Raw genomic sequence first — 57,671 nt, 5'->3', positions numbered from 1 at the left:
ATGTGGAAACCCAAAGCATTCAGGTCCAGCGTTTCGTTTTCGCGGTTTTCGCCGTCGTTCAGCCAGCGTTTGTCAGAGAAGGTATACTCTAGTTTATTGCGATAATATTTATCTTCCGGCGAGCCTACAATGGGCATCATGTCGCTTACATCAATTTTAGCTAAGCGGCTTAATGCGTCGGCAACGGTTTTTTGTTTAAACTGCAATTGGGCGGGGTAGGTCATGTGTTGCCATTTGCAACCGCCGCAGGTGCCAAAGTGTTCGCAAAATGGTGTGGTGCGATGCTCAGAAGGTTTTATCAGTGTTTTAATACGGGCTTCGCCAAAGTTTTTCTTTTTACGGTAAACCTCTACGTCGGCCACATCGCCGGGTACGGCTTTCTCAATAAAAAGCACCAGATCATCGGCCTTACCAACGCCCTTACCTTCTTCGGCAATATCAATTACAGTAACGCCTTCAATCAGTGTATAATTCGCAGTCTTTCTCATCAGGCTGCAAAGTTAACCCAATTATTTAAAACCTTAAATGTAAAACCGCCTTGCCTGTGTGGTTACAATCAGGAAAAGATGGCTACCAGAAAAAACCAGAAACTATTAGTGTCAGCGTATGCCAGGTCGAACTGTTCATCAATCTGTGCTGAAAAATCATTCAATTCTCGGCTCATGATGCATTAATTTTATTATGCTAACATAGTATTTTTTATACCGAAAACCAAATTGGTATAGTGAAATTTAAAATCAAAAAATTTAAGGAGAAAAGACCAAGGGTTGAAGAAGCTAAAGCTTTGTTAAACCGTAATAGCCGCCTTTACCAAATAAGGCAAAATTTCTTTCTGGAAGGATACAAAGTTTTTGCGTACATCGGCATCGCTAACCGAGGTAAAGGCGAAGCTGAAAACGATGCTTTTACTGCATTTAATGAGGAAGCGCAGGCGCTGGTGATAGCTTTCTATCTTGCGCATGCCGCTTAGTTTGGTGAATGAACTGAGGAGTAGTTCTTCGAGTTCGTTCGACAGGTTTTTGAGGAATTCCTGTGAGTTGGTTGATTCGCGGATAAAGTCCCAGCCAATAAATTCGTTACAGATGGTGTAAGAGAGGCGGCTGGTTTTGAGGATGAGGTTGGTGAGGTGGGCTTCTTCGTCCATCTGGTGGCTGTCGTTGTTAATCAGCTCGTCCACACTCAACTTAATATAATCCATCAGCAGGGCATGCAGGATATCTTCCTTGCTGTCGAAATATTTGTAAATGGTGGCTTTAGCAATTTTAGCGCGTTTGGCAATTTCGTTGACACTGGTTTTGTGGTACCCGAATTTGCGGAACAACTCCTGCGCGGCCCGCTTAATGCTTTCTTTTATTTTATCGGCTTCCATGTATCAATTAGACACAAATATAGTATTATTCGCCACTTGAATACTGTATGATTTTAACGAGCGGCTTGCCGGCCCTTTTACCGGTGTACCATCTGCCAGTGAAAATTTTGAACCGCTGCAAGGGTCATCTACCTGGAAGCCGGTATTGTCTATAGTTACCGCACATTTTTTTTCGGGCTGATAGCTGCTGCAGCGGTCGAAAGCCTCGTAACTGCCGTCGGGATTATGGTAAAGTACCAGGCCGGCCACACCATAACCGCTTACCGTTACCGCGCCGCCCACACTGTTTAACTTGATATAACGCGGGTCGGATATGGGGGATTGAAAGTTAACAGAAACGTTAGGGATGCCCGATGAATTATCTTTTCCGCACGAAATCAAGCCCAGTACACCTATCAGCAGCAAACCTAAACGTTGCATCATATCATTTCTGTTTTAAACTGTTTTAAAAAGCGCACATCGTTCTCAGAGAATAAACGAAGATCCTTGATCACATATTTTAGGTTGGTGATACGTTCTACCCCCATGCCGAAAGCAAAGCCGGTAAACTTTTTACTGTCGATGCCGCAGTTTTCTAAAACGTTAGGATCTACCATGCCGCAGCCTAAAATCTCTACCCAGCCCGAGTGCTTGCACATGTTACAGCCTGCGCCTTTACAAATGGTGCAAGAAATATCCATCTCGGCCGATGGCTCGGTGAACGGGAAGTAAGACGGGCGGAAACGTACCTTAGTGCCTTCGCCATACAGCTCCTGCACAAAGTGATACAGGGTTTGTTTCAGGTCGGCAAATGATACGTTCTCGTCGATATATAAACCTTCTACCTGGTGAAAAAAGCAATGCGCACGGGCAGATATCGCCTCGTTACGGTAAACGCGACCGGGCATAATGGCGCGGAACGGCGGCTTGCCGTTCTCCATCATGCGTACCTGTACCGATGAGGTATGGGTACGCAGGGCGATATCATCCTTACCACTGTTTTTCTTGATAAAAAAGGTATCCTGCATATCACGCGCCGGGTGCTCATCCGGGAAGTTAAGGGCCGAGAAATTGTGCCAATCGTCCTCAATCTCCGGGCCTTCGGCAACCACAAAGCCCAGGCGTTTAAAGATATCAACGATTTCGCTTTGTACTAACGACAGCGGGTGGCGCGAGCCAACCTCGAAACCGTTACCAGGTAAGGTGAGATCAATTTCGGATTTCGAATTTTCGATTTCGGAATTGAAATTTTCTTTCAGGTCGGTATATTTGGCTTCGGCCATTTGCTTAAACTGGTTAAGCACCTTGCCAAATACGCGTTTCTCTTCTGGCCCAACGCTTTTAAATTGCTCAAAAAGGTCTTTAATAAGTCCTTTGGTCCCTAAATATTTAATCCGGAAAGCTTCCAGCTCATCTGCATTAGCAGGGCTGAAGGCCTCGATCTCGGCGGTATATTGATTGATCTGATCTTGCATTATATCTCTCTATTCTGAAGCGTATTTGTGCTTCGGCTACAAACCGCTAATTTACTTATAATTATTTAATCACTTCCAGTGCCTTACCCACTTTGGTAAATGCTGCAATAGCTTTATCTAAATGTTCCACTTCATGCGCAGCAGAAATTTGCACCCTGATCCGCGCTTTACCCTGCGGAACAACCGGGTAATAAAAACCGATTACATAAATGCCTTCTTCCAGCATTTTGGCGGCAAACTCCTGGGCCAGCTTGGCATCGTACAGCATAACCGGTACAATAGGGTGTACACCCGGTTTAATATCGAAACCCGCTTCGGTCATTTTTTCGCGGAAGTATTTGGTATTGCTTTCCAGCTTATCGCGCAGCTCGGTGGTTTCACTCAGCATATTTAATACACCGATTGATGCACCTGTAATAGCCGGAGCAAGTGTATTAGAGAACAAATACGGGCGCGAACGCTGACGCAGCATATCGATAATCTCTTTACGGCCAGATGTAAACCCGCCTGATGCGCCGCCCAAAGCTTTACCTAATGTGCCGGTGATAATATCGATACGGCCCATTACATTGTGATGCTCGTGCGTGCCACGACCGGTTTTGCCCATAAAGCCCGAGCAATGGCTTTCGTCTATCATAACCAAAGCCTTGTATTTATCGGCCAGGTCGCAAATTTTATCAAGTTGGGCAATGGTACCATCCATTGAGAAGGCGCCATCTGTAACGATAATACGATGGCGCAGATTTTGGGTAGCTATTAGCTTTTCTTCCAGGTCGGCCATGTCATCGTGTTTGTAACGCTGGCGCTGGGCCTTGCATAAACGCACACCATCTATAATAGAAGCATGGTTCAGCTCGTCTGATATAATGGCATCCTGCTCATTAAACAGGGGCTCGAACACACCGCCGTTGGCATCAAATGCTGCGGCGTAAAGGATGGTATCTTCGGTGCCTAAAAATTCAGCTATTTTGGCTTCCAGTTCTTTATGGATATCCTGGGTACCGCAAATAAAACGTACGGATGATAAGCCGTAACCGTGCGTGTCCATCACTTGCTTGGCTGCTTCAATAACCCTCGGGTTTGATGATAAGCCCAGGTAATTATTGGCACAGAAGTTTATTACTTCCTGGCCGCCCTGTACCGTAATATCGGCACCCTGCGGGGAAGTGATGATGCGTTCTCTTTTATATAATCCGGCTTCTTCTATTTGGGCAAGTTCCTGTTGCAGCACAGGTTTCAGCGTATCATACATGGCGTTATAATTTTAAGGTGCAAAATTAAGCATTAACAAATTATTTAACGTGTTAATGTGATGATAGCCCGTCATAAAAATATATCATGGGTTAACGCCCCTTATTTGCCGTATTGTAACGATAGCGGAATTGGCCTGCCGTTTTCATTATCCGGCGTAATATAGATAAGGTTGATTGAAGCCTTGCCGGTCTTTTCAAAATACTGCAAGCGGAAATTATGAAAGCCTTTTGCTAAAGGCAGCACATACGATTTGAAATTACCGCGTGCGTGCAGCGTGCCGTCATCAATCACGAGTTTATTATCTATATACAGCCTGGCACCGCCGTCGCAATTGATGGCGAAAATATGATAACCGGCTGCCTGCACTTCTATTTGCCCCGAAAATACGCAGGCAAAGTTTTGCTGCTTAGGCAATCTGGTCGGGTCGAAGTCTTTACCGGCCTTGCCGGTTTGCAGGGGTTTCAGGTTCTTAAAATCTGGCATACTGTCCCAGCTACCTTCGTAATAGGCATAGCTCCAGCCTTCGGGTGTAAGGCCTTTTAGTTTGGCTTTGGCCGGTAATGTTTCGCCCAATACATAGTCGGCAGTAGCTTGCTGTTCATATACCGGGCGGTTGCTTAGTGCTTTAATAGTTAAGCGGGCTGGGTTTTGCAAGGTAATGGTTTGGTCAACTACAGCTGTTGACGCTTCAGTAGGCTGGCTGCCATCTGTGGTGTAACGCAGTTGTTTTAAAAGGTCTCCGTTGATGTTTATTTTAATAGGCTGGCCTTTCAGCATAATACCATTTTGCGGGTGAAACTGCATCGGTTCTTTGCTGTATCCGTAATAGGTATATTTCAGCCCGTCGTACAGCGTGCGGAATATCATCGAATTATGGGTTTCATCGTTATAATACATGGTTTTCCAATGTAAGCCGGCCGGTGCCTGCTTCCGGAATATCGAATCCATTTTTACAATGCCCATACCAATGGCTGCCGGGCCTTCGCGGCCGGTCATTAACAGGGTAATGTCTTTTAAGTTTAATTTGCCCAGGTTGTCATCAGCCAGTTTAAAAGCGTAACCATTATCCCACCACAAAGCAGGGTCTGCCAGCAGGTATGATTGAAACAGCCTCGGCTCTTTTATTATCGCATACATGGTAAATATACCGGCCAACGAGCTGCCGTATAAGGTATTCATGCCGCTGGTGCGATACTTTTTGTTGATGTACGGCATTACTTCGTTTTTAATAAATGCCAGGTATTTACCTGCCCCGCCCGATACTGGTACATTATTAATATGCGTTGGCGTACAATCGCGCTCACGCATATTTTCACCGTTTTTATACACATTGGGCATACTTACAATGATGTTGGAGGGTATAAACTGGATCTCTAAAAAACGATCGATATTGGTTACAATCTGGGTATTCCATTCGCCGTCGGTAACATAGGTGGCGTCGTATTTTTTGGCAGGTGCAGTAGCATAATCTGCAGGCAGCACAATTTCTAAAGCACGCTTTTCCTGCAATTCATTAGAGTAAATGGTGTCGCGAATAATTACGGCATTTTTAAGCTGTGCATACGCTGGCGAAGCCACGCAAAATAATAACGCCAGAAAATACAGTGTGTATTTAATTTTCATGTTTTACGAGGTTGATGTTAAACGAAATGTACTGAATTATTATTAAGACAACATGAGCATACAGAAAGTTACAGGAATTTCTTAACTGCTTTCACACTTGTTATAAATTTACCTTCCCAACTCTGTTATACGCAGGGTACGCTGTTGAGAAATTCCTGTGACGTTACGAAAAGCACGGTCAGCCCCGTTTTAAATCTGCGCTAACGTCATCTAATAATGATATTGATCACTTCCCAACTTTCGGTATTGCCCACTTCGGCTCTTTTGCTTAAATTTGCACCTCATTTAACGCTGTTTGCAGCAGCATCAATGTACGTAATGACAACATATCAAACACTATTATACTATTGTTATTCAACAATAGCAGAGGCCGAGCAATTTGCCGAAAAGCATCTCCAGTTTTGTAAAAGCCTTGGTTTAACCGGCCGCATTATTGTAGCCGACGAAGGCCTTAATGGTACCGTATCCGGCACCAAAGAAGCCTGCGAAACTTACATGGCTGCTATACATGCCGAAGAACGCTTTGCCAAAACAGAGTTTAAGATCGACGATGTAGACCAGCCATCATTTGTGAAAATGCATGTGCGCTACAAAAGCGAAATTGTACACTCGGGCCTGCGCGACCCTAATATCATTAACCCCCAGCTACAAACCGGCAAGCATTTAGAACCAAAAGATTTTTTGGCGATGAAGGATGATGAGGATGTAATTATCCTCGATGTTCGCTCCAACTATGAGCATTCGTTAGGCCGTTTTAAAAATGCCATTACGCTCGATATCGATAACTTCCGCGATTTCCCGGCGCAGATTAATGAGCTGGCCAAATACAAGGACAAAAAAGTATTAACCTATTGCACCGGCGGCATTAAATGCGAAAAAGCATCGGCCTTGTTACTGCACGAAGGTTTTACAGATGTTTATCAGCTGCACGGCGGGATCATTAAATACGGTAAAGAAGCAGGTGGCGAAGACTTTGAAGGTAAATGTTATGTGTTTGATAACCGTTTATCTGTCGATGTAAATTCGGTGAACCCGGTTACCGTATCTGTATGCTACAACTGTGGCAAGCATACCGAAAAAATGATCAATTGCGCCAACCCCGAATGCAATGAGCACTTTACCCAGTGCGACGAATGCGGTACCGCCCTTGATGGTTGCTGCAGCGATGATTGCAAAGCACACCCGCGCAAGCGCATTTATGATGGTACCGGCTACTATGTAAAGGTGCCGCAACCGGTTGCGGCTAAGAAAACTAAGGTTCAATTAGCAGAATAAATGTAAAAATGATAAAGGGGGCATGCTGAGGCCCTCGAGGCATTTCGCTGAATGAGGGTAGTGCTTGGATTGAAGTAATTATCTTTTATGATTACAAAGTGGGCCCATTTACGTCAGTCTGCTCATTGCCGCAGGGGCTAGCTACTTTTGGCTTGATCCAAAAGTAGCCAAAAGATCAAGACGCAAAAAAGCTCCACCGCACAAAGCCATTACACTGCCCCGCTTTTGCGTAAGGCAACCGCTCGCAGGGTTTCGCTACCCACTCCTAATTTAAGAGCCCGAATCCACCATAACCTCAAATATCGTTTTTAGGGCAGCATTGGTAATGTTGCGGCAACCATTGCCATTACCTTGGCCTAAGCACTGAAAATTCATAGCAACAGAACCCGTCAAAATTTGATGGGCTTTTGTCGTATCCGCGTAAATTGAAAAAATCGCAAAAAATAACCTAAACATTACAGCTAAATTGCTGTTTCTTTAAATAATAGCAAAGAAACCGGCTATTTAAATACCCCTACAACTACTTCTACGTCTACTTCAGCCTATCGTTAGGTTTTACTTAAACATCGTATTACTATGAAAAATTCTTTTACTTTTTTATTTCTTGCGCTTTTTATGTGTTGGGGACTGCAAACCCGTGCCCAAAACACAGCTATAAAAGGCAAGGTAACCGACGCCACCAATGGCGACGCGCTTATTGGGGTATCCGTAAGCATCAAAGGGACAACAAGCGGTACACAAACAGATGTCAATGGCGCATTTTCGCTAAGTGCGCCGGCCACGGCGACATTAGTTTTTAGTTATATTGGTTATGCCTCGCAGGAAGCCCCTGCAGGCAACGGCCAGGCACCGCTCGAAATTAAGCTGGGGGCGCAGGCGCGCGAATTGCAGCAGGTGGTTGTAATTGGTTACGGCGTGCAGCGCAAGCGCGATGTTACGGGTGCTGTAGGGAGCGTAAGCGGCGCTGCCATAACCCGGCAGGTAGTGCAAACCCCAACGCAGGCTTTGCAGGGGCAGGTTGCCGGTGTGCAGGTTATCTCTTCGGGCCAACCAAACTCAACGCCGCAATTGCGCATCAGGGGTACGGGTTCTTTACTGGGCGGTGTTAACCCACTCTATGTAGTAGATGGGGTATTAACAAACGATATTCGCAACATCAACAATAATGATATTGTAAGTGTGGATGTTTTAAAAGATGCCTCGGCCGCCATTTATGGTGTGCGTGGTGCCAATGGTGTGGTTATTATCACCACCAAAAAAGGTAAGAAAGGCCCGCCAATGGTAAGTTATGATGCCAACCTGGGTTTCCAGGAAGCAGCCAAAACGATCCAGATGGCCAACAGGCAACAATATGTGGCCTACCAAACCGATGTTAATGCAGGCTCACTCTCTGCAGACCAGTCGCCTTTAACCTACTCGGGCAGCACCAACTGGTACAGTGCCGTGTTGCGCAAAAGCTTTGAGATGAACCACAATATCTCGGTATCGGGCGGTGGCGATAACAATACCTATTTCATCAGCGCCAGCTATCTGGATGATGATGGTATTGTAAAAACCAATGGTTATAAACGCTTTACCTTACGTGCCAATAACGAGGTGCAGCTGAGTAAGAAACTAAAGTTCAGCGAGCAGTTATCCTTAAGCCGTTCGGCAGAAAGGCCGGTAGATGCATCAAGCATTTTTAGTAATGTATACAGGGCTGCACCGCTCATTATTCCGCAGGATGCGGGTGGTTTGTATGGTAATACATCGGCCTGGGGTAACGTGGGTAATCCATTATTACAGCTGGATAAAATAAATAATTTTACCAGCAGCAACCGGGTGCAGGGCAATGTAGCTTTAGATTATGATATCATCCCCGGCCTGCGTGCCCATAGTGCCTTCAACGTAGATGGGTTTTGGAACAATCAGCGTAATTACCTCACCCAGTTTGGTGCAAACAACAGCACCTTTACTACCGGTGGCGGTAACCAGTACCAGAATAACAGTTCATTATTTATCCAGCAGGATAACTCTTATAATTTTAATTGGGATAATACTTTAACATACGATAAGCGATTTGATAAGCATCATGTAACTGCTTTGGTAGGTTACACGAGCGAAAAATTCAGATCGAGCTATATCAACGGTACCCGCTTAAATGTTCCTAACAACCCGGATCAATGGTACCTGGACCTGGGCGACCCAAGTTTAGCTACATCGCTAAATAACAATGGCGATAAATATACCCGGCAATCATTACTGGCCCGTGTTAATTATGACTTTGCAGGTAAATATTTGTTAACCGGATCATTCAGGCGCGATGGTAGCTCGAAGTTTGCCGAAAAGTGGGGTAACTTTTATACCATAGGTGGTGGCTGGGTAATATCCGAAGAGGATTTTATGAAGGAACAAAAGATCTTCAATTACCTGAAACTAAGGGCCAGTTACGGCCAGCTGGGTAACGATAATATCCCATCCAGCTTATACATTGTAACGGCTACATCAAACCTGCCTTATTATTATAACGGTCAGTTAACAGAAGGTACAGCCATACAACAAATTAAAGATCCTAACCTAAAATGGGAAGTTACCAATCAACTGGATATTGGTTTTGAGTATGCCTTTTTCAATAACCGCTTAACCGGTGAAGCCGATTATTATAAAAAGAAGGTTAATGATGCACTTATTAATGTAAGCATCCCAGCCATACTGGGTTCAAATTTAACCTATTACACAACCAATGCAGCCTCATTTCAAAACCAGGGTTTCGAGTTTGCTTTGAAATGGGCCGATAAAATAGGCACCAAGTTTTCTTATACCGCCAGCGCCAACATCAACATTAATAAAAATAAGCTATTAGGCTTAAATGGCGGGCAATACCTGCCGGGCGGTGGTATTAACGGGCAATACGTTACCCGTACAGATAATGGCCAGGCTATAGCCAGTTATTATGTGCTGAATGCCATTGGCGTTTTCCAGAACCAGGCCGAGGTTAATGCTGCACCGGCTAACTCGCTGGGCGAGGCTAACCATGTGGGCGGCTTAAGATATGCCGATACCAACGGAGATGGTAAAATTGATGGCAATGACCGGATCTATGCCGGTTCGTATCAGCCTAAATATTATGGGGGCTTTAGCCTGGGTGTTAAATACACAGCCTTTGACCTCAGCACCGATTTTTATTATAACTGGGGCAACAAGATTTACAACGGTAACAAAAATGCCAAAAGCGATTTGCGCGATAACATCGATGCCGATTATGCCACCAGTCGTTTTACTACCGCCAATCCATCATCATCAATACCTAATGTAATTACATCAAACACACCGCCATCAACCTACTTTATCGAGTCGGGCGCATTTTTAAGGTTAAACAATGTAACCCTGGGTTATAGTTTGCCTGCCGAAATGCTTAAAAAAATAGCGATCTCTAAGCTGCGGGTATTTGTAACCGCGCAAAACCTGCTTACCATTACCGGTTACAGCGGCATCTCGCCCGAGTTGTTGCCTGCCAATGCAGCAACCACTGCCGGTATCCTGGCATCGGGCATAGACCAGGCTATTTACCCGGTTGTGCGTACATTTTCATTTGGTGTAAATGTTCAATTCTAATATTAAGTATATGAAAAAGATCTTCAACATAAAATATATCATACTGGCTACTGTTTTTAGCACCGTAGCTATTACAATTAATGCCTGTAAAAACTACCTTGATGTAGCGCCGCAGGGGCAAATAACCCAGGCTCAAATTATAACCGACCCCGTACAGGCCAGCAACCTGGTAACCGGAATTTACAATGTATTTTATAATGGTGGTTTTGACCCCGATATTGAAAGTCTGCAGTATGTTTTTATGACAGATGTAGCGTCGGACGATGCCGATAAAGGTAGTTCGCCAACAGATAGCGGCGACGGGCTGCAAATAGATAATTTAACAACCACACCATCAAACGGTACCATTAACCTGGTATGGACAGGTTATTACCAGGGGATTGCACGGGCCAACCAGGCATTGGGTGTTTTACAGAATGCCCAGTTTGATGCCACTACCAAAAACAAGTTAATGGGCGAGTCCCGGTTTTTACGTGCCTGGTTTTACTTTAACATGGTGCGTTTTTTTGGTGGGGTACCGCTGTTAGACCGCGTGCCTACAGCAGCCGAAGCCAACCAGGACCAGTTTCAAACCCGGGCTGCTGTTGCCGACGTTTACAAGTTAATTACCGGCGACCTTGATTTTGCGGTAGCCAACCTGCCCGAAAAAGGCGCTACTGATGTTGGCCGTGCCACTAAGGGAGCCGCCGAAGCATTAGAGGCAAAGGTGTATCTGTATCTTAAAGATTATCAAAAAGCATACGATTTGTCAGAAGCTGTAATTACTGGCGGCAAATACAGCCTGGTGAAAGATTACTCCTTAATATGGCGCGAAAATGCGGTGAATGGCGATGGAGGGATCAATAATTCCGAATCTATTTTCGAGATCCAGGCAGGGATTAACCAGGATTGTTCATCGGGTGTAAACCTTTATGTGGTTTCGCAAGGCCCGCGGGCGGGCGGTAAATTTGGCTGGTCAGACTTGGGCTTCGGGTTCAATAACCCATCGGCAAGTTTGGTGAATGATTATGAAGCAACCGATGCCCGTAAAAACGGTACGATAATTTTTATTAAACCAGGTGGTACCGTGCTGTTCGATGGTTTCAGGATTCCCGGTCCCGATTCGGTGCAGAACTCAACCTATAGCTACAAGGCCTATCATAGCCGTACTTTAGAGCGAAACTGCAGCGGTAATACAGATCACCTGCCTAAACAACTACGCTTGATCCGTTTGGGCGAAGTATTATTGATCAATGCCGAAGCTGCGTTCCAGTTAGGGAAAACCGGCGATGCCATTACCGATATCGGCATGCTGCGTACCCGCGCAGGTTTAGTAGCTACGCCTCCGGCAGGTATCAGCCTGGCCAGCATCTGGCATGAGCACCGTATTGAAATGGCCGAAGAGCATGACCGTTTCTTTGACCTGGTACGCCAGGATGCGGTGCAACCCGGCCGTGCTGCTGCTGCCTTTGCTGCCGATGGCGGCAAAGCCTGGAAAGCCACCAATGCCCTGTTCCCGATACCGCAACAACAAATTGATTTAAGCGGCGGCAGGTTAAAACAAAACCCCGGCTATTAAGCAATAGCTGTTTTACAGGCCTAACTATCGCTTACGTATTAATAATTTTAGTACATAAGCGATTATTATTTTATAGAGATGAAGAAGATACTTATAATCATCACGTTACTGTGCGCGGGCTTCTATTCAAACGCACAAAAGAAAAGTAATGCACCAACAGATGGTATTAAGCCAGTAGGGATCATCAAGAACCTGACGGATAGTGCCCTGCTGGATGTGGTACAGCGGCAAACATTCCGCTACTTCTGGGACTTTGGGCACCCAGTAAGCGGGCTGGCGCGCGAGCGCAGCAACGTGGCCTATAATTACGGCAACGAGGTGGTAACCACAGGCGGCTCGGGCTTTGGCATTATGGCCATGCTGGTAGCCGACAAACGCAAGTGGATTACCCATGAGCAATCGGTTGACCGGATGTTGAAGATCGTTGACTTTTTATACAAAGCCGATGCCTTCCATGGCGTGTTTCCGCATTGGATGGATGGCAAAACCGGCAAGGTGATTCCCTTTAGCCGCAAGGATGATGGTGCCGATTTGGTAGAAACATCGTTCCTGTTCCAGGGGCTGTTATGTGCCCGCCAATACTATAATGGCAATAATGATAAGGAACGCCACATCCGTGATGTAATTAACTGGATGTGGGGCGAAATAGAATGGAACTGGTTTACCCGCGACGGCAGAGATGTGCTGTACTGGCACTGGTCGCCCAATAACGGCTGGGCCATGAACTTCCCGCTGCGCGGATATAACGAGTGCTTAATAACGTATGTGTTGGCCGCTTCGGGTACGCGTTACCCGGTGCCTACCGAAGTGTATAACCGTGGCTGGGCGCAAAGCGATTTCTTTAAAAACGGTAAAATGTTTTACGGCCATGTATTGCCCTTGGGTTTTGATTATGGCGGCCCGCTGTTTTATACCCATTACTCTTTTTTAGGTTTAAACCCTAAAGGCTTGAAAGACCAGTATGCCGATTACTGGCAGCAGAACCTTAACCACACATTAATCAACCATGATTATTGCGTGGATAACCCCAAAAAATTCAAAGGCTACGGCCCCGACTGCTGGGGCTTAACCGCCAGCGATAACCATGAAGGATACAATGCCCATTCGCCAACCAATGATCTGGGGGTGATTACGCCTACGGCCGCCTTATCGGCATTCCCTTACACGCCCGAATATTCTATGAAAGCCCTGCGCCATTTTTATTATGACCTGGGCGACAAGATCTGGGGCGAATACGGCTTTACCGATGCCTTTAACGAGAGTAAAAATTGGTACGCAAAATCGTACCTTGCTATAGACCAGGGGCCAATAGTTGTGATGATTGAGAACTATCGCAGCGGCATGCTCTGGAATTTATTTATGAGCTGCCCCGAAGTACAGCAGGGTTTAAAAAAACTCGACTTCGAGAGCAGTACGTACCACATAAACCGCCAATAACAACCTTCAATTATAAAACCATGTATTACAAAAAAATAAGTTGCGTGCTGGTTGCGGCAGCCATTACGGTAAGCGGATTTGCCCAGCCCAAAAAGGTAGCTGCACCGCAAAGTAAAATGGACCAGTTTGTAACCAACCTGATGCAAAAAATGACGCTGGAAGAAAAGATCGGTCAGCTTACGCAATACACCAGCGATATGGCTTTAACAGGGCCAAGCATCCGCGCCGGTTATAAAGATGATATACAGAAAGGTAATGTAGGTTCGATATTTAACGCTTATACCCCGGCCTATACCCGCCAGCTGCAGGAAATGGCAGTGAAAAACACGCGCCTGCACATTCCGCTGATTTTCGGGTACGATGTTATCCACGGGCATAAAACGATATTCCCTATCCCGCTTGGCGAAAGCTCGAGCTGGGACCTGGCAGCGATGGAGAAGAGCGCACACATTGCCGCAGCAGAGGCTTCGGCAGATGGCTTGCACTGGACATTTGCGCCCATGGTTGATATTGCCCGCGACCCACGCTGGGGCCGTGTTGCCGAAGGTGCCGGTGAAGATGTTTGGCTGGGCAGCCAGATAGCCACAGCCCGTGTAAAAGGTTTCCAGGGAGCGGGTTTTGATGGCACTACCATTATGGCCTGTACCAAGCATTATGCCGGTTATGGTTTTGTGCAAGGCGGCCGTGATTATAACGTGGTTGATGTAAGTCAGCGCACGTTATGGGAAACCATTCTTCCTCCGTTTAAGGCTACAGTTGATGCAGGTGTGGGCAGCTTCATGACCTCGTTTAACGAAATTGCAGGCGTGCCCGCTACCGCCAACAAATGGCTGGTTAATGATGTGCTGAAAAAGCAATGGAACTACAAAGGTTTTGTGGTAACAGACTATACCGCCATTAATGAAATGGTGAACCACGGCAATGTAGCCAACGAAAAAGAAGCCGGCGAAGCTGCCATTAACGCAGGTATCGATATGGATATGCAGGGCGCTGTATTTGCCAAATACCTTAAACAATCGGTAAGCGAAGGCAAGGTAAAAATTCAAACAGTTAACGATGCGGTGCGCCGCGTGCTGGAAGCCAAATACAAACTTGGCTTGTTTGCCGATCCTTATAAATATTGCAATGAAGAGCGTGCTAAAACTGAAATTATGAGCACTGCCAATCTGGATGCTGCGCGTGATATTGCCCGTAAATCATTAGTGTTGCTGAAGAACTATCAGCAGGTATTACCCTTGAAAAAATCGGGTTCCATTGCGCTGATTGGTCCGCTGGGTGATGACAAGCGGGATATGATCGGTAACTGGTCGGGCGCGGGCGACTGGCATAAATCTGTTTCGCTGTTAGAAGGTATGAAAGCCGTTGCCGGGGCAGGTGTAGAAATCAACTATGCCAAAGGCGCTAACTTTACAGATAATAAAGCTATTGTAGATCAAATGAACACGCAAGGCGGAGATTTGGTAACTGATGATCCGGAAACGTTATTGAAACAAGCGATGGATGTAGCCCGCAAGGCCGATGTGATTGTAATGGCCGTAGGTGAATCGCAAGGTATGACCGGCGAGGCCGCCAGCCGCTCTGATATCAGCATTCCCGAAAGCCAGCAACGTTTAATGCGAGAAATTTATACATTGGGTAAACCTGTGGTATTGGTGCTGATGAATGGCCGCCCGCTTACGCTGCAATGGGAAGATGCGCATTTTCCTGCCATACTCGAAACCTGGTTTGCAGGCACCGAGGCAGGTAATGCCATTGCTGATGTTTTATTCGGCAACTACAATCCGGCAGGAAAACTAACCATCAGCTTTCCGCGCAGCGTGGGGCAGATCCCTGTTTATTATGATATGAAAAAAACCGGCCGACCGGCTGATCCTAACAATAAGTATTCATCCAAATATTTGGATATTCCTAATGATCCTTTGTATCCCTTCGGTTATGGTTTAAGCTATACTAACTTTAGCTATACACAGCCCGTTGTTGATAAAAAAGCGATCAAAACTACCGACAAGCTAAACGTAAGTGTAACAGTAAGCAACACCGGTAACTACGATGGGGAAGAAGTGGTACAGCTTTACATCCGTGATGTGGTAGGCTCGGTAACCCGCCCTATGAAACAGCTGCGTAACTTCAGGAAAGTGTTTTTGCGCAAGGGCGAATCAAAAGAAATTAAGTTTACGTTAACCAATGAGGATTTGAAATTTTATGATGCCAACATGAAATATACCAGCGAGCCCGGCGATTTCAAAGTGTTTGTAGGCTCAAATTCGCGCGATACACAAGAGGCAGACTTTAAACTGATCCCATAATGATGTTCAAAAATATGTATTAGTGGAATGCTGGGCTTGGGCCTGGCATAAAGCGACGGCAAATTTGAGAAAGGTTTTTATGCCGCTAAAAAAGATACCTTGCCCTATCATATTGTAATGCCGCGCAATTAGCGAAGTTTCTTCTTCGCCCTGCAGTATCTGCTTTTACGCGGAAGAAGATTCTTCCTTCGTCAGAATGACAAATGGGAGATATAAAGAAGTAGATTTTTACTGCTGTGGTGGTTTAAAGCGCGGCTTAAACCCAATTTTAGGAGGGTGCTGTTGCTTTCGCATCTCGCGCACGTGTGATAACGCGCAAGTGTTATAGGTATATATCTAAATTGTCATCCAAAGCGCTAGCGAAGGATCATCTTCGCCCTGTAATTCTGCTCGTATATTAAAGAAGATTCTTCCTTCGTCAGAATGGTAAATGGGCGAGATAAGGCAGTGAAATTTTACTGCTGCGGTGGTTTAAAGCGCGGCTTAAACCCAATTTTAGGAGGTGCTGTTGCTTTCGGTAGTTCTTCTATATCAGTCTTTTCTTCAACAGGTGGTAGTATGGGATTTTCTTCTGTTATCTTGGGTTCGCTTAGTGCAGCCGTAATACCTTCTTCAACTTTAGGCTGTTCTATTGGTGGTGCGATCTTTGTAATCCCGGCTTTAAATCTCGGTGTAAAACCAACTTTAGCAGGCTGAATAGGCTCTGCTAGCTTTTCTTCTTCAGCTTTGGGCGCTTCTGCCGGAATATCTGTTATAGGTGTTGAAGGTTTGGTAACACCAGCTTTAAATCTTGGTGTAAATCCAACTTTTGCAGGTTCGGTAGGTTTTTCTTCTTCAACTTTAGGCTCTTCTGCCGAAGTTTCTGTTGCAGGCTTAGTGACTCCGGCCTTAAATCTTGGCGTAAAACCAACTTTTGCCGGTATTGCAGGCACATCTGCTTGTGCTGCATTTTCAGCCTCAGCAGGAGTTTCTGGTTTCTCTTCTTTTGGGGCAGATGTAACGCCTGCTTTAAATCTTGGTGTAAATCCTGGTTTAGCAGTAGGCATTTCGATTAATGCAGGATCTGCTTTTGGCTGTTCTGCCTCTGGCGAAACAGGTATTGCAGGTAGCTCTACGGGTTTGGCGGCGGTTGCGCCTGCTTTAAATCTTGGTGTAAATCCTGTTTTGGGCTTGTCAGCAGTTGGCTCAGTAAGCGTCTCGGTAATAGTTTGCTCGGCCAGTGGGTTTTCAATAATTACCTTCTCGGCTTTAACCTCTACAGGTGCAGGGAACTGGCGGCGTAATTTATTGAACCAGTATTTTTTGGTATGGTCGAAGCTTTTTTCGCCCATTAACTCAAAGTGGTTTTTGAATTCAGCAAAAAGGGTTCCTTCTGCCTGTTGTAAGGTAGTAAGGTTGATCTTTTTCTTCTTAAAAAACTCTTCGAAGGTCATGGGTTAATTTGTTGATTTGTCAATTAGCTAATTTGTCAATGACTTGTGGCCGTATAAGCATTAACAAATCAACAAATTATCTCATTAGCAAATTATATAGTAACTGTCAGTCCTAATTTGTTCCAGCGGATACCGTTACCGGCATGCGTCCAATCGGCACGATCTTCTTCGCTGGCATCACGCAGTGCCGGGAAAAATGCAAGTGGAAAAACCTGTTGCTTGCCATCGGGCATTTCTATCACCAGCATATCATTGTCAAAAGTGATTTTAAGATTTTGCTTTTGCTTACGTGAGGTGAATACGGCCATGTTTTTTGAATTTGTTGATTTGTTAATGAGGTAATTTGTCAATTATCCGGCCACGTTTAGAGCATTAACAAATCGACAAATTATCTCATTAACAAATTGATATTTACTCTGCCATATTATGATAAACGGCAAGTACGTCATCGTCCTCATCCAGTTTATCAATTAGTTTTAGGGCATCTGCTGCCTGCTCTTCAGTAACTTCGGCAGTCGAAAGCGGGATGCGCTCTAACTTTGCCGATTTTACTTCGAAGCCCTGCTCTTCCAGTGCTTTTTGCATTTTGCCGAAATCTTCAAAAGCAGCAGTGATAACGCCAACATCATTTCCTTCTTCGTCGGTTTCTACATAAAGGTCTTCCAGCCCGGCGTCAATCAGTTCAAATTCCAGTTCTTCGAGGTCGCGCTCGCCTGGTACAAAACGGAAGATTGATTTACGGCTGAAAATAAAATCAAGCGAACCGGTTTTACCTAATGTGCCGCCCACTTTGGTAAAGTAGCTGCGTACGTTGGCAACGGTACGGTTGGTATTATCGGTAGCGGTTTCAACCAAAATGGCTACACCGTGCGGGGCGTATCCTTCGTATACAAATTCTTCGTAGTTTGATGCATCTTTGTCGGTTGCGCGTTTAATAGCAGCCTCAACACGGTCTTTAGGCATGTTTACTGCCTTGGCATTTTGCATGGCCGTGCGTAAACGCGAGTTGGTTTCGGGGTGGCCGCCACCTTCTTTAACAGCCATTACAATTTCTTTCCCTAAACGGGTAAACTGGATGGCCATTTTGGCCCAACGCTTAAATTTTCTTTCTTTACGGAATTCGAATGCTCTTCCCATAGTATATTATGATTTCACTGATATTTCTATGAATTCACCGATTGGTTCGTGATTTCATAGATTTTAATTGATGGTACGAATTTCACAAATTATAGCGAATTGTACGAACCTCAAAGTTAATAACTGAATAACAAATAACTGAATAACTATTTACTCAGGTTCGTCAACATTTCCTCCGTCATTTTTTCGATGCCAAACTCTAGTTTCCAACCCCAGTCTTGCTGAGCCTGGCTATCGTCTATCGATTTTGGCCAGCTATCTGCAATGGCTTGGCGCGGGTCGTTATCAGCATAGCTGATGGTGAACTCCGGGATATGTTTTTTGATCTCACTTGCCAATTGCTCAGGATTAAAACTAATCCCTGCTAAATTATAGCTCGACCGGATACTGATCTGTTCGGCAGGGGCATCCATTAAACTGATGGTAGCGCGGATGGCATCATCCATATACATCATAGGCAAAGCTGTATTAGCCGATAAAAAACTAGTATATGTTTTAGTTTTTAAAGCCTCGTGGAAAATGTGGATAGCATAATCTGTAGTACCACCACCCGGTGCTGCTTTCCAGCTGATGAGGCCCGGGTAGCGGATGCTGCGTACATCGAGGCCGTGTTTGGCGTGGTAGTATTCGCACCAGCGTTCGCCGGCCAGTTTGCTGAAACCATAAACCGTGTTAGGATCCATTATACAATATTGCGGCGTATTATGCTGTGGCGAGTGCGGCCCGAAAACAGCGATAGAACTTGGCCAGAAAACTTTAGCTGTTTTAAATTCAACGGCAAGGTCTAATATAGAGAGCAGGCCGTTCATATTTAAGTCCCAGGCCAGCTTTGGTTTTTGTTCGCCTACGGCAGATAGCACAGCTGCCAGTAAGTAAACCTGTGTGGGCTTGTGTTTTTCGAAAACGTTACGCAGGTTATCCTTATCCAGTACGTTAACAAACTCAAAAGGGCCGTTTTTAATAGCCTCTGCAGCGTTATTTATATCAGAGGCAATCACTTGTTCTGCACCGTAAATATCACGCAAAGCCAGTACCAGTTCTGTCCCTATCTGGCCGTTTGCGCCTATCACTAAAATCTTTTCGCTCATGCAAAATCAGTTAAAGCGCAAAGGTAAAAAAATGCACCAAATCGATCTATAATAATGCTGTCACAATCATTAAACGCCCTGTTTAGTAGCATATTTGATAAAAAAATCTCATATTTGGATTCAGGTTTAATGTTAATTTATATTTTAAAACAAAGATGAAAGTCGCAGTAGTAGGTGCTACAGGTTTAGTAGGCACCAAAATGTTGCAGGTTCTGGCAGAACGCAACTTCCCAGTTACAGAGTTAATCCCGGTTGCTTCGGCAAAAAGTGTAGGTAAAGAAGTTACTTATAAGGGTAAGCAATATAAAATTGTTTCTGCTGAGGATGCGATAAAGCAAAAGCCTGAAATTGCCATTTTCTCTGCCGGCGGAAGCACTTCTTTAGAGCAAGCGCCGTTATTTGCAGCTGCAGGTATCACCGTTATCGATAACTCATCTGCATGGCGTATGGACCCAACCAAAAAATTGGTTGTGCCAGAAGTTAATGCCGATGTTTTAACTGTTGATGACAAAATCATCGCAAACCCAAATTGTTCTACAATTCAAATGGTAGTGGCTTTAAAACCCCTGCACGATAAATATAAAATTAAACGCGTAGTGGTATCAACCTATCAATCGGTAACCGGTACCGGTGTAAAAGCGGTAGAGCAGTTGATGAACGAGCGCGCAGGTATTGAGGGCCCAATGGCTTACCCGTATAAGATAGATTTGAACGTGTTGCCGCACATTGATGTTTTTACTGAGAATGGTTACACCAAGGAAGAAATGAAGATGGTGCTCGAAACCAAAAAGATAATGGGCGACGATAGCATCCGTGTTACAGCTACCACCGTGCGTATCCCGGTTATGGGCGGCCACTCGGAGTCTGTTAACGTGGAGTTTGCCAATGATTTTGATTTGGCCGAAGTACGCGAGCTGTTAAGCAAAGCGCCGGGCATTATTGTGGTTGACGATGTTGCCAACCTGCAATACCCAACCCCGCTGGAAGCACATGATAAAGACGAAGTATTTGTTGGCCGCATCCGCCGTGATGAGACCCAGCCGAACACACTGAACTGCTGGATAGTGTCTGACAACCTGCGTAAAGGCGCCGCTACCAATGCCGTACAAATTGCCGAATACCTGGTTGCTAATCATTTGGTTGGCCAGCCTGTAGAAGCGTAAGGATTTTGGAATTTCGAATTTAATATATAATAGCCGTGTGAACATTAATGTTTACGCGGCTATTTGTTTTTTTAGGATATTTATACCGTAGCCAACCTCTCCCGCTTCGCAAAATACCCATAGTATACAATCACCACACCGATAAATATCATCACCCAGGTGATATAGGTATATTGCCTCAAGAAGTCAGTCATGGTTTGGCCAATTGAGCCTTTGGTCATAAAGTTCATGAGCAGGCATAATAAAAAACTAATGCCGAAAAGTATTTTCTTATCCCGCAACAGTATAAACAGGTAGGTATAAATAAAGCTGGTACAAACATGGTGGTGCCCCCAAACCCGGCCGGGTAATAAAAGGGTAATGAGGAATATGATGCACAGGTCCGCAGCAGAAAAATCATCGTTGTGGTTTACGTATTTGTCATAAACAACCTTAATTGTCAAAGCCCCCACAATCAATACCTGGATAGCCAGTATCAGTATTTTTAAAGCATACTCGCTTAAATGTAAAACCGGTTCATAACCTAATTCGGCATTGCCGGTGTTGAGTTTGTTAAGTATTACCGGGATACCCAGGCTGATGATGTTATCATCTGTTTGCCCTTTAGAGAAAGGGGCGATAAAGGCTTCGTAATAGCCCTGCCAGTCGGCAATGCCCGCGCTGATGCTACCCCGCAGCAGCATAGGCAGAATAATAAATGGCAATGCCATCAGGATGATCTTCGGCCACTCTTTAACCGGGCGTTTTAGCGCTGCAAAAAACAGGAAAATAATGGGTGTTACCTTAAAGAATGCCCCGGCCCAAAAAAACAGGTAGCTGTAATTGAATTTTTTATTGATGTAAAACCAGATGCCCAGCAGCGTAAGGCAAAGCACTGGCATATTGGCATTCATCCAAATAAAGTTGTGCCAGTAAAAGCCAATGGATAATAAGGATGCCAGTATAAAAGGCATCACTATATTTTGGCCGGGTAACAGGTGATCGAAGATCTTTTTAACCAGTATTAATGATACTACCCAAAGCCCGTAATCTACAAAATACGAATATAAAAATGCGGAGGTATGGAATGGCATCCATGAAAACAAGCTGAAAAACAATGCCGCAAATGGGGGATAGGTAAAGCCACCGTCCAATAAGCCGGGCGTGTATAACTTTTGCCCGCCGAAAAAGTTGCGTCCGGTTTCCCAGTAAATATGATAGTCGCCGTTTACGTCGGCTTTCATGCCCCGGGTGTAAGCAATAAAAATGAAAATGACGGATAAGGCTGCGAGGCCCAAATAGGTATAATTCTTATTGTTAAACGGGGTGGGTTTCAATCGCCGGGATGATAAAAGTATAAACTTGTAAAGTATTGGCGGTAAAAGTAATAATTTGCCTGGGCAGGTTATCAAATTCATTACTAATACTCAGATGCTGCTGTTAAAATATTTACTTTTGATGAATCCGAATTGAAAACCGCTCATATAAACCCTGCTATTTGTGATCTCTTTTAGCCACCGTGTATTTTTAGAAGTTGCCGCCAACCTCAGCTTTTCTAAAGCGGCGCAGGTATTATTTGTAACCCAGCCGGCCATCAGCAAACACATTAAGGCAATGGAAGACCGTTACAAGGTGCCGTTTTTTGAGCGGAAAGGAAACAGCATCATCCTCACCGAAGCCGGTAAAAAGATGAACGAATACCTGCTGCAAGCCACCGAGATTGAGCGGAAGATTGAGTACGATCTGTCTATCCTCACCAACCTGTCGCATGCGGCGGGGCATTTACGTTTGGGGGCCAGTACTACCATTGCCTTGTATATTTTGCCTTCGATACTTTCCGGCTTTCAGCGCGAATACACCAGTGTGGATATTCAGCTGGTGAACCGTAATTCTGAATATATTTTAAATGCCTTGCTTACCCACGAAGTTGATGTGGGGATTATTGAGGTAGATAATAAGCTGACCACGGTTGCCTATAAACCCTTTATGAGCGATGAAGTAATCCCCGTTTGCTCGGCAAATAGTCCGCTGGCGGGTAAAAAGCTAACGCTTAAACAATTATTGAAAACGCCGCTTGCTTTGCGCGAACGTGGTTCGGGTACGCTGAATGCTTTATTGAAGGCACTGGCAGGTCATCACATTACGCCGGCAGATCTGTCGGTTAAGATCAGGTTGGGTGGTACCGAGGCCTTAAAAAATTTCCTGCTGGCCGATCAATGCCTCGGCTTTATGCCACGACCATCTATTGTAAGACAACTGGCAGAGGGCGACCTGGTTGAGGTTCCTATTGAAGGATTGAAGATTACCCGCGACTTCTATTTCATTCGCCGCAAGGGTACCGAGGACTATGGCCTCACCAGTAATTTTATTGATTATGCCTTGAATAATCAAAATACAAAAATCTAAAACCATCCTTAAATTAGGCTGTAGTATTAGTATAAATAAATTAACTAATAGTAAAGCAATGGCCCAGTTAAGTGATAAAAAAATAGCTATCCTTACCGAAGAAGGATTTGAACAGATTGAATTAACCAGCCCAAAAGAAGCCCTGGAAGCAGCAGGTGCTACCGTGCATGTAATTTCGCCTCAAAGCGGCAAAGTTAAAGCGTGGGATAAAGATCACTGGGGTATTGAAGTGGACGTTGACAAACCACTAAGCGAAGTTAGCCCGGATGATTATGACGCTTTGATATTGCCCGGCGGTGTGCTGAACCCAGACAAATTACGCCAGAATAAAGATGCTGTGGCATTTGTATCTGCGTTTTTAGACGAGCGCAAACCTGTAGCCGCCATATGCCACGGCCCGCAAATGCTGATTGAAACCGGCATGATTAAGGGCAGAACGCTAACGTCATTCCCATCGTTACAAACCGATTTGAAAAATGCAGGCGCAAACTGGGTTGACGAAGAAGTGGTAGTTGATAATGGTTTGGTAACCAGCCGTACCCCGGCAGATCTGGATGCCTTTAACCGGAAAACGATTGAAGAGATTGCCGAGGGAATACACGCGTAAGCCCCCAGCCCCTAAAGGGAGCAATTTAAAAGTATAATATTATAACATTTAGTAAAGTTCCAAAGTCTCCCCCTTTAGGGGGAGATTTAGAGGGGGCTTCCCTTATATTTGTACGTGTCATCAAAAAAAGCCCTTATTATTGGTGCCGGTATTGCCGGAATTGCGACAGCCATCCGTTTGGCTGTAAAAGGTTATGACGTTGAGGTTTTTGAGGCCAATAGCTACCCCGGTGGTAAGCTGACTTCGATAGCGCAAAATGGATACCGCTTTGATGCCGGGCCGAGCCTTTTTACTATGCCGCAATATGTAGACGAACTGTTTAAACTGGCCGGTAAAAATCCCCGCGATTATTTTAATTACCAAAGGCTTGATGTGGTTTGCCGGTATTTTTATGAGGATGGCACAAAGCTTACCGCGTATGCCGATGAGCAAAAACTGGCCGATGAAATTACCGCAAAAACCGGAGAGCCGGCCAAAGCGATGCAGCAATTTGCAGATAATAGCCGGAGCATTTATAACATTACCAATCATGTTTTTTTAGAACGCTCATTACATCGCGTTGCAACTTATTTGCGCTGGGATACGCTGAAATCTATATTCAGCTTATTGCGGATAGATGCCATGCGCACCATGCACAAGGCTAACCAAAGCTTTTTTAAGGATAAACATATGGTGCAATACTTTGACAGGTATGCTACCTACAACGGTTCTAATCCCTACCAGGCACCTGCAACTTTAAATGTAATTCCGCACCTCGAGCAACATTACGGTGCGTGGTTCCCCGAGGGGGGCATGCAGGCCATAACCGATAGCCTGGTAAAACTGGCAGAGGTTACAGGGGTAAAATTTCATTATAATTCGCCGGTGCAGGAAATTGTTATTGAAGATAAAAAGATTAAGGGATTAAAAGTTAAGGATACTATTCTGGCGGCAGATATTGTAGTCTCTAATATGGACGTATGGTTTACCTACCATAAATTACTAAGCAACTATCCTGAACTTAAACCCGAAAAAATTTTACAGCAGGAGCGGAGCAGTTCTGCATTGATATTTTACTGGGGCATTAAAAAACAGTTCAAGCAACTTGATCTGCATAATATTTTTTTCAGTGCCGATTATGAGGCTGAGTTTGGGCACATCTGGCAGGATAAAAACATCAGTGACGACCCGACTATCTATCTTAACATCAGTTCTAAATGCAAACCCGATGATGCGCCGGCAGGACATGAAAATTGGTTCGTAATGATTAATGTGCCGAATAACACCGGGCAGGATTGGGACTTGTTAATAACTCAGGCCCGTGAAAATATCCGTAAAAAGTTATTCCGCATCCTGGGCGAAGATGTAAAACAACTCATTACCAGCGAAAGCATTCTCGACCCAAGAAGTATTGAAGGTAAAACCTCGTCATACCAGGGTTCATTATATGGCAATAGTTCTAATACACAGTTCGCGGCATTTTTAAGGCATGCCAACCGCTCTGCTAAAATTAAGAATTTGTATTTCTGCGGCGGCAGCGTACACCCTGGCGGCGGGATACCATTGGCTTTGTTATCGGCAAAGATTGTGGGAGATTGGGTGTAGGCTTAGAGGCCTCACCACGGCCCTCTCCATAGTAGAGGGGGTAAAAGAAGACTCTCTGTCTTGCGCGCGTTTGCAACGCGTGTTTAAGCAGGAGGGCATTTGTAATGCCCATAATTCAAGAAGGCATTGCAAATGCCCAGGCAGTCCGCATGCGTCACAGATGCGCGCGCGTTAAAAACCCTAATCTTGTTTCTTGTCTCTCGGTTCTTGCCTCTCTTTTTCCTATCTTGCCGGGGCATGATTCGTCCCCAGAAAAACTTCCTGATCACCGGTTTTTTCAGCAGGTATATTCCTTATATTATAGGGCGGCATTTCCATGCTTTTAATTATAATGGGGTAGCGATAGATCCGCATAAATCTGTGTTGCTGCTGCCCAATCATTACAGCTGGTGGGATGGTTTCCTGATGTTTCATCTCAATAAATTGCTGTTTAAAAAGAAGTTCTATGTAATGATACTGGAAGAAACAGGCAAGAAGTTTTCATTTCTGAAATACCTTGGCGCCTATACCGTGCAAAAGGGAACCCGTGATATCGTCACTTCGTTAGATTATACGGCGAGCCTGCTGGCCGAGCCGGGTAACCTGGTGCTCATCTTTCCGCAGGGTACTTTGTACTCCAATTTTACGGATGAAATTAAGTTTCAGAATGGCCTTTCGCGGGTAATTAAGCTGGCGGGGACACAATTTCAAACTGTGTTTGCAGTTAGTTTTATGGAGAGTATGCAAAATAAGAAGCCCACCGTAAATATTAATTTAGAGGTACGGCCCGAAAATTTTTCAGATATTAATACTTTGCAGCAGGCATTTCAATCCTATTATCAATCGGCCAAACTAGCGCAAAGTAAAAACGTTGTATAAAAGTGATCATCATTCTATCAGTTATATTCTTCTTCCTGATTCTGCGGTTTGTGGTAACCCTGTTCAACTTTATATCTAACCCCAAACTAAGGCGGGTTGCCAAACGCTACCACGAAAAGGTTTCGATATTGATACCCGTGCGTAATGAGGCAGGGAACATTTTATTTCTGCTCGAATCTATTGCCACGCAAGACTATACCGATTACGAGGTTATAATTCTGGACGATGATTCTACAGATGCCACATTCGAGATCTGCACCAAGTTTGCAGCTCAAAATCCAAAGTTTAATATTATTAAGGGCGAACCCTTACCTGCCGGTTGGTTAGGTAAAAACTATGCCTGCCATCAATTGGCGCAGCAGGCTACAGGGCGGTATTTACTTTACCTGGATGCCGATGAGCAGATAGGCAGCGGCCTAATTAACAGTGCATTGCACCGGATGGAAATTAACAACCTGGCCCTGCTTAGTTTATTTACAGACCAGGAAATGTTAACCCTCGGCGAAAAAGCCGTAGTGCCTTTAATGCACTACATCCTCATTAATTTATTGCCCGTCCGTTTGGTTTATTTATCTAAAAATCCGGCATTCGCGGCTGCAAGCGGCCAGTTTATGCTGTTCGATGCCGCAATATATCGTAAACACAGGTGGCACCAGCGGGTGCAGCACAAAGTGGTAGAGGATGTAGAAATTATGAAACTGGTTAAAACAGAAGGATTAAAGGGCGAAGCATTGCTGGCCAACGGGATGATAAGCTGCCGTATGTATACCGGTTACCGGGATGCAATAGATGGGTTCAGTAAAAACTTTTTGGCGGCATTTAATTACAGCATTATTGGGTTTTTAATTTATCTGGCAGTTATAATTGGCGGCCCGCTGGTTGTAATTGCTACCCTTAATTTACAGCTTATAGTTTTTATGTGCGGTATTATTATGCTAACCCGTAGTATGGTCTCTTTACTATCGGGGCAAAGCAATGGCTTTAATACTTTCCTGCACCCGGTGCAAATGGCCAATATGGCTATCATCGGTTTTCTGGCTATCCAAAAACATTTAACAAAAACCACCCTATGGAAAGGCCGTCGCGTTTAAACCCCACTATAGCAAAGGGTGTTATCGTATTGTTTCATACGGTAGGGCTGGTTGGGTTAATGGTCCCTGCAACACAATCCCTTTTTTTACAAATTGTGCCGTTTCATTTACTGCTGATGTTGCTGGTTGTGGTGTTTAGCCATAAATATATCGATGAACGTTTTATCGGCTTTGCCATCATCATTTACCTGTTGGGTTTTACTGCCGAATGGATAGGTGTGCACACCGGCTGGCTTTTTGGCAATTATGCTTACGGTGCAACTTTGGGCACTAAAGCGCTGGATATCCCCCTAACAATAGGCATTAACTGGTTTTTATTGATTTATGCGGTGGGGGTAACCATGCAGCGGCTGAGGATACGCAGTATATGGGCGCGAATTATTTTAGGTGCACTGCTAATGGTATTACTTGACTTGCAGATTGAACCTGTTGCTATTAAATTTGATTACTGGCACTGGGCAAATAACGTTATCCCAATAAAGAATTATATAGGCTGGTTTGCTGTGAGCGGCGTTATGTTGTGGATCTTCGAACTATTTAAATTCAGGAAACAAAGCTGGGTAGCACCGGTGCTATTATTGGTGCAGTTTTTATTTTTCGGTATTTTAAATCTGATATGGTAATGATATGCGGTTTAAAATTTTAGCGTAAATTTGCAGGCATGGGCGAGTACAATCTTCAGGTAAGTATCGATCAGGATTCAGGGTTTTGTTTCGGGGTGGTTTATGCCATTGATATGGCCGAAGAAATACTCGAAGAGCAGGGCTATTTATATTGCCTGGGCGATATTGTACATAACGATGAAGAGGTAGAACGCCTGAAAGCCAAAGGCCTGCGTATTATCGACCATGAAGAACTGAAGGGTCTGCATAACGAAAAAGTATTGATCCGCGCACACGGCGAAGCTCCAGACACTTATCGTACCGCGCTCGAAAATAATATTATGCTGATAGATGCATCCTGCCCGGTGGTTTTAAAACTACAGCACAGGATCAAAACTTCGCACGATGCTAAAGAAAATATCCTCATTTTCGGTAAGCACGGCCACGCAGAAGTGATAGGCCTGCAAGGCCAAACAAATGGTGATGCCCTGGTATTTCAGGACATAGCCGAACTGGATAATGCCGAGCTGCCGCAACAAATTACGCTATACAGCCAAACCACCAAAAGCACCGATAAATTTTACGCCATAAAAAACGAACTGATTAATCGGGGTTACGAGGTAAAAGCAAACGATACCATTTGTCGCCAGGTATCAAACCGGGATAAAGACCTGCATAATTTTGTGGTTAACTTTAATAAGATTGTGTTTGTATCGGGCAAAAAGTCATCTAACGGCAAGGTGTTATTTGAGGTTTGCAAAAAGTATAATCCTAACACTTACTTTATTTCTTCGGCAAGCGAGCTTACTGCCGATATGTTTATGCCGGGTGATACCATTGGCATTGCCGGGGCAACATCAACTCCCATGTGGCTGATGCTGGATGTGAAGGCCGCGCTGGAAGTGTTTTAATGCATGACCTCTAAAGAGGAATAAAACACAATTTGCAAAATTTTATGTTGGATGAGTGATGTCTTTAATAGAGCAAAAACATATTAACTCAGTTACTTCTACTCCTTCTTCAGGGGGCTGGGGGGCCGGAGCTTTCTTTGCTGTCCTCATTATAGGCGGCTGGGCTTTATCTACCATTTTATTAATGCAATGGCATTTTAGCTTTACCAATCCTTTAGTATATATTTTTGTTCTGGTCCAAATGCATTTGTATACCGGGCTATTTATTACGGCACATGATGCCATGCACGGTACGGTATCAGCAAACAAAACAATTAACAATGCGGCAGGCTTTATAGCAACCTTTGTTTATGCCGCTTTTTGGTATCCAAAATTATATACCAAGCATCACCAGCATCATCAGCATGTACATACCGAGGAAGATCCCGACTATCATCAGGGTGGTTTTTTCAGCTGGTATACCCGGTTTATCCGTAACTATTTATCCATATGGCAGGTGGTTTGGATGGCTGTGCTTTTTAATATTCTAAAGATCTGGATTTCGCAGCCCAACCTTTTGCTGTTTTGGGTGGCACCATCTTTACTAAGTACTTTGCAGCTGTTTTATTTCGGTACTTATCAGCCGCATAAAGGCGAGCACGATAACGTTTATCATTCGCGCACGCAGAAGCGGAACCATGTAGTGGCATTTTTATCCTGCTACTTTTTCGGTTATCATTATGAGCATCATGCCTCGCCGGGCACACCCTGGTGGCGGTTGTGGAAAGCCCCCCTGCCCCCTAAAGGGGGAGTATAGCGGTATCGGTTTTGAAAATATGATTTGCGTCATCTGCCGGAGTATTACAAATAGTTGACAAAAAATATTCGATATTTGCGGTACTGAATTATGTCGAAAAAAGGAATATTATTAGTCAATTTAGGTACACCGGATAGTCCGCAAACACCAGATGTACGCAAGTATTTAAACGAGTTTTTGATGGATGGAAGGGTTATTGACATTAACCCGGTGCTGCGTACCTTTTTAGTAAGGGGCATCATTGCACCTTTCCGCAGCCCTAAATCGGCTAAATTGTACCAGGAGATCTGGTCGGAAGAGAATGGCTCGCCATTGTTATACTATAGCATTATTCAACAGAAATTATTGCAAGAACGTTTGGGCGATGAATACCAGGTAGAACTGGCGATGCGTTACCAAACCCCATCTATAGAAGAAGCTTTAGTGAGGCTGAAAGATAACCTGGTAGAAAATATCCGGGTGATCCCCATGTTTCCGCAATACGCTTCGGCAAGTACGGGTTCTGTAATGGATAAAGTGATGGGCCTGGTGCGCAGCTGGCAAACCATCCCAAATATTTCCTTTGTCAACTCGTTCCATAGCGAGCCTTCTATGATTAAGGCCTTTGCAGAAAACGGCAAAAAGCATGGGGTAGAAAATTTTGATCACGTATTGTTCAGCTTCCACGGTTTGCCGCAACGCCAGCTCATTAAGTGCGACCACACCGGCAAGCATTGCTTAAAGGTGGATGGCTGCTGCAATACCCTTACGGATGTAAACAAATTCTGCTATTCGGCACAATCGCATGATACGGCGCGCTTAATAGCCGAAGAATTAGGCATACCGAAAGAAAAATATACCATCTGTTTTCAATCGCGCCTGGGTAACGACCCATGGGTGAAGCCTTATACCAGTGAGATAGTTGCCGATTTGGCTAAGCAAGGTAAAAAGCGCATGCTGGTATTTTGCCCTGCCTTTGTAGCCGATTGCCTGGAAACCGTTTACGAGGTATCTGAAGAATATAACGAAGAATTTAAAGCCCTCGGCGGTGAGCACATTCAACTGGTAGAAAGCCTGAACGACAACCCACTGTTTATTGATACGCTGGAAGGTTTAGCGAAGGGAAATTAAGCGGAAATTCTTTTTCATTAAGAATACCTCAGCATACAATGTCATTAAGTTAGGACTTCATACCCCGTTAGGGGTTACCTGTTTATAGTAATTTGTTATAAACAGATTGTGCGCCGTAGGTGGTGCCCTTGTAATAGGCCTATTTAAGGGTAACCTCTACGAGGTATAAAACATTTTTACGTGTTTCTATAAACAGGCAGCTCCTACGGAGCATCCTCATTTCCTTAACTAATAGTATTGCGGCTGGCAGGCCGAAAAATGCTTACCCGATAGCCTCCAAAATATTCTCTGTAGCGCCGGTATTTTGCTGCACAAAAGCTGTGATCTTCTTCGAGGCAAAATCGCGATACTCAGCATCATTCATCAGTAAGTCAGATGCTTCTGTTAACTGCTCTGCATCGCTAATGCTGATTCCTGCTTTCAATTCAACAATGTCCCTGGCTTCTTTAAAAGCCAAATAATTTGGGCCGAAAATTACCGGTAAGCCAAAAGCTGCGGCTTCCAATGTGTTGTGTATGCCCCTGCCGAATCCACCGCCTATGTAAGCTACTTCACCATATTGATAAAGGGAGGAGAGCATGCCGATGTTATCGATAACTAATATTCGGGTGCCTATTATTGGTTGTGTGTTATTTTTGAGCTGCGAGTAGCGAATCGTGCCTTCATATGGTAACAAATTCAGCAGCTTTGCAATTCTTTCTTCACCAATTTCATGTGGGGCGAATATCCATTTCCAGTCGGGGTGTTTGCTAATCAGTATGCTTAGCAATTCTTCATCCTCGGGCCAGGTACTGCCTGCTATTAATATTTTTTGCTTGTTCTTAAATTCGGCTATTAAAGGCAGTGTTTTCGGGTTTGATGCATTGGCCCATACCCGGTCGAAACGGGTATCGCCGCTCACGGTGGCGGTGGTAATATTAATGGATTTTAACAAATTTACCGAGGCCTGATCCTGCACAAAAAAGTGGGTAACCATTTGCAGCATATTGCGGTGCAGGCTGCCGTACCATTTAAAAAATACCTGTTTTGGCCTGAATATGCCCGACACAATATAGAGCGGAATTTGTTGCTGTTGTAATTCATTGAAATAATGATACCAATATTCGTACTTGGTAAAAATGGCCTTTTGGGGTTTAATAGTATTTATAAAGAGGCGGGCATTGGCAGCGGTATCTAAAGGGAGGTAGTAAACGGCATCGGCCAAGGGCGTATTTTTCCTGATCTCGTAACCGGATGGCGAAAAAAAGGTAACCACAATTTTGATGCCGGCATCTTTAATTTTTAAGGCTTCCAGCACCGGCCGCCCCTGTTCAAACTCGCCAAGTGAGGCAAAATGGAACCAGGTACAATCATCTGTTGCGCTGATTTGCTGACGCCTGCGGCCATTGATCCATAGTTTAGCCTTGGCGTTAAAAAATGAAGCTATGTAAACAGCTAAAAAGTAAAGTCGTATGCCAATATTATATAAAAACACCATTAAAAAATGAAATTCATTATATTCGTCCGGAGGTAAAAATAGGGGTTTTAGTTCATAGTCGGGAGCCTATAGTTCATAGTTCATGGATCATAGCCGAAAACAGGGAAGGATGAGCTACTATGAACCATGAACTATTGTCTATGACCTTCAATTAACAAATCGACAAATTAATAAATAATGAGCAAAATACTAGTTACCGGAGGCTTGGGCTTCATAGGGTCGCATACTGTTGTTGAATTGGTAAACGCAGGTTACGAACCGATTATAGTTGATGATCTGTCGAACTCTAATATCAAAATATTAGATCAGTTGACTACCATTTTAGGCTTCAAGCCGGTTTTTCACCAGCTTGACCTATGCGATGAAGCCGCCGTGATCAATATGGCAACCGCTATTCCTGATCTGTCGGGCATTATTCATTTTGCTGCCTTTAAGGCCGTGGGCGAATCTGTTAAGTTGCCTTTGAAATACTATCGCAACAACTTTTACTCATTAATTAACCTGTTGAATGCTTATTACAGCAAGCCGTTAAACTTTGTATTCTCATCCAGCTGTACCGTATATGGCCAGCCGGATCAATTGCCTGTGACGGAAGATGCGCCTGTAAAACCGGCACAATCTCCTTACGGTAACACCAAACAAATTGCCGAAGAAATACTGACCGATATGGTGGCTTCGGGTACCAATTATAAAGTGATCTCATTACGTTATTTTAATCCGGTGGGTGCGCACGAATCTGCCTTAATTGGCGAATTACCAATTGGCGTGCCGCAAAATCTGGTGCCATTTATTACCCAAACAGCTATTGGCAAACGCGAAAAAGTAACCGTATTTGGCGATAAATATAATACACCTGATGGCAGCGCCGTTAGAGATTATATCCACGTGGTTGATTTGGCCAAGGCACATGTTATTGCCTTAAAACTAATGGAGAAAGATAGCTACAAAGGCTACGATGTATTTAACCTGGGCACCGGTAACGGCAGTTCTGTTTTAGAAGTGATCCATGCCTTTGAAAAAGCAACAGATGTGAAACTGGCTTATGAAATTGGCCCCGCGCGTGAGGGTGATGTAGAGCAGGTTTGGGGCGATGTAAACAAGTCTGCCAATGTGCTGGGATGGCGTGCCGAGCTAAGCCTGGATACGATGATGGCATCTGCCTGGGCATGGGAAAAGTATCTGAACCAAAACCCATTATAATACGTATTACTAATAACATGAAAAAAATTATCATCACCGGTGGGGCAGGTTTTATCGGTTCGCACGTAGTGCGCCGCTTTGTTAAAAACCACCCCGAATACCATATCATCAACCTCGATAAATTAACTTATGCCGGTAACCTGGCTAACTTAAAGGATATTGAGAACGAACCTAATTACAGTTTTGTTAAGGGTGATATTGTTGATGCAGCCTTTATCCAGAACTTGTTTGACGAGGTACAGCCCTATGCAGTGATCCATCTGGCAGCCGAGTCGCACGTAGACCGTTCTATCATTAACCCCCTGGAGTTTGTGATGACCAATGTAATTGGTACGGTTAACCTGTTAAATGCAGCACGCCACGTGTGGAAAGACGAATACGATCAGCACCGTTTTTACCATGTATCAACCGATGAGGTTTACGGTACATTAGGCGAAACCGGTATGTTTACCGAGACTACCGCTTATGATCCGCATTCGCCATACTCTGCTTCAAAGGCTGGGTCAGATCATTTTGTGCGTGCTTATCATGATACTTATGGTATGGATGTAGTGATCTCTAACTGCTCAAATAACTACGGCTCATTCCACTTTCCGGAGAAACTGATTCCGTTGGCCATCCATAACATTAAGCAAAATAAAGCGGTGCCGGTTTACGGTAAAGGCGAAAACATCCGCGATTGGTTATGGGTTGAAGACCATGCCCGTGCAATAGAACTAATTTTCCACGAAGCTAAAGCCGGCGCTACTTATAATATTGGCGGCCATAACGAGTGGAAAAATATCGACCTAATCCATACCCTATGCGCAATTTTAGATAAAAAACTGGGCAGGCCAGAAGGCGAATCCGCCAAGCTGATCACTTTTGTAACCGACCGTGCAGGGCACGATCTGCGTTATGCCATTGATGCCACCAAATTGAAAAACGAACTGGGCTGGACACCGAGTGTGACTTTTGAGGAAGGCCTGGAGAAAACAGTAGATTGGTTTTTAGAAAACGAAGAGTGGCTTAATGATGTAACAACTGGTAACTACCAGCAATATTATCAAAGCCAGTACGCAAACAGATAAGTATGTTCGGGCTTTTTAAGCGGAAAAAGAAAGATGCCGATATCCCGGTTGTTGGGTTTAATTACGACAGCATAGCAGTTGATATGCACTCGCATGTACTGCCAGGTATAGATGATGGCGCACAAACGGTAGAAGAATCTATCGTACTTATCCAAAAAATGATGGATCTGGGCATAAAGAAAATTATTGCCACGCCACACGTTATGGCCGATTTATACAAGAATACGCCGGAAACAATTAACGCCTCACTCAATTTGTTGAAGGCTAAATTGAGTGAAGAACGTATAGATATCGACATTAGCGCTGCTGCCGAACATATGTATGATGAGCTGTTTGAAAAACGGATTGACGAAGGGACGTTAATAACGATGGGCGATAATTACGTTTTATTTGAGCTGTCGTTTGTAAGCAAGCCGCCAGCCATTATTGATATTATTAAAAAAATGCGGGCAAATGGTTACCGGCCTATCCTGGCCCACCCCGAACGATACCCTTATTTAACCATGAAGGAATATATAGAGATGAGGGAATGGGGAAGCTTGCTGCAGTTAAATACCAATTCAATTGTTGGCTATTATGGCCAGAGCTGTAAGCAAACTGCACAAGAGCTGATAGATGCGCAGTTAATTGATTTTATATCGAGCGATATGCATCATCCGCGCCACGCAGCGGCATTTGAAGATACGTTAAGAGAACCTTATTTAAAAAAGCTGCTGTTTGACCAGCAGCCTTTAAAAAACAATTTGTTATTATAGTTAATAGTTAAGCTTCAGTATTTATTATTCGTAGCGCAGGGCTTCAACAGGGTCGAGTTTCGACGCTTTTTTTGCCGGATAATACCCCGAACCCAAGCCAATACCGGTACAAATTAACAGGGCTACAAACAGCCACATCCAGGGTACTACAAAGTGCCCGCTAATTTGTATGGCTATCAGGTTGCCTACACCCATACCTAGTATAATACCGCCTATGCAGCCAATAAGGCATATTACAATGGCTTCAATTAAAAATTGCTTGCGTATAATGGATGGTGTTGCGCCAATGGCTTTGCGTACGCCAATTTCGCGGGTACGCTCGGTTACCGATACCAGCATAATGTTCATTAAGCCAATAGCTGCGCCAAGCAGGGTTATAATACCCACAGCAAAACCGGCAAGCTGTATCCCCGCAAGCTGACCAGCCAATTGCTGCTGGACCGAGTCGCTCCGGGTAATTTCAAAATTGTTATCCTTATCAACAGTTAAACCACGGATATTGCGGAATGCCGAAGTGGCTTCGCCGGTTGTGGCTTCAAGCGCGCCCGGTGTATTTACCATTACACTTATGGTAAATGATGGGTTGGTGCTGGTGGTTATTTGCTTGGCCTTAAATACCGGGATAATGCAGATCTTATCGCCACCAAGGCCTGCGCTTGATCCTTTGGTTTGCAATAACCCAATAACCCTGAATTTATTGGCACCTATCAGCATCAACTTGTTGATGGGGCTTTCTGCCTTAAATAAACGTTTGCGGATATCGTCGCCAATAATTACAACGTTGGTACCATGCTCTAATTCTGACGATGAAAAATTACGACCCGCAGCCAGTTTATAACCGCCGGTTAGTAAGTAATTTTCATCGGCACCCAAAATTACGGTATTAGGGTTCGTTTTAAGATCGCCGTATTTTGCTGTTGCAGCTTGTGATGCATAGGTATTGATGGAGATCTGGACTGGTAAGTTAAAATTTTTCTTAAACCTTTCGGCCTCATCATAGCGTATGGCCTTGTAGTATTTACGGTGCCCGCCATCGCCAAAGCTAATGCCCGAGCCCCGGTTACGGATAGTGAACGAATTGGCCCCCATGCTGGAGAAAGCCTCATTTGTCCACTGGCTAATGCCCTCAATAGCGGTTAAAATGCCAACCAGCGCCATAATACCAATGGCAATAATTAAGGCGGTAAGGGAGGTGCGCAGCCTGTTGCCACTAATGGATTGCAGGGCTATAGCCACATTCTCTTTAAAGCTGGTTTGTACAGGCATGCTATAAAATTATGAATTTATACGGGGGTTAGACCACCGGCCTGTATGCATTGTTACAGTACTTTATCAGTTATGTAAATAAATTTGTTGGGTAAGGTAATAATAGGGGTAAAACAGGTGGTGCAATACCAGGTTTTTAGGATCTTCCGCAAAAATTTTACTGTAATTATTATCGGGCACTAAAATAACCGGCGTGCCGCAACGCACGTAATTGTTGGTTTGTGCATAGTCAGGTTCTGCCAGCTGTGGCATCTCTTTTTTAATAAAACTATATACCTTGTGCCCCAGGTATTTCTCATAGTTTTTCTGCGCTTTGTACGATGGCTTTTTAAGCTGGTTATAAACATGATTTAAATAAAGCCGTACAAAAAACTTTTGCTTGCCCACAATGGTACTTACGTCTTTAAATGGGTTTACCGCATTGAAATCGCTAAGGGTTTGTACCGAGAAGGGAGTTTCGGGTACCCAGTCTAAAATATTAACCACAGCCAATCCCCAGCCGCCGCGGGTAAGGTATTCGTAATCGTAAGCGTAATAGGTATTGCCGGGTTTAGGTGGTGCGCTGCAATAGGTTTTAAAGGTAATATCGGCAGGTATAACTTTTTGGTCCTGCAAATCGGCAATGTAAGAGCGCAACAAATAGGCAATAGCCCCACCCTGGCTATGCCCGAAAATGATAAAGCTTTTAATGTGTTGCTCGGCGTATAGTTTATTAATTTGCGGTACAATGGTTTTAGATAGGTAGGCCATGCCTAATAACCAGCCTACATGCACGGCGGCTTTAGGGTTTTGCGCCAAATGATAATTAAAGGTGGTGCTATCATTAATATGTAGTTGCCCGGTGGCCGGCACCATAGCGGCATAAAAGTTTTCCATCCAGCTGCTTGGCGCTACGGTTGTGCCGCGTATAACTATGGCGGCTGTTTCGCCGTAGGTAAATAAATCCCAGCGGTTTTGCAGCGGGCCGATAGGTGAATGGTATATCTGTTTAAAACGAAGTGGTAATGGAGTTTTATCTTTCTTTAAAGCAGTATCGCTCTGTTGTTTTGAGGCGCGAAGCATCTCTAAATATTCCTGTGGGTCGAAGCCGGGTTTTAATTGGGCAAAGGTGCCGGTATTTATCAGGATAAAAAGAACAAAACTGAACAGGGTTTTCATATGGATATTATAGCAATGGCTTAGTAAATTTGTTTTCGAACGATAATATAAATATATTTAGATCTAACCTAATCACATTTTTCAATTATGAAAAAGCTGACCTTATTATTTACAATTGCTTGGTTTGGTATTTTAACCACCGCTTTGGCGCAACAGTCAAATTCAAAAGCAACCGCACAACCTGGCCGGTTTCATCCGCCTGATGAAAATACGATAGTTAAAGATTCAAGTGGTACTGTATACCCTTATGTGGTTTGGCGAAAGCTACTCACGTCTGGCGATTATAACATGAGGTCGTACAATATTAAGCCCGATTCGATGATATATATTATAAGCCAACGATCGGAGCAGGAAAAGGATGCGATGATGGTAGCAATGCCCAAGCCGGCTGAGAGTAAGCAGTTTGTAATTGGCAGCGTTTTTAATCCTTTCAAAGAAAAAGACATGGCCGGCGAAAAGCTTGATCTAAAAAAGATGCCGGGTAAGGTTATAGTACTCAACTTTTGGTTTATCGGTTGCCCGCCATGTCGTGCAGAAATCCCGGACCTTAATAAGTTGGTTGACCATTATAAAGACAACCCCAATGTAGTATTTGTGGCTGTTGCTTTAGATGAGGCTTATGATTTGAAAGACTTTCTAAAAACCACTCCGTTTAAATATCATGTAATAGACAATGGCAGGTATATAGCAGGGAAATACGGAGTGCGGTTGTATCCTACCAACGCGATAATTGACAAGGACGAAAAAGTGGCTTACTCCAGCGAAGGCGGGCACATGAATAATGTATATTGGATGCGAAAAACTATAGATGCAGCGTTGGCAGCAACAGAAAAAACAACAGCAGCGCAATAGTTAATTACGCTGCTGTTGTCCAGATCAAAAAAGGAATGACCTTTATACCGAAAATGATGTTCCGCAACCGCAAGTGCTGGCAGCATTTGGGTTATTAAAGGTAAAGCCACGGGCGTTTAAGCCATCCTGAAAATCAATTTGCATGCCGGCCAGGTACATGCCATGTGCCTTGTGCATATAAACTTTAACGTCATTAATCATATAGATCTGGTCGCCGTCTTTCAGTTGGTCAAAGCCAAGTATATAATTCATACCGGCACAACCACCACCTTCAACACCAATGCGCAGGCCAAAATCGTCATTCAGCTCTTGCTGGTATTTTAATTTTTTTATCTCTTTTATAGCACCATCGGTAAAAGTAACAGGCGCCACTAAGGTTTCAACAACAGTACTCATCTTATATTTTTATTTAGCTATACAAATATAAGCTAAAATGCAGATTTTTGTTGCAGTAACCTTTTATTTGACCGTTACCTAACATTTTACATTTACACATGATTTCAATCAATTACCTGCTGGATATTTTGAAGTACCTTATTGCGGGCTTAGGTGTTGTGGGCGTTGCCTTTGTTTTAATTAAGCCGTACATCCAAAGGGCCGAGCGTATCCAGATTCTCGAGATAAAGAAATCAATCAGTAACCAAACCCTGCCACTGCGTTTGCAGGCTTATGAGCGCATGGTTTTGTTGATAGAACGTGTTAATCCATCTAACCTGCTGGTGCGCATTAATGCCCCGGCTTATACCCCGCAAGAGCTGCATGTTATTGTCTTGAATGAGATCAGTACCGAGTATCAGCACAACATCAGCCAGCAAATTTATGTGAGTAACGAAGCCTGGCAGGTGGTTAAAAAGGTAAAAGAAGATACCATAAACCTGTTTAACAACGTAATACGCACCCTGCCCGAAAATGCAACAGGGATGGATGTAAGCAGGTTAATGCTGACCCACTTAAATCAACTGGAAACAGACCCGTACGATATTGCCACTGCTATGATTAAAAAAGACCTGGACTTTATATTCTAAATTATGGCGGAGAAAAGGGTCACCTCATCGGGTATAGAAATTAAACCTGTATATAAAGCAGAGGGGGGCGAAGTACCCGGCGAGTTTCCATACACCAGGGGCGTACAGCCCGATATGTATCGCGGTAAATTGTGGACCATGCGGCAATATGCCGGTTTCTCTACCGCCGAAGAATCTAACAAGCGTTATCATTACCTGCTGCAACAAGGCACCACAGGTTTGTCGGTAGCGTTCGACCTGCCAACCCAGATCGGTTACGATTCGGATCATGAGCTATCCGAAGGGGAAGTTGGTAAAGTTGGCGTAGCTATTGACTCGTTAATGGATATCGAGATTTTGTTTGAGGGCATTACCCTGCAAAACATTACCACCTCCATGACTATTAATGCCACCGCCAGTATTTTGCTGGCTATGTATATTGCCCTGGCCAAAAAGCAAGGGGCAGATCTGAAGCAGTTATCCGGCACTATACAGAATGACATTTTAAAGGAGTACGCCGCGCGCGGTACCTATATCTATCCGCCCGCGCCATCCATGCGATTAATTACCGATGTTTTTGCTTATTGCAGTACAGAGGTACCCAAATGGAACACCATATCTATCTCGGGTTACCATATCCGCGAAGCGGGCTCAACCGCCGTGCAAGAGCTGGCTTTTACACTGGCTAATGGCAAAGCTTATTTGCAAGCCGCACAAAGCAAAGGCCTCGATATTAATGTATTTGCCAAACGGTTATCATTCTTTTTTAACTGCCATAATAATTTTTTCGAAGAGATTGCCAAGTTTAGGGCAGCCCGGCGTATGTGGGCGCATATAACTAAAGGTCTCGGTGCAACAGATGCATCGGCGCAAAAGCTGCGGTTTCATACACAAACCGGTGGGTCAACTTTAACGGCGCAGCAACCTTTAAATAATATAGTGAGGGTGAGCAACCAGGCCATGGCAGCTGTGCTGGGCGGTACGCAATCGTTGCATACTAATGGTTATGACGAGGCCTTGTCGCTGCCTACCGAAGAGGCCGCTAAAATAGCGTTGCGCACCCAGCAGATCATTGCTTTTGAAAGCGGCGTTACCGATACGGTCGATCCCCTGGCTGGGTCTTACTTTGTAGAATCACTTACCGATGAAATTGAAGCTGCCGCGCAGATCTACATAGACAAGATAGATGCCATGGGTGGGTCTGTAAAAGCCATTGAGCAGGATTACATGCAGCGTGAAATTGCTGCATCAGCCTATCAGTATCAAAAGGATATAGAAAGTAATGAGCGGGTACTGGTTGGTGTAAACCGGTTTACGGAAGAAGCCGTTCACTTAAAGGATGTATTTAGGGTTGATGACTCCATTCGGACACATCAGGTAGAAAAACTGAAACATTTAAAAGCACAGCGCGTTAAAAGTGAAGTTGTTCTTTTATTAGAACAACTAAAGGTAGCAGCCGCAGGAGATGAGAATTTGATGCCCTATATATTACGGGCAGTTGAAGCTTACGCCACCCTGGGTGAGATAGCAGATGTGCTGCGAAGTGTGTTTGGCGAGTATTAATTAGTGTGTTTTGTCGGCCTGCTGACAGCACCTAAATCGACTGAAAAAATATAATAACCGCCATTGCAGGCACTTGTAAATTTAGGGGTAAAAACAACTAAAAATGGCGTAAAAGTTGCTATCTTGGGTTGTTAACAATTGTTAGTTATTCGTCACTGTGGTTAATTTTCTTAGGACGAAAATCATAAAACATTAGAATTAAGAGAAAAAACGGGCATGCTTGGAAAAGTTTGTTTTTGAGGTGTTTAAGGCATTTTTTGACATTAGTATAACATAAATTTAATGTTAGAAAAATTTAAAATTTAATTTTTTAATCCGATTTTTTTCTGAATATTCGATGTTCCGTAGCGGGCTGTAACTAAGTTTTGTTGTAGGTTACTAATCAGTGTTTTATTAAAATATATATGGAAAAAACTTGTACTAGCGTTTGGAATAGCTGCCTTCAGATCATTAAAGATAACATCCCGGCTCAGAGTTTTAAAACTTGGTTTGAGCCGATAAAAGCTTTAAGGGTTGACGGTAGTGTTTTGACGATACAAGTACCAAGTTTATTTTTTTACGAATGGTTAGAAGAACATTATGTAGGGTTGCTGCGTAAAACCATTAAGAAGCAACTTGGTGACGAAGGCCGGTTAGAATACAATATTGTTGTAGAACAATCGTCTTCAAGTAAACCATATACTACTAACATGCCTTCTAACGGTAATGGTGCCGAAGCGAAAAATCAATCAATGCCAATCCCCATCTCTATCAATAAGGACATCAAAAATCCGTTTGTAATACCGGGGCTTAAAAAGCTGCACGTAGATCCGCAGCTTAATCAAAATTATACGTTCGAAAACTTTGTTGAAGGAGATTGTAACCGTTTGGCACGTTCTGCCGGTTATGCCGTTGCTGCCAAACCGGGTGGTACCTCTTTTAACCCTTTAATGATATACGGCGGTGTTGGTTTGGGTAAAACCCACCTGGCACAAGCCATTGGTAACGAAATTAAACGTACCCTGCCAGATAAGCTAGTACTATATGTATCGTGCGAGAAATTTACACAGCAATTTGTTGACGCCTTAAAGCACAACAACATTAATGACTTTGTGAATTTTTACCAGGCCATTGATGTGTTAATTATGGATGATGTGCACAATTTTGCCGGTAAAGAAAAAACACAGGATTTCTTCTTCCACATTTTTAACCACCTGCATCAATCGGGCAGGCAGCTAATTATCACATCAGATAAAGCGCCAAAGGATCTGGCTGGTTTAGAAGAGCGTTTGTTATCACGTTTTAAATGGGGCCTTTCTGCAGATTTGCAAATACCTGATCTGGAAACCCGTATGGCGATCCTTAAAAACAAGATCTATCAGGATGGTATTGAACTATCTAATGATGTGATCGAGTACGTAGCTCATAACATCGATAATAACGTACGTGAGCTGGAAGGTGCCATGGTATCTTTATTAGCACAATCAACCCTTAACCGTAAGGAGATTGATCTGGCTTTGGCTAAGCAAATGCTGAAGAACTTCGTTAAAAACTCGACCAAGGAAATTTCGATGGAATACATCCAGAGCCTGGTTTGCGAGTACTTTGAAGTGCCTATCGAAATGCTGAAGTCACAAACCCGTAAGCGCGAAATTGTGCAAGCTCGTCAAATATCGATGTACCTGGCCAAAGCGCATACCAAAAGCTCACTTAAAACTATTGGAAACTTCTTCGGAGGCCGCGATCACTCCACCGTGATCTATGCCTGCCAAACGGTAGAAGACCTGATTGATACTGACAAAAAGTTTAAAGGCTACGTAGCCGACATTCAGAAAAAATTAAAAATGTCTTAATTATTTTAAGATTCAAAACGGAAAAGCCTTGCATTTGCAGGGCTTTTCCGTTTAAATGTATTCTGTGTCATTGCAATGACAAGTTAGGATAAGGATGAGACAAAGAATTAAAATATTAGTTCTAAACTAATCTGTTCAATAAACAGCTTTCCTTTATCTGAAGACTTTTGTATATACCTATTATCCTTTAACAGATAATGCCATAAGTCTTTAGTTTCAGGATCAATAATGTATTCGGGAACCAGATTCTGGCGGTATAATTCAAGCTTCCTTTCCTGATCGTGGATTTTATTGGTTGATAGTATTTCGATAATCAGGTCGGGCGCGCCGTATATTCCTTGGTTTTGGATAATGCTTTCACGTTCTTTTTTGATGAACAGAATGTCTGGTTGCACCACGTTCTGTTCATCATTTAAATAAACATCGCATGGAGCTACAAAAACTTTTCCTGATATGTTTTCTTTAGAAAATACTTGAATTTGTGAAGCCAAGTTTAGTAGTAGCTCCTAATGTGTTGTTGTAGGCGAAGGCGACACATAAATAGTATTGTCAATAACTTCACAGGTAGTCTCATCAGGCAGCATTTCAAATACTTCCTTGGCAGTACGTGGTATGTTAAGTATATCTTTCATAACAACTCTAATAATATGAATAATAAAACTGCTTCAAAAAGGTTTTATTGCTTACTTCAACTCACCCAGCTTCACCAAAGCATAAAACAATGCCGTGCAATGCAGGGCCTGCGGAATCTTATTACCCAACAGCAGTTGTTTTACTTCTTCAATAGTATACTCTTCTATAATGATCTCTTCGTGCTCATCTAATGATTGCCCGCTTACTTTTTTACCGCCTGTTGCCAGGTAGGCATAGGTTATATTATTAGCAGTTGCGGGGTTGGCGAATACAGAGCCCAATAGTTCTATCTTGTCAAACTCGTAGCCGGTTTCTTCCAGTAGTTCGCGTTTGGCGGCGTGCTCGGGTGTTTCGTCGCCATCAATTACACCACCGGGAATTTCGAGTGAAACAATGCCACCCGAATGGCGGTATTGGCGTACCATAATTACTTTATTATCTGCTGTTATGGCTACGGCGTTTACCCAGTTTGGGTATTCGAGCACAAAGTAATCTTCAACAATGCGGCCATCGGGCATCTCGCATTTATCCTGTCTAAGTGTGGCCCATGGGCCTTTATGTATATAGGTGGATGATAGTTTTTTCCAGGTAAGGTCTCTCATTAAATAAATATATGTAGTAGTGTACGCAAATGTGTAAATAAAAAATAAAAGGTGCCCGTTAAATCACAGGCACCTTTTGATAAATATAATGGATTTCGTCTCGTCTCTTGATTCTCGGTTCTTGACTCTAAAATAACTACCAGCTGCCACTGCTGCCGCCGCCGCCAAAACTACCGCCGCCAAAACCACCGAAGCCGCCTCCGCCTCCGGAGCCACCGCCACCACCAGAGAAACCTCCCCAATCGCTGCCACTGCGGCCGCTGTTGCCGAGCATGCTGCCGGCCAGAAACCACCAGAATGGGTTAGCGCCACCTCGGCGACCAATAATTTGGCCACCGCCACCGCCGCCACGGTTTTTAAATACCAGTACCAATATCACAATTACAATAATGATAATAAAGCCGGCACTGCCGCCGCCGTTATCCTTGCTTTTCTTTTTAGGGTCGGCTTTGTACTCGCCTTTGGTGTATTTAATAATATGGTCGGTCGCCAGGTCTAGGCCGCCATAATAGTCGCCTTGTTTAAAGTGCGGCTTAATATCTTCCTGAATAATTTTGTTGGTAATAGCATCTGGCAAAGCGCCTTCGGCGCCGTAACCGGTTTGTATCGTAACCTTATGATCGTTCATGGCTACTAATACCAAAATACCGTTGTTTTTTCCTTTGGTGCCAATACCCCAGTTACGGCCAAGCTTGGTGCCGTACTCGTTAATATCATATTCGCCTACCGATTTCATGATTACCACGGCTACCTGGGTAGATGTAGAATCATCAAATTCAACCAGCTTACGTTCTAGCAGTTGCCGCTCGCTGTCGTTAAGGGTGTTGGTATAATCGGTAACGAGGGTGTTTGATTTAGGTGGAAACTGTTGCGACCAGGCCAGGCTGCAGGTTAAGGCCAGGCTAAAAACAAGTAATAATTTCTTAAACATTATAATAGGGGTTAGTTACCATCCATAAATGCGATGTCGTCGGGAAGTTCATTTTTATCATCCAGCTGATGCGGGAAATATTTTTGCAGCTGTAAGCCGGCCAGGTTCAGGCCAACAACAATACCTTCTACCATGTTGCCTTGCTTAAATTCATTCAGCATGGCATGCTTGGTTTCGTCCCAAAATTCGGGAGTAACAACAGAATTTATGCCGCTATCGCCAATAACGGCAAACTTACGGTCAACCGTTGCCAGGTAAATCAGTACGCCGTTACGCAGCCTGGTTTTTTCCATATCCAGCTGGTAAAAATATTTGGCGGCACGGTCCAGCACTTCATCGCTGCAAGTTTTTTCTACACATACCCTTATCTCGCCGGATGTGTTTTTCTCGGCAGCCTCAATCGCTTTGCGGATCTGCTGTTGCTCTTCGTCGTTAAATAGGGCCATAGGGTATCATTATTTAAGGATTTGTAGATGTGAATTAAGGACGAAAAGAAATGTTTCTTTCGTCCTTAATCTTTTATCAAAAATTAAAATGCCACTTTCGGTGCAGCTTGCGAGGCCGCATCTGCCTGGAAGTATCCTTTGGGTGTAAAGCCAAACATTTTGGCAGTAAGGTTAGCCGGGAATACGCGGATTGCGCTGTTGTAGCCTTGTACAGAAGTATTGAAATCCATACGTGCAACGCTGATGCGGTTTTCTGTACCTTCTAACTGTGCCTGCAGGGCGGTAAAGTTTTCGTTAGCCTTTAGGTTAGGATAGTTTTCTGATGCTACCAGTAAACGGCCTAAAGCGGTACTTAACTGGCCTTGTGCCTGTTGATATTTCTGTATGGTTTCCGGAGTTAACTTGGTAGGGTCAACCTGTATAGAGGTGGCTTTGGCGCGGGCCTCGGTAACTGCGGTTAGTGTGCTTTTTTCGAAATTGGCAACACCTTTAACAGTAGCAACCAGGTTAGGGATCAAATCGGCACGGCGCTGATACTGGCTTTGTACAGTACCCCACTTAGCTTTGGTATCTTCATCCATTTTAACAATACTATTGTAGCTGCAAGAGCTTAGTGACATTACTGCTACCAGTGCAAATATTGCTGTGAATAATCTTTTCATTTTTTTAACTGTTTTTTATTTGAGTTGAATATATTGAATTAGATACAAATAACATACCGTTGTTACATTTAGTAAATGTAATGACAACTTGGCAATATATGTCGGGGTAACTTACGGCTAAGTTTTTATATTTGGTGCACAACTCATCTACATGAAAAAAAAACTGCTTTTTATGGCATTGCTGCTGGGCAATATAGCCGCAAATGCACAAACTGTTAAAAACGAGAATCTGATACAGTATGTAAAGCCTATTATTGGCACCCAGCGTATGGGGCATACCTATCCGGGTGCTACAGTGCCTTTTGGTATGGTGCAGTTAAGCCCCGAAACTGATACAGCAAGTTACGTGCTAGATGGTAAATATAACCCCGATGTATATAAATATTGCGCCGGGTACCAGTATGACGATAAAACCATTGTAGGCTTTAGCCATACACATTTCAGCGGTACAGGACACGCTGACTTGGGCGATATCCTGGTTATGCCCACAACCGGCAAGCTGCAATTGAATCCAGGCACAGCAGATAAGCCTTTAAGCGGTTACCGTTCGGCGTTTTCGCACCAAAACGAAGTGAGCGAAGCCAACTACTATAAAGTACAACTCGACGACCACCATATTACGGCCGAACTAACCACTACAACCCGTGTTGGTGTGCATCAGTATACCTTCCCAAAGGCAGATGATGCGCATATTATTGTGGACATGATGGCCAACCTGTATAACTATCCCGGTAAAAACGTGTGGACGTATTTAAGGGTGGTTAATGATAGTACGGTTGTCGGTTTCCGCGAAACCAGCGGATGGGCACGCACCCGTAAACAGTATTTTGCCATGTCGTTCTCTAAACCTTTCAATAGTCATGGTTTTAAAAGCTATGACGGCAAAAGTGTTTACCGTGGTTTTTGGGGTAAATTTAATGCTAATAAAAACTTCCCTGAGATGGCCGGTCGTGAAATTAAGGCATGGTTTGATTTTAAAACCGAAGAAGGAGAGAAGATCAAACTAAAAGTGGCCCTATCTCCGGTGAGTATGGATGGTGCCTTAGCCAACATGAAAGCCGAAGCACCGGGCTGGGACTTTAACCAGATTAAAGCAGCCGGGCAACAGCAATGGGAAACCGAACTGCATAAAATTGTGATCCAATCGCCAAGTGTAGCTGAGAAACAGAATTTTTATACGGCCATGTATCATGCAATGATCAACCCAACTATTTATATGGATGTGGATGGCAATTATAAAGGCTTGGATCAGAATGTACACCAGGCAAAAGGCTTTACCAATTATACCACCTTCTCGCTGTGGGATACTTACCGTGCATTGCACCCGCTGTTCAATATCATTGACCCGAAACGGAATACAGATATGATTAATTCCATGTTGATGCATTACGACCAAAGCCCGGAGCACATGTTGCCCGTATGGTCAAATTCGGGTAATGAGAATTGGTGCATGAGCGGCTATCACAGCGTTGCCGTAATTGCCGATGCCATTGTAAAAGGTAATGTTGATTTTGATGTTAATAAAGCGCTTGATGCCTGTGTAGCCACCGCCCGCCACCGCGATTATGAAGGTATTGGCGAGTATATGGATAAAGGATATATCCCCGATGAAAGAAGCGGGGTTTCTGTTTCGTCAACCCTTGAGTATGCGTATGACGATTGGGCTATTGCGCAGTTAGCTAAAAAGCTGAACCGTGATGATATTTACCAGGAGTTTATCAAGCGTTCGCAAAACTACAAGAACGTATACGATCCTAAAGTTGGTTTTATGCGCCCTAAACTGGCCGACGGTACCTTCCGCAAAAACTTTGATGCCTTGACAACCATAAACCAAGGCTTTATTGAAGGCAACTCATGGAACTATACCCTGTTTGCTCCGCAAGATCCAAAAGGATTGATCGAATTAATGGGTGGTAATAAAAGAGTGGTAAGATACCTCGACTCGCTATTCACGATGCAATTGCCGGATAAGTTTTTTGCCGAGACCGAAGATATTACCCGTGATGGTATTATAGGTAACTATGTGCACGGTAATGAGCCGAGCCACCACGTAGCCTATTTATATAACTGGACTGATAAACCCTGGAAAACGCAGGAGCGGATCCGTATGATCCTGAAAAAAATGTACGGAACAGCACCGGACGGTTTAGGTGGAAATGATGATACCGGCCAAATGAGTGCCTGGTACATTTTCAGCACTATTGGCTTTTACCCGGTAGCGCCAGGATCGGATGAATACTCGATAGGTAGCCCGGCTATTAACAATGCTGTTATTAAGCTCGATAATGGCAAAACGTTTACCATCAATGTGAAAAACCAAAGCGATAAAAACGTTTACATTCAAAAGATGACTTTAAACGGCCAACCGCTTACCGGCCTAACCATAAAACACAGCGACATTACTAATGGCGGCGAACTGGTGTTTTATATGGGTAGCAGTCATAAATAGTTTAGAAAATAAAGAATCTTTAACCCCTTATGGCAATAGTTATAAGGGGTTAATTACTTAAATGGACACGAGCGGCACGCTCGCGCCAGCACTGGGGGCGTCCTCGAATTGGTTCGTTTTTTATTAAGTAGATGTCATGATTTGGAAAAGTGAATTTGAAAAATACGAGTGTAATAAAGATTGGAAATCTGCAATTGACTTTATGCAGGAAAATAGCAATGCTGGTTTTACAGATGCTGAAATCTATATAAGGATTATCTATTTATTACACATAGTACTTTTAGAGGAAGATCTTCAGATAGGTGAACTTGAAATAGTAGAGACTTCACTAAAGGCATATTATAACAAATCATATCAGATATTTGGTGAAGACTCCGAATACTTGTTTTTTATTGGCAAAATTCTTTTTATAGCTGAATGGTATTTCGGACTTAATGATGATTTAAAACCTATGGAGGAAAGAAAGGCTTTCAAAATGCAAAAGAAGGCCGTAGATAAGGACCCTGGGAATAACTTATTTGAATGGGCCGTTCATTTTTCACTTGGTCATGAAAAGGCTGGACGTTTAGCCAAACAGATAATTGATCATGATAATATTAAAGTCGAATGGCTTAAATCGAAAGGTTATCCAGGTGAATATATCTCACAGGCATTATTGCAAAGTAAGGATATCTTTGAGAAAATGTCTTAAATTAATAATACAACAACAAAGCCCGATGCTACCGCAAGCGTCCCGCTTGTGGTATTATAGTAAATACTTTTCTACGAACCACAAGCGGGACGCTTGCGGTAGCGGGGAATCAAATGGAGAAAAAAATGAAGAATAAGAATTTAAAGATCTTTTTGTGCTTATATTTTTTGTCGATGGAATTTTGCTGTACGACTGAAAGAAAGAGAGATTTTTTTCAACACATGAACTCTTCATACATTGATATGAAGATCAATGACAATATTTATTTCGTAAAATCTTTCGGTCTTTCAGATAGCTCATATTTGATTCATTGGAATAGGTATTGGAAGATCAAATCAGGTAACGCCTTTTTTTATTTATCAGGATTTATCAGGGAAAAAAAAAGTACCATTCTCTTTATACCAGAGGCTTATAGGAATAATCTGTTTAATATTTCTGAGTTTAAGTTGTTTGATTTCAATGCAAAAGCAAACGATTCGTGGAAAATAATTTACGACAAAGACAATGAAAAATCGATTAGAGGTGATTCAATTACTTTCATTGGAAAGAAAGTGATAAAAAATGATACACTATACAGATTTTCTATGGTTAAATTTTCATTTAACTCTGAAAAACACAAAAATAATTATGCGGGAAATACATTGTTCTTGGAAGTAAGTAAACAAAACGGAATTGTTAAAATAACAAAGTATGATCTTTTACAAAGAATAGATTGTCAGGCAATACTTTATCCCAAAGAAAGGTTCGTTAATAATATAAATCCAAATTCATTAGAATTATAAATGTGTCTATTAAAAAGGGAAAGACGATTTTCAATATTATTTCTCCCAGTGCTGGCGCGAGCGCGCTCGTGTCCATTTAAGAAAGCTACTTGTGCTAACCGGCAATTAATTCGAAATAATATCACAATCAATTAGCCTGATAAGCCTCCAACTGCAAAACTTTCTTTTTCAAAATACCACGGGCACGGTGCAGGGTAGTGCGCGATAATAGTTCTGTAATACCCAGCATGGTGCCTATTTCCTGGTGGCTATAGCCTTCAATAGCATACAGGTTAAATACAGAACGGTAATTGCCGGGTAACTGCTGAATAATGTTCATCAGTTCCTGCGCTTCCATTTTATTATTCTGATTGGTTGAATAGCAGGGCACGCTGTTTTCAGAAATTTCTTCGCTCAACAGCATTGGTTTTAGTTTGCGATAACGGGATATAGCGGTATGTGTCATTATCCTGCGGATCCATCCTTCTAGGCTGCCTTCGCCTCTATAGTTTTGCAGATTTTTAAAGATCTTGATAAAGCCTTCCTGTAAAACATCTTGTGCTTCATCGCGGTCGGTGGTGTAGCGCATGCATACGGCAAGCATTTTGGGAGCTAACACTTTATATAATAATTCTTGTTGTTTACGGTCGTTAACTTTGCAACCTTCCCAAATTCTTAGTAAACTATTTTCTGCGATCATGACTTGTTCGTTTGATGTATACCCTATGCCAATTATGGCACCAACTGTATAAGTTATTGATATACAGTTGTTTTATTTTGATATGACAATCCAAACCGTACGTTACCGTACAGTAAGCGTACATGCCCGAACACTTTCTGTGTCCAATAAATATGATTTTGCTTAGCTTTGCATCATCCGGGATAAAAACCCGGCAATAGCATTATGATTAAAGAAACCGAGATCGTTTGTTCGCCAGAACAACATGAAGATATAGAGGCACTAAAGCTGATTGCAGCAACGGCGTTAAAAACATCGGCACAACAAATCACCGGGATTAAAATATTAAAACGATCTATCGATGCGCGTGGCCGTAAGGTGGTTTACCGTATGCAGGTTCGTGCTTATATCAATGAGCCTGTGCCGCAGCAGCACCAGGTAGTTAATTATCCTAATGTTAAAAATGCCCGCCCGGTTATAATTATAGGTGCGGGCCCGGCCGGATTATTTGCTGCCCTGCAGTGTATAAAGCAAGGCATGAAACCCATTGTGCTGGAACGTGGTAAAGATGTAAAACAACGCCGCCGCGATTTAGCCAACATTAATAAACAAGGCCTGGTTAACCCCGACTCTAATTATTGCTTTGGCGAAGGTGGTGCAGGCACTTATTCGGACGGTAAACTCTACACCCGCTCGACCAAACGAGGTGACGTTAACGAAGTACTTAAAGTATTTACAGACCACGGCGCTACCGAAGATATTTTGGTAGATGCCCGCCCGCACATCGGCACAAACAAACTACCGCAAATCATCACCGCCATGCGCGAAACCATAGAGAATGCCGGTGGCGAAGTTAGGTTTGATGCAAAAGTGGTTAACCTGTTGGTAAACTTTGATAAAATAGAAGGTGTTGAATTATCATCGGGCGAAAAACTGGAAGCCAAAGCTGTGATCCTGGCAACAGGACACTCAGCTCGCGATGTGTTCGAGATGCTGCACCGTCAAAATATATTAATAGAAGCTAAAGCATTTGCATTGGGGGTCCGCATAGAACATCCGCAGGAAATTATAGACCAGGCGCAATATCATTGTGAAGTTAGAGGCGAGTACCTGCCGCCATCTTATTATAGTTTGGTAGAACAGGTGGATGACCGTGGTGTATTCTCATTCTGTATGTGCCCCGGCGGTATTATCGCGCCTTGCGCAACAGACCATAACGAGATTGTGGTTAACGGTTGGAGCCCATCCAAACGAAATAATCCCTTTGCTAATTCGGGTACAGTAGTCCAGGTTAATCTGGAAGATGTACCGGGCAGGAATGATGATCCTTTTAGATTGCTAAATTTCCAGCACCAGATAGAGCAATTAGCTTTTGTAGCCGGCGGTGGTAATTTGGTTGCCCCCGCGCAGCGGATGATCGATTTTGTGGAAGGCCGGGTTTCTGTAGATTTGCCCACAAACTCTTACCTGCCGGGCTGCAAAAGCGTAGACCTTAAAAATGTACTGCCCGACTGGATTCATCAGCGATTACAAAAAGCTTTGCCGGTTTTTGGTAAAAAAATGAAAGGCTACTATACTAACGAGGCCATATTGGTAGGGGTAGAGTCGCGCACCTCATCCCCGGTAAAAGTTCCGCGCGATAAGGAGACTTTGCAGCACCCGCAGGTTGCCGGTTTATTTCCATGCGGCGAGGGCGCGGGTTATGCCGGTGGCATTATTTCTGCTGCGATAGATGGGATTAACTGTGCCGATGCGGCATTTAAATTTTTAAACTAATGAGCACCACTGCCGAGCTTTTAGAAAAAAAACTGGATAATATATTATATGGCCAGCCCTGGTATGGTAAGCCTATTTATACAATTATTGAAAATGTAACCTTCGAAACTGCTTTCGAAAAGCCAAGCAGCGCCGCTCACAACATTGCAGAAATAGTACTCCACATGTTCAGTTGGACAGAAGAAGTGCTTGATCGTCTAAACGGTAAAACAGCGGGACTACCAGTAAGCGGCGACTGGCCTCCTCCGGGAAAGCCCGATGAAGAAACCTGGAAACTTTGGATCTCGGACCTGAAACTGGTTAACGTAAACCTGGTAAAAGCAATCCGTAACCTCCCTGCCGACCAATGGGACGAACCCATTAACGATGAGCGTGGCGGCGAACCCGTTACCACTCATGCGGAATTAGTTGATGGATTTATCCAGCATCAGGTTTATCACGCAGGGCAAATCGCTATCCTAACTAAAATCATTAACGGATAATGGAACGTGTCCAAAAATATTGGATAACCGTTGTATCTAAAGATCATGCGATGCGTGCTGTTGCCGGTGGCTTTATTCAAATTAATCACGGCAAGGAGGCCCCGCTTAAAAGAATGAGTCCCAATGATTATATCCTTATTTATTCGTCCAAACTCTCTATGGAAGGAGATGCAAAGCTTCAGGCATTTACAGCCATTGGGCAAGTGGTAGATCAGCATATTTATCAGCATGCCATGTCTGATAGTTTTATTCCTTTCAGAAGAAATATAAAATTCTATGACTGTGTTGAGGTACCGATAGCACCGCTTATCCCCAATCTCGATTTTATCACGAATAAGCAGTCCTGGGGATATCCATTCCGTTTTGGCTTTTTCGAAATTGAAAAAGCCGATTTCGAGCTGATTAGTTACCGGATGCTGGGTACAGATAATAGTACCAAAGTTTAGTCATCCAGTTCCTGGCAGCTAAAGCCTGCAGTTTGCAAAACAGATTCTACCTGTCGCGGCGATAGCTGATCGGCAATTACCCGAAGAATATTATCAGGATCATCCAGATCAAAATTCCATTTAATAACAGCCGGGATAGAAGTTAGTAAGGTTTTTACCTTACTAACTTGTTGTGCTTGCGTAACACTTGTTTTAAAAACTAAAATATCCATATCGTACTCTAATCAATATTAATTAAGCATTTGGGGTTGTTGTTTCGGTAGTCGTATTGTCGTCCCAGTTGTATCTTCCCCAACCGCGTCTGCCACCCGGGCCGCACATCCGGTTTTTCATTTGTTCTTTAAAACGTTCGCGCTCTTCGGGGCTCATAGTTTTTAACCTTTCTTCCATTCGCTTGCGCATCCAGGGCGAGCCACCACGGCCAAAACCGCCGCCACCTTTGCCACCAATGCCAAATAATATTTTGCTTAAAACAAATATGCCCATGGCCTGCCAAAAGGTAATTGCCCCTACGTGCAAAATATCGGGCAGTAAATGGTTCCATAATTGCATCACCACCAAACTAATGAGCGATAAAAATGCTGCTATGGAAAGCGGGATAAATATGAACCGTTGTGGTCCTTCATAAAATACTTTTCTCATTTTTTTAATTTTTAATATTTTGTAATGTCTTCATACAATTGTTTCAACCGCTTACGTAAGTGTAAAACTGCATAGCGCTTGCGCGATACCAGGGTTTGTACAGGTACACCGGTCAACTCTGCCATTTCCTGAAATGGTATATCATCCAGTTCATTCCATACAAAAGCCTGTTTTTGCTCTTCGGGTAGTTCATCCAGTGCCACAAATAACTGCTCCCAAAAAAGGTTGCGCACATATTCTGTCTCTGGCGTATTGGCTTCTGTTAATAATATAGCCCGGTAGTCTGCATCTTCGTCGCTGTCGTCATCGCTAATAAACAAATCGTCCAATAATGATTCAGATCGCTTTTTGTGCTTGTCTGTAATTTTATTCCGCGCTACCTTATATAGCCATGCACCTGTTTGTGTTATCGGCTCGGCATTAACCACCGCACTAAACTGGTACCATACATCCTGCAGAATGTCTTCGGCGTCCGCATCGTTCTTCACCCGCCTGCGGATAAAAGCCAGCAAACTATTACCATACGCTTTGATGGTATTAAGTGTATGGCTGTTTTTATCTTCCGGCATCAGGGCTGTTGTAACCAATTGTAATCTCGTTTAATAGAGAAGACGATTGGGGTTTGATAACATTTTAAATAAATTGAAATTATTTTTGATAGCCTAAATTAAGCCTTTTCTGTTACATGGTTTTACACCTTGTAGACAAGCTATTCATCGTCCGGCGCGATATTTGAGTGTATTAATATTATGGCCGATAAAAAAACATTAGTATTAGGGGCAACACCCGACCCAAGCCGTTATGCTTACCTGGCATCTAACCGTTTGGTACGCACCGGACACACTATAGTTAACGTAGGCATTAAACCCGGCGAAGCCGCCGGCGTAGAAATAGAAAAGCCAGAAACAATTCATAACGATATAGATACCATCACACTATATATTGGCCCGCAAAACCAACCTGCATTATACGATTACATACTGGCCACCAATCCCAAACGGATCATCTTTAACCCCGGCACCGAAAACGGAGAGTTACGCCGAATGGCAAGGGAGAAAGGGATTGAAACATTGTCGGCTTGTACGTTGGTAATGTTGAGTACGGGAGAGTATTAATCGAAATTTACAGAATCTAAGAATTATCAAAATTTTGTGCTAGTTATTCAGACTAAGGAACTCATATATTAGTGTGGTCAATTCGAATAACTTATGCGGAAAATCTTCTTTTGCTTATTGCTCTATTTTACTGCCAGCACGTCTTCTAACGACTATGCTCAATTTATAAATTTAAAGCCAATTACATTTATAGAATATGAAAAGACGAGTATGGATAAGTTCTTTAACCATGCTGTAAAATCTAGGAATAAACAAATAATGGTTTGGGCAAAAGTTAAAGGTAAGCCTATTGCTATTAAAGTAAATAATGGAAAATGGCCTGATAATATTGAGTACAGTTATAATCTAATAACTGATACGGTAAATCATACTACCTTGGTGCTGGCAAGCCCGTATAGCGAAAGTGGCGACTGGGATATCGATTACCTCTATTATTTTGATGCCAATGGCAAACTATTTTCTTTCGAAAGAAGAACTGGTTTCTTCAATAGCGAATGCACCACTGATGACGATGCTGCACATGAAACTATAACCTATTATTATAATTCACAATTTAAGCAAATCAGAAAGTTTTATAGGCTTCAGGACAGTAAAGGAAGAAACCTTATAAAGAGTAAGTGCATTTTAAATTATGATTTTACCGATTATAAGATTTACAAAACTTTAAATGATTGTTTAAAAGGGAACCATATTAATATTCAATAAACTTTCCCTCCAGAGGAGAGAGCTGGGGCGAGGCTTCTTATCTTGTTTCCTGTTTCTTGTCTCTTGCTTCTAAAGTAGACATGATGCGGAGCTCTTTCGGATAGTAATTATTAATCCTATTCGGCAATAATTTTGCCCAGCCTAAAGCCTTTCCTTTAAAAGTCATCAAACTCCATCCTTTTTGGTTGATCTCTATATCGATATTGTCCCGGCGTAAATAAGCGATAGCTTGGTCTTCCGTCAACTCTGTTTCCTGAAATTCTTCTTTATTAATGATAAGGCTTAAAGCAAGTTCATGGTCGGGGATCAGATCTCGGCCGGCCAGCTTACCAATCCGCACGCCCGATTTTTTAATATACAGTTTGTCCTGCAAGGCCAGCATACTATCGCGGTGTATATCGGCTATTACCAGCCAATCTTCTGCCACTTTAAAAAAGTGATATTTCTCGCTCTCGTTTACATATGGCCTTAACGGGTCAATTTCTTTGAAGTTCAATTTCTGGAACTTGTTTTTATGGGTTGATGCTCTTGGTGTTTCCTCTCGTTTAATAAGGCATGATGCAAACAAACCTTCACCCTTTACTTTATCCGGATAAAAGCGGTAACCCCAGGCTTTGTTTTTGGTAGATTGAGTTTCTACAATCCCCCAATCGCTATCTATATTAATACGTACGCTTTCCATGCCAAAGGTTTCGCAAAGCCAGTCGAGTATATTTTCATTTTCTTCTGCCGAATAAGAACAGGTACTATATATAAGGTATCCGTTTTCTTTTAATGCCGGGTATACATCTGCAAGTATGCGCTCCTGCCGTTGGTGGCAAAGTTTAACATTCCCTTCAGACCATTCGTCCATCGCCGCCGGGTCTTTACGAAACATGCCCGAACCCGAGCATGGCGCATCAACCAGTATCACGTCAAAAAAACCGGGCAGGCGCGCAAAATCTTTAGCATCGTTATTAGTAACAATGGTATTGGTATTTCCCCAGCGTGTTAAATTATCGGTAAGTACCGGTACGCGGGTTTTGATAATTTCATTGGCCACCAAAAGGTCGTCTTCCTGCATGGTCGATGCCAGTAATGTGCTTTTTCCTCCAGGTGCAGCACACAGATCCAGAATTTTAAAGGCTTCTTCTTCGGCAGTTTCCCTTATTTGACGAACGATTGTATCTATAAACATAGACGAAGCCTCCTGCACATAATAACTACCCGCATGGAATAATGGGTCGAAAGTAAATGACGGCCGCTCTGCCAGGTAGTAAGCACCCTTGCACCAGGGTACAGGTTGTGCATTAATAAATGCTGTTTTTTTATTCGGGTTGATGCGAACTGAAGTAGGCGCGGGAGCTAATTCATGCGCTTTTACAAAGTTTTCGCGATCAAAACCGGGCGCATGTGCCAGGTCATCCAAAAAATTTTCGGGGAAATGCAGGTTATCCATATACATTTCAAAGATACTAATTACTGTGGATGGCAGGTTGCGAGGATTGACTATGAAATTAATGCAGTTTCATAGCTGCTAATTAACAGGCACTTACAGCCGTTTACAAAAAAATAGAAAATTTGTTTGGGCAAAATCCATAAAACAATGTACATTTGAAGCCCGCAATTGATATAGTGGGGCGTTCATTGAAGAAGTAAAGAGAGAAAAAGAGTTTGAGAAAAGTTTAAATAAAACTTGTAGAAAACGATAAAGATTCTCATCTTTGCATCCGCTTCCGAAAGGGTGCGGCGTTCTTAGCAAGGCAGATGAAAAAGGGAGATTAGGTTGTCAGTAATGGCGGTGGAAAACCTGAAGAAAAGGCGGAATAAAAAACGTTTTGCCCATCTGAGAGGCTTCAA

General features: G+C 43.4%; 55 protein-coding genes and 1 pseudogene (1 of these 56 cut by a window edge). 31 read left to right on the top strand and 25 right to left on the bottom strand.

Annotated elements, in window-relative coordinates:
* The 6 genes from rlmD to RG47T_RS18315 all read right to left on the bottom strand — a co-directional run.
* A protein-coding gene (rlmD, locus tag RG47T_RS18340) for a 23S rRNA (uracil(1939)-C(5))-methyltransferase RlmD (RefSeq protein WP_074490910.1) crosses the window boundary here: on the bottom strand, positions 1–488 show its beginning. 919 nt of this gene lie to the left of the window's left edge; 488 of the gene's 1,407 nt are visible here — the first part of the coding sequence; it begins with the start codon at positions 486–488; the stop codon falls past the left edge of the window.
* Positions 489–787: 299 nt separating this feature from the next.
* Positions 788–1,369 carry a TetR/AcrR family transcriptional regulator gene (locus RG47T_RS18335; RefSeq protein WP_074490909.1) on the bottom strand — a complete coding sequence of 194 codons (582 nt, stop codon included), beginning with the start codon at positions 1,367–1,369 and terminating at the stop codon, positions 788–790.
* Between the two features lie 3 nt (positions 1,370–1,372).
* Positions 1,373–1,792 carry a Rieske (2Fe-2S) protein gene (locus RG47T_RS18330; protein WP_083627458.1) on the bottom strand — a complete coding sequence of 140 codons (420 nt, stop codon included), beginning with the start codon at positions 1,790–1,792 and terminating at the stop codon, positions 1,373–1,375.
* On the bottom strand, positions 1,789–2,823 hold the full coding sequence (pheS, locus tag RG47T_RS18325; protein ID WP_171972564.1) for a phenylalanine--tRNA ligase subunit alpha: 1,035 nt from the start codon (positions 2,821–2,823) through the stop codon (positions 1,789–1,791). Before pheS ends, RG47T_RS18330 begins: the two co-directional genes overlap by 4 nt.
* A gap of 61 nt (positions 2,824–2,884) precedes the next feature.
* Positions 2,885–4,075: a glycine C-acetyltransferase gene (gene kbl, locus RG47T_RS18320; RefSeq protein WP_074490907.1), complete on the bottom strand. Its 1,191-nt coding sequence runs from the start codon at positions 4,073–4,075 to the stop codon at positions 2,885–2,887.
* 101 nt (positions 4,076–4,176) lie between these two features.
* Complete coding sequence (locus tag RG47T_RS18315; RefSeq protein WP_074490906.1) at positions 4,177–5,700, bottom strand: alpha/beta hydrolase-fold protein; 1,524 nt, start codon at positions 5,698–5,700, stop codon at positions 4,177–4,179.
* 318 nt (positions 5,701–6,018) lie between these two features.
* Between RG47T_RS18315 and trhO the strand changes: the two genes are divergently transcribed.
* The 5 genes from trhO (at position 6,019) to bglX (ending at position 15,870) form a co-directional block, all read left to right on the top strand.
* Positions 6,019–6,975 (top strand): oxygen-dependent tRNA uridine(34) hydroxylase TrhO, encoded by a 957-nt coding sequence (gene trhO, locus RG47T_RS18310; RefSeq protein WP_074490905.1) that lies wholly within the window; start codon positions 6,019–6,021, stop codon positions 6,973–6,975.
* Positions 6,976–7,551: 576 nt separating this feature from the next.
* Positions 7,552–10,569, top strand: coding sequence for a SusC/RagA family TonB-linked outer membrane protein (locus tag RG47T_RS18300; RefSeq protein WP_083627457.1), 3,018 nt, complete (start codon positions 7,552–7,554; stop codon positions 10,567–10,569).
* A gap of 10 nt (positions 10,570–10,579) precedes the next feature.
* The gene (locus RG47T_RS18295) at positions 10,580–12,127 is read left to right on the top strand and encodes a RagB/SusD family nutrient uptake outer membrane protein (RefSeq protein WP_091690971.1); all 1,548 of its coding nucleotides are present in this window, start codon (positions 10,580–10,582) and stop codon (positions 12,125–12,127) included.
* 78 nt (positions 12,128–12,205) lie between these two features.
* Positions 12,206–13,564, top strand: a complete 1,359-nt coding sequence (locus RG47T_RS18290) for a glucoamylase family protein (protein WP_074490903.1) — start codon at positions 12,206–12,208, stop codon at positions 13,562–13,564.
* 20 nt (positions 13,565–13,584) lie between these two features.
* Entirely contained in the window at positions 13,585–15,870 is a 2,286-nt protein-coding gene (bglX, locus tag RG47T_RS18285; protein ID WP_074490902.1) for a beta-glucosidase BglX, read from the top strand.
* Between the two features lie 455 nt (positions 15,871–16,325).
* Here the strand turns inward: bglX and RG47T_RS18280 are convergent, their stop codons facing one another.
* The 4 genes from RG47T_RS18280 to RG47T_RS18265 form a co-directional block, all read right to left on the bottom strand.
* On the bottom strand, positions 16,326–17,303 hold the full coding sequence (locus RG47T_RS18280) for a hypothetical protein (protein ID WP_074490901.1): 978 nt from the start codon (positions 17,301–17,303) through the stop codon (positions 16,326–16,328).
* A gap of 92 nt (positions 17,304–17,395) precedes the next feature.
* Positions 17,396–17,611, bottom strand: coding sequence for a DUF2442 domain-containing protein (locus tag RG47T_RS18275; RefSeq protein ID WP_074490900.1), 216 nt, complete (start codon positions 17,609–17,611; stop codon positions 17,396–17,398).
* 103 nt (positions 17,612–17,714) lie between these two features.
* Positions 17,715–18,440 (bottom strand): YebC/PmpR family DNA-binding transcriptional regulator, encoded by a 726-nt coding sequence (locus RG47T_RS18270; RefSeq protein ID WP_074490899.1) that lies wholly within the window; start codon positions 18,438–18,440, stop codon positions 17,715–17,717.
* Positions 18,441–18,586: 146 nt separating this feature from the next.
* Positions 18,587–19,528 carry an NAD-dependent epimerase/dehydratase family protein gene (locus RG47T_RS18265; RefSeq protein WP_074490898.1) on the bottom strand — a complete coding sequence of 314 codons (942 nt, stop codon included), beginning with the start codon at positions 19,526–19,528 and terminating at the stop codon, positions 18,587–18,589.
* Positions 19,529–19,683: 155 nt separating this feature from the next.
* Here RG47T_RS18265 and RG47T_RS18260 point away from each other — a divergent pair, with 155 nt between their 5' ends.
* Positions 19,684–20,691: an aspartate-semialdehyde dehydrogenase gene (locus RG47T_RS18260; RefSeq protein WP_074490897.1), complete on the top strand. Its 1,008-nt coding sequence runs from the start codon at positions 19,684–19,686 to the stop codon at positions 20,689–20,691.
* An 80-nt stretch (positions 20,692–20,771) separates the two neighbouring features.
* On the opposite strand, the gene RG47T_RS18255 is transcribed toward RG47T_RS18260, so the two are convergent.
* Entirely contained in the window at positions 20,772–21,914 is a 1,143-nt protein-coding gene (locus RG47T_RS18255) for a glycosyltransferase family 87 protein (RefSeq protein ID WP_171972563.1), read from the bottom strand.
* Between the two features lie 256 nt (positions 21,915–22,170).
* On the opposite strand from RG47T_RS18255, the gene RG47T_RS18250 reads away from it, so the two are divergent.
* The 9 genes from RG47T_RS18250 (at position 22,171) to hemH (ending at position 30,635) form a co-directional block, all read left to right on the top strand.
* Positions 22,171–23,076, top strand: coding sequence for a LysR substrate-binding domain-containing protein (locus tag RG47T_RS18250; protein WP_074490895.1), 906 nt, complete (start codon positions 22,171–22,173; stop codon positions 23,074–23,076).
* A gap of 58 nt (positions 23,077–23,134) precedes the next feature.
* The gene (locus RG47T_RS18245; protein WP_074490894.1) at positions 23,135–23,683 is read left to right on the top strand and encodes a type 1 glutamine amidotransferase domain-containing protein; all 549 of its coding nucleotides are present in this window, start codon (positions 23,135–23,137) and stop codon (positions 23,681–23,683) included.
* Between the two features lie 114 nt (positions 23,684–23,797).
* Positions 23,798–25,267, top strand: coding sequence for a 1-hydroxycarotenoid 3,4-desaturase CrtD (gene crtD, locus RG47T_RS18240; protein ID WP_074490893.1), 1,470 nt, complete (start codon positions 23,798–23,800; stop codon positions 25,265–25,267).
* Between the two features lie 237 nt (positions 25,268–25,504).
* Positions 25,505–26,125: a lysophospholipid acyltransferase family protein gene (locus RG47T_RS18235; RefSeq protein ID WP_074490892.1), complete on the top strand. Its 621-nt coding sequence runs from the start codon at positions 25,505–25,507 to the stop codon at positions 26,123–26,125.
* A gap of 2 nt (positions 26,126–26,127) precedes the next feature.
* Positions 26,128–27,216 carry a glycosyltransferase family 2 protein gene (locus tag RG47T_RS18230; protein WP_074490891.1) on the top strand — a complete coding sequence of 363 codons (1,089 nt, stop codon included), beginning with the start codon at positions 26,128–26,130 and terminating at the stop codon, positions 27,214–27,216.
* Positions 27,195–27,839: a carotenoid biosynthesis protein gene (locus tag RG47T_RS18225; protein ID WP_074490890.1), complete on the top strand. Its 645-nt coding sequence runs from the start codon at positions 27,195–27,197 to the stop codon at positions 27,837–27,839. Before RG47T_RS18230 ends, RG47T_RS18225 begins: the two co-directional genes overlap by 22 nt.
* A 38-nt stretch (positions 27,840–27,877) precedes the next feature.
* Positions 27,878–28,729 (top strand): 4-hydroxy-3-methylbut-2-enyl diphosphate reductase, encoded by an 852-nt coding sequence (locus RG47T_RS18220; protein WP_074490889.1) that lies wholly within the window; start codon positions 27,878–27,880, stop codon positions 28,727–28,729.
* Positions 28,730–28,787: 58 nt separating this feature from the next.
* Complete coding sequence (locus tag RG47T_RS18215) at positions 28,788–29,525, top strand: fatty acid desaturase (protein WP_083627455.1); 738 nt, start codon at positions 28,788–28,790, stop codon at positions 29,523–29,525.
* 90 nt (positions 29,526–29,615) lie between these two features.
* Positions 29,616–30,635 (top strand): ferrochelatase, encoded by a 1,020-nt coding sequence (gene hemH, locus RG47T_RS18210; RefSeq protein WP_074490888.1) that lies wholly within the window; start codon positions 29,616–29,618, stop codon positions 30,633–30,635.
* Positions 30,636–30,897: 262 nt separating this feature from the next.
* Here hemH and RG47T_RS18205 read toward each other — a convergent pair whose 3' ends face one another.
* Complete coding sequence (locus RG47T_RS18205) at positions 30,898–32,112, bottom strand: 3-deoxy-D-manno-octulosonic acid transferase (RefSeq protein ID WP_074490887.1); 1,215 nt, start codon at positions 32,110–32,112, stop codon at positions 30,898–30,900.
* Positions 32,113–32,289: 177 nt separating this feature from the next.
* On the opposite strand from RG47T_RS18205, the gene galE reads away from it, so the two are divergent.
* Genes galE through RG47T_RS18190 form a run of 3 tightly spaced genes read left to right on the top strand, consistent with a single transcriptional unit; the run spans position 32,290 to position 35,137 of the window.
* Entirely contained in the window at positions 32,290–33,312 is a 1,023-nt protein-coding gene (galE, locus tag RG47T_RS18200) for a UDP-glucose 4-epimerase GalE (protein WP_074490886.1), read from the top strand.
* 17 nt (positions 33,313–33,329) lie between these two features.
* A complete protein-coding gene (gene rfbB / locus RG47T_RS18195; protein ID WP_074490885.1) occupies positions 33,330–34,382 on the top strand; it encodes a dTDP-glucose 4,6-dehydratase in 1,053 nt (350 codons plus the stop codon).
* Positions 34,383–34,384: 2 nt separating this feature from the next.
* Entirely contained in the window at positions 34,385–35,137 is a 753-nt protein-coding gene (locus RG47T_RS18190) for a tyrosine-protein phosphatase (RefSeq protein ID WP_074490884.1), read from the top strand.
* Between the two features lie 24 nt (positions 35,138–35,161).
* Here RG47T_RS18190 and RG47T_RS18185 read toward each other — a convergent pair whose 3' ends face one another.
* Both RG47T_RS18185 and RG47T_RS18180 read right to left on the bottom strand, forming a co-directional pair.
* The gene (locus RG47T_RS18185; RefSeq protein WP_074490883.1) at positions 35,162–36,403 is read right to left on the bottom strand and encodes an ABC transporter permease; all 1,242 of its coding nucleotides are present in this window, start codon (positions 36,401–36,403) and stop codon (positions 35,162–35,164) included.
* Between the two features lie 66 nt (positions 36,404–36,469).
* Complete coding sequence (locus RG47T_RS18180; RefSeq protein WP_074490882.1) at positions 36,470–37,561, bottom strand: lipase family protein; 1,092 nt, start codon at positions 37,559–37,561, stop codon at positions 36,470–36,472.
* 87 nt (positions 37,562–37,648) lie between these two features.
* Here RG47T_RS18180 and RG47T_RS18175 point away from each other — a divergent pair, with 87 nt between their 5' ends.
* On the top strand, positions 37,649–38,413 hold the full coding sequence (locus tag RG47T_RS18175) for a TlpA family protein disulfide reductase (RefSeq protein ID WP_074490881.1): 765 nt from the start codon (positions 37,649–37,651) through the stop codon (positions 38,411–38,413).
* Positions 38,414–38,455: 42 nt separating this feature from the next.
* Here the strand turns inward: RG47T_RS18175 and RG47T_RS18170 are convergent, their stop codons facing one another.
* A complete protein-coding gene (locus RG47T_RS18170) occupies positions 38,456–38,809 on the bottom strand; it encodes a HesB/IscA family protein (RefSeq protein ID WP_074490880.1) in 354 nt (117 codons plus the stop codon).
* Between the two features lie 98 nt (positions 38,810–38,907).
* Between RG47T_RS18170 and RG47T_RS18165 the strand changes: the two genes are divergently transcribed.
* The 3 genes from RG47T_RS18165 to dnaA all read left to right on the top strand — a co-directional run bounded on the left by RG47T_RS18165 (position 38,908) and on the right by dnaA (position 42,812).
* Positions 38,908–39,438, top strand: a complete 531-nt coding sequence (locus tag RG47T_RS18165; protein WP_074490879.1) for a DUF7935 family protein — start codon at positions 38,908–38,910, stop codon at positions 39,436–39,438.
* A gap of 3 nt (positions 39,439–39,441) precedes the next feature.
* On the top strand, positions 39,442–40,980 hold the full coding sequence (locus RG47T_RS18160; protein ID WP_074490878.1) for an acyl-CoA mutase large subunit family protein: 1,539 nt from the start codon (positions 39,442–39,444) through the stop codon (positions 40,978–40,980).
* A gap of 404 nt (positions 40,981–41,384) precedes the next feature.
* Positions 41,385–42,812 carry a chromosomal replication initiator protein DnaA gene (dnaA, locus tag RG47T_RS18155; RefSeq protein WP_074490877.1) on the top strand — a complete coding sequence of 476 codons (1,428 nt, stop codon included), beginning with the start codon at positions 41,385–41,387 and terminating at the stop codon, positions 42,810–42,812.
* Positions 42,813–42,919: 107 nt separating this feature from the next.
* Here dnaA and RG47T_RS18150 read toward each other — a convergent pair whose 3' ends face one another.
* The 5 genes from RG47T_RS18150 to RG47T_RS18130 all read right to left on the bottom strand — a co-directional run bounded on the left by RG47T_RS18150 (position 42,920) and on the right by RG47T_RS18130 (position 46,086).
* A complete protein-coding gene (locus RG47T_RS18150) occupies positions 42,920–43,303 on the bottom strand; it encodes a Uma2 family endonuclease (protein ID WP_074490876.1) in 384 nt (127 codons plus the stop codon).
* A 192-nt stretch (positions 43,304–43,495) separates the two neighbouring features.
* A complete protein-coding gene (locus RG47T_RS18145) occupies positions 43,496–44,047 on the bottom strand; it encodes an NUDIX hydrolase (RefSeq protein ID WP_074490875.1) in 552 nt (183 codons plus the stop codon).
* A 136-nt stretch (positions 44,048–44,183) separates the two neighbouring features.
* A complete protein-coding gene (locus RG47T_RS18140) occupies positions 44,184–44,978 on the bottom strand; it encodes a TPM domain-containing protein (protein ID WP_074490874.1) in 795 nt (264 codons plus the stop codon).
* Between the two features lie 11 nt (positions 44,979–44,989).
* Entirely contained in the window at positions 44,990–45,424 is a 435-nt protein-coding gene (locus RG47T_RS18135) for a TPM domain-containing protein (protein ID WP_074490873.1), read from the bottom strand.
* Between the two features lie 83 nt (positions 45,425–45,507).
* The gene (locus RG47T_RS18130; RefSeq protein ID WP_074490872.1) at positions 45,508–46,086 is read right to left on the bottom strand and encodes a LemA family protein; all 579 of its coding nucleotides are present in this window, start codon (positions 46,084–46,086) and stop codon (positions 45,508–45,510) included.
* Between the two features lie 151 nt (positions 46,087–46,237).
* Here RG47T_RS18130 and RG47T_RS18125 point away from each other — a divergent pair, with 151 nt between their 5' ends.
* The 3 genes from RG47T_RS18125 (at position 46,238) to RG47T_RS18115 (ending at position 50,008) form a co-directional block, all read left to right on the top strand.
* Positions 46,238–48,535, top strand: a complete 2,298-nt coding sequence (locus RG47T_RS18125; protein WP_074490871.1) for a GH92 family glycosyl hydrolase — start codon at positions 46,238–46,240, stop codon at positions 48,533–48,535.
* A 136-nt stretch (positions 48,536–48,671) separates the two neighbouring features.
* Positions 48,672–49,226 carry a hypothetical protein gene (locus RG47T_RS18120; protein WP_074490870.1) on the top strand — a complete coding sequence of 185 codons (555 nt, stop codon included), beginning with the start codon at positions 48,672–48,674 and terminating at the stop codon, positions 49,224–49,226.
* A 242-nt stretch (positions 49,227–49,468) separates the two neighbouring features.
* The gene (locus RG47T_RS18115) at positions 49,469–50,008 is read left to right on the top strand and encodes a hypothetical protein (protein ID WP_139235738.1); all 540 of its coding nucleotides are present in this window, start codon (positions 49,469–49,471) and stop codon (positions 50,006–50,008) included.
* Between the two features lie 127 nt (positions 50,009–50,135).
* On the opposite strand, the gene RG47T_RS18110 is transcribed toward RG47T_RS18115, so the two are convergent.
* On the bottom strand, positions 50,136–50,687 hold the full coding sequence (locus tag RG47T_RS18110; RefSeq protein ID WP_074490868.1) for an RNA polymerase sigma factor: 552 nt from the start codon (positions 50,685–50,687) through the stop codon (positions 50,136–50,138).
* Between the two features lie 204 nt (positions 50,688–50,891).
* Between RG47T_RS18110 and RG47T_RS27175 the strand changes: the two are divergent.
* The 4 genes and pseudogenes from RG47T_RS27175 to RG47T_RS18095 all read left to right on the top strand — a co-directional run.
* Positions 50,892–51,662, top strand: a pseudogene (locus RG47T_RS27175) (NAD(P)/FAD-dependent oxidoreductase); the annotation flags it as partial.
* Between the two features lie 39 nt (positions 51,663–51,701).
* A complete protein-coding gene (locus RG47T_RS27170) occupies positions 51,702–52,442 on the top strand; it encodes an NAD(P)/FAD-dependent oxidoreductase (protein WP_394365252.1) in 741 nt (246 codons plus the stop codon).
* Positions 52,442–52,924 (top strand): DinB family protein, encoded by a 483-nt coding sequence (locus RG47T_RS18100; protein ID WP_074490866.1) that lies wholly within the window; start codon positions 52,442–52,444, stop codon positions 52,922–52,924. Before RG47T_RS27170 ends, RG47T_RS18100 begins: the two co-directional genes overlap by 1 nt.
* Positions 52,924–53,370 carry an EVE domain-containing protein gene (locus tag RG47T_RS18095; protein ID WP_171972562.1) on the top strand — a complete coding sequence of 149 codons (447 nt, stop codon included), beginning with the start codon at positions 52,924–52,926 and terminating at the stop codon, positions 53,368–53,370. The genes RG47T_RS18100 and RG47T_RS18095 overlap by 1 nt, the downstream gene beginning before the upstream one ends.
* Here RG47T_RS18095 and RG47T_RS18090 read toward each other — a convergent pair.
* From RG47T_RS18090 to RG47T_RS18080, 3 genes are read right to left on the bottom strand one after another with little or no spacing between them, the layout of a single operon-like run.
* Positions 53,367–53,582: a hypothetical protein gene (locus tag RG47T_RS18090; RefSeq protein WP_074490864.1), complete on the bottom strand. Its 216-nt coding sequence runs from the start codon at positions 53,580–53,582 to the stop codon at positions 53,367–53,369. The two genes, RG47T_RS18095 and RG47T_RS18090, sit on opposite strands and share 4 nt — an antisense overlap.
* Before the next feature lie 22 nt (positions 53,583–53,604).
* Positions 53,605–54,012 carry a hypothetical protein gene (locus RG47T_RS18085; RefSeq protein WP_074490863.1) on the bottom strand — a complete coding sequence of 136 codons (408 nt, stop codon included), beginning with the start codon at positions 54,010–54,012 and terminating at the stop codon, positions 53,605–53,607.
* A gap of 11 nt (positions 54,013–54,023) precedes the next feature.
* Positions 54,024–54,599, bottom strand: coding sequence for an RNA polymerase sigma factor (locus RG47T_RS18080; RefSeq protein WP_245770860.1), 576 nt, complete (start codon positions 54,597–54,599; stop codon positions 54,024–54,026).
* A gap of 162 nt (positions 54,600–54,761) precedes the next feature.
* On the opposite strand from RG47T_RS18080, the gene RG47T_RS18075 reads away from it, so the two are divergent.
* Positions 54,762–55,127, top strand: coding sequence for a CoA-binding protein (locus RG47T_RS18075; RefSeq protein ID WP_074490861.1), 366 nt, complete (start codon positions 54,762–54,764; stop codon positions 55,125–55,127).
* A 210-nt stretch (positions 55,128–55,337) separates the two neighbouring features.
* On the top strand, positions 55,338–55,832 hold the full coding sequence (locus RG47T_RS18070; RefSeq protein WP_074490860.1) for a hypothetical protein: 495 nt from the start codon (positions 55,338–55,340) through the stop codon (positions 55,830–55,832).
* 37 nt (positions 55,833–55,869) lie between these two features.
* On the opposite strand, the gene RG47T_RS18065 is transcribed toward RG47T_RS18070, so the two are convergent.
* Entirely contained in the window at positions 55,870–57,270 is a 1,401-nt protein-coding gene (locus tag RG47T_RS18065) for a methyltransferase RsmF C-terminal domain-like protein (RefSeq protein ID WP_074490859.1), read from the bottom strand.
* Between the last annotated feature and the right edge of the window lie 401 nt (positions 57,271–57,671).

It is taken from the genome of Mucilaginibacter polytrichastri (genome assembly GCF_001911425.1).
Taxonomy (GTDB): domain Bacteria; phylum Bacteroidota; class Bacteroidia; order Sphingobacteriales; family Sphingobacteriaceae; genus Mucilaginibacter; species Mucilaginibacter polytrichastri.
The sequence above is the reverse complement of the archived record's forward strand: the minus strand, read 5'-3'. Positions and strand labels throughout refer to the sequence as shown.

Coding starts and splice junctions, on each gene's coding strand:
- rfbB (WP_074490885.1), top strand. CDS start 33,330: ATGAAAAAAATTATCATCACCGGTGGGGCAGGTTTTATCGGTTCGCAC.
- RG47T_RS18070 (WP_074490860.1), top strand. CDS start 55,338: ATGGATAAGTTCTTTAACCATGCTGTAAAATCTAGGAATAAACAAATA.
- RG47T_RS18125 (WP_074490871.1), top strand. CDS start 46,238: ATGAAAAAAAAACTGCTTTTTATGGCATTGCTGCTGGGCAATATAGCC.
- RG47T_RS18300 (WP_083627457.1), top strand. CDS start 7,552: ATGAAAAATTCTTTTACTTTTTTATTTCTTGCGCTTTTTATGTGTTGG.
- kbl (WP_074490907.1), bottom strand. CDS start 4,075: ATGTATGATACGCTGAAACCTGTGCTGCAACAGGAACTTGCCCAAATA.
- RG47T_RS18165 (WP_074490879.1), top strand. CDS start 38,908: ATGATTTCAATCAATTACCTGCTGGATATTTTGAAGTACCTTATTGCG.
- RG47T_RS18235 (WP_074490892.1), top strand. CDS start 25,505: ATGATTCGTCCCCAGAAAAACTTCCTGATCACCGGTTTTTTCAGCAGG.
- RG47T_RS18215 (WP_083627455.1), top strand. CDS start 28,788: ATGTCTTTAATAGAGCAAAAACATATTAACTCAGTTACTTCTACTCCT.
- RG47T_RS18170 (WP_074490880.1), bottom strand. CDS start 38,809: ATGAGTACTGTTGTTGAAACCTTAGTGGCGCCTGTTACTTTTACCGAT.
- RG47T_RS18075 (WP_074490861.1), top strand. CDS start 54,762: ATGGCCGATAAAAAAACATTAGTATTAGGGGCAACACCCGACCCAAGC.
- RG47T_RS18115 (WP_139235738.1), top strand. CDS start 49,469: ATGAAGATCAATGACAATATTTATTTCGTAAAATCTTTCGGTCTTTCA.
- RG47T_RS18160 (WP_074490878.1), top strand. CDS start 39,442: ATGGCGGAGAAAAGGGTCACCTCATCGGGTATAGAAATTAAACCTGTA.
- RG47T_RS18085 (WP_074490863.1), bottom strand. CDS start 54,012: ATGAGAAAAGTATTTTATGAAGGACCACAACGGTTCATATTTATCCCG.
- RG47T_RS18290 (WP_074490903.1), top strand. CDS start 12,206: ATGAAGAAGATACTTATAATCATCACGTTACTGTGCGCGGGCTTCTAT.
- hemH (WP_074490888.1), top strand. CDS start 29,616: ATGTCGAAAAAAGGAATATTATTAGTCAATTTAGGTACACCGGATAGT.
- RG47T_RS18255 (WP_171972563.1), bottom strand. CDS start 21,914: ATGAAAGCCGACGTAAACGGCGACTATCATATTTACTGGGAAACCGGA.
- RG47T_RS18145 (WP_074490875.1), bottom strand. CDS start 44,047: ATGAGAGACCTTACCTGGAAAAAACTATCATCCACCTATATACATAAA.
- RG47T_RS18275 (WP_074490900.1), bottom strand. CDS start 17,611: ATGGCCGTATTCACCTCACGTAAGCAAAAGCAAAATCTTAAAATCACT.
- pheS (WP_171972564.1), bottom strand. CDS start 2,823: ATGCAAGATCAGATCAATCAATATACCGCCGAGATCGAGGCCTTCAGC.
- RG47T_RS18065 (WP_074490859.1), bottom strand. CDS start 57,270: ATGGATAACCTGCATTTCCCCGAAAATTTTTTGGATGACCTGGCACAT.
- RG47T_RS18225 (WP_074490890.1), top strand. CDS start 27,195: ATGGAAAGGCCGTCGCGTTTAAACCCCACTATAGCAAAGGGTGTTATC.
- RG47T_RS18190 (WP_074490884.1), top strand. CDS start 34,385: ATGTTCGGGCTTTTTAAGCGGAAAAAGAAAGATGCCGATATCCCGGTT.
- galE (WP_074490886.1), top strand. CDS start 32,290: ATGAGCAAAATACTAGTTACCGGAGGCTTGGGCTTCATAGGGTCGCAT.
- RG47T_RS18335 (WP_074490909.1), bottom strand. CDS start 1,369: ATGGAAGCCGATAAAATAAAAGAAAGCATTAAGCGGGCCGCGCAGGAG.
- RG47T_RS18140 (WP_074490874.1), bottom strand. CDS start 44,978: ATGTTTAAGAAATTATTACTTGTTTTTAGCCTGGCCTTAACCTGCAGC.
- RG47T_RS18090 (WP_074490864.1), bottom strand. CDS start 53,582: ATGGATATTTTAGTTTTTAAAACAAGTGTTACGCAAGCACAACAAGTT.
- RG47T_RS18180 (WP_074490882.1), bottom strand. CDS start 37,561: ATGAAAACCCTGTTCAGTTTTGTTCTTTTTATCCTGATAAATACCGGC.
- RG47T_RS18220 (WP_074490889.1), top strand. CDS start 27,878: ATGGGCGAGTACAATCTTCAGGTAAGTATCGATCAGGATTCAGGGTTT.
- dnaA (WP_074490877.1), top strand. CDS start 41,385: ATGGAAAAAACTTGTACTAGCGTTTGGAATAGCTGCCTTCAGATCATT.
- RG47T_RS18135 (WP_074490873.1), bottom strand. CDS start 45,424: ATGGCCCTATTTAACGACGAAGAGCAACAGCAGATCCGCAAAGCGATT.
- RG47T_RS18100 (WP_074490866.1), top strand. CDS start 52,442: ATGAGCACCACTGCCGAGCTTTTAGAAAAAAAACTGGATAATATATTA.
- RG47T_RS18315 (WP_074490906.1), bottom strand. CDS start 5,700: ATGAAAATTAAATACACACTGTATTTTCTGGCGTTATTATTTTGCGTG.
- RG47T_RS18330 (WP_083627458.1), bottom strand. CDS start 1,792: ATGATGCAACGTTTAGGTTTGCTGCTGATAGGTGTACTGGGCTTGATT.
- RG47T_RS18120 (WP_074490870.1), top strand. CDS start 48,672: ATGATTTGGAAAAGTGAATTTGAAAAATACGAGTGTAATAAAGATTGG.
- RG47T_RS18260 (WP_074490897.1), top strand. CDS start 19,684: ATGAAAGTCGCAGTAGTAGGTGCTACAGGTTTAGTAGGCACCAAAATG.
- RG47T_RS18280 (WP_074490901.1), bottom strand. CDS start 17,303: ATGACCTTCGAAGAGTTTTTTAAGAAGAAAAAGATCAACCTTACTACC.
- RG47T_RS18175 (WP_074490881.1), top strand. CDS start 37,649: ATGAAAAAGCTGACCTTATTATTTACAATTGCTTGGTTTGGTATTTTA.
- RG47T_RS18185 (WP_074490883.1), bottom strand. CDS start 36,403: ATGCCTGTACAAACCAGCTTTAAAGAGAATGTGGCTATAGCCCTGCAA.
- bglX (WP_074490902.1), top strand. CDS start 13,585: ATGTATTACAAAAAAATAAGTTGCGTGCTGGTTGCGGCAGCCATTACG.
- RG47T_RS18095 (WP_171972562.1), top strand. CDS start 52,924: ATGGAACGTGTCCAAAAATATTGGATAACCGTTGTATCTAAAGATCAT.
- RG47T_RS18295 (WP_091690971.1), top strand. CDS start 10,580: ATGAAAAAGATCTTCAACATAAAATATATCATACTGGCTACTGTTTTT.
- trhO (WP_074490905.1), top strand. CDS start 6,019: ATGACAACATATCAAACACTATTATACTATTGTTATTCAACAATAGCA.
- RG47T_RS18130 (WP_074490872.1), bottom strand. CDS start 46,086: ATGAAAAGATTATTCACAGCAATATTTGCACTGGTAGCAGTAATGTCA.
- RG47T_RS18245 (WP_074490894.1), top strand. CDS start 23,135: ATGGCCCAGTTAAGTGATAAAAAAATAGCTATCCTTACCGAAGAAGGA.
- RG47T_RS18265 (WP_074490898.1), bottom strand. CDS start 19,528: ATGAGCGAAAAGATTTTAGTGATAGGCGCAAACGGCCAGATAGGGACA.
- RG47T_RS18270 (WP_074490899.1), bottom strand. CDS start 18,440: ATGGGAAGAGCATTCGAATTCCGTAAAGAAAGAAAATTTAAGCGTTGG.
- RG47T_RS18110 (WP_074490868.1), bottom strand. CDS start 50,687: ATGATCGCAGAAAATAGTTTACTAAGAATTTGGGAAGGTTGCAAAGTT.
- RG47T_RS18205 (WP_074490887.1), bottom strand. CDS start 32,112: ATGGTGTTTTTATATAATATTGGCATACGACTTTACTTTTTAGCTGTT.